Source organism: Luteimonas sp. RC10 (assembly GCF_014192745.1).
Classification (GTDB): Bacteria; Pseudomonadota; Gammaproteobacteria; order Xanthomonadales; family Xanthomonadaceae; genus Luteimonas.
Genome location: NZ_JACHYJ010000002.1, coordinates 565,880 through 623,550, shown reverse-complemented (window position 1 = coordinate 623,550; position 57,671 = coordinate 565,880). Strand labels below are relative to the sequence as shown.

At 69.5% G+C, this 57,671-nt stretch carries 45 protein-coding genes (2 of these 45 running past the window's edge); 25 read left to right on the top strand and 20 right to left on the bottom strand.

Annotated elements, in window-relative coordinates; translation table 11 throughout:
- Window positions 1–564: the 3' portion of a DUF1345 domain-containing protein gene (locus FHW73_RS06605; RefSeq protein WP_183425901.1), read on the top strand. 426 nt of this gene lie to the left of the window's left edge; 564 of the gene's 990 nt are visible here — the last part of the coding sequence; its start codon lies beyond the left edge, outside the window; its stop codon occupies window positions 562–564.
- Between the two features lie 102 nt (window positions 565–666).
- Here the strand turns inward: FHW73_RS06605 and FHW73_RS06600 are convergent, their stop codons facing one another.
- On the bottom strand, window positions 667–3,798 hold the full coding sequence (locus FHW73_RS06600) for a multidrug efflux RND transporter permease subunit (protein ID WP_183425900.1): 3,132 nt from the start codon (window positions 3,796–3,798) through the stop codon (window positions 667–669).
- A 10-nt stretch (window positions 3,799–3,808) separates the two neighbouring features.
- Window positions 3,809–4,957 carry an efflux RND transporter periplasmic adaptor subunit gene (locus FHW73_RS06595; protein WP_183425899.1) on the bottom strand — a complete coding sequence of 383 codons (1,149 nt, stop codon included), beginning with the start codon at window positions 4,955–4,957 and terminating at the stop codon, window positions 3,809–3,811.
- A gap of 144 nt (window positions 4,958–5,101) precedes the next feature.
- Here FHW73_RS06595 and FHW73_RS06590 point away from each other — a divergent pair, with 144 nt between their 5' ends.
- From FHW73_RS06590 to FHW73_RS06570, 5 genes are all read left to right on the top strand, one after another.
- Entirely contained in the window at window positions 5,102–5,824 is a 723-nt protein-coding gene (locus tag FHW73_RS06590; protein WP_221187439.1) for a response regulator, read from the top strand.
- A complete protein-coding gene (locus FHW73_RS06585) occupies window positions 5,821–6,945 on the top strand; it encodes an ATP-binding protein (protein WP_183425897.1) in 1,125 nt (374 codons plus the stop codon). Before FHW73_RS06590 ends, FHW73_RS06585 begins: the two co-directional genes overlap by 4 nt.
- Window positions 6,942–7,316 carry a fluoride efflux transporter CrcB gene (gene crcB, locus FHW73_RS06580; protein ID WP_221187438.1) on the top strand — a complete coding sequence of 125 codons (375 nt, stop codon included), beginning with the start codon at window positions 6,942–6,944 and terminating at the stop codon, window positions 7,314–7,316. Before FHW73_RS06585 ends, crcB begins: the two co-directional genes overlap by 4 nt.
- 66 nt (window positions 7,317–7,382) lie before the next feature.
- Entirely contained in the window at window positions 7,383–7,886 is a 504-nt protein-coding gene (locus tag FHW73_RS06575; protein ID WP_183425896.1) for a helix-turn-helix transcriptional regulator, read from the top strand.
- On the top strand, window positions 7,883–8,557 hold the full coding sequence (locus FHW73_RS06570; RefSeq protein ID WP_183425895.1) for a nucleotidyl transferase AbiEii/AbiGii toxin family protein: 675 nt from the start codon (window positions 7,883–7,885) through the stop codon (window positions 8,555–8,557). The genes FHW73_RS06575 and FHW73_RS06570 overlap by 4 nt, the downstream gene beginning before the upstream one ends.
- A gap of 33 nt (window positions 8,558–8,590) precedes the next feature.
- On the opposite strand, the gene FHW73_RS06565 is transcribed toward FHW73_RS06570, so the two are convergent.
- Window positions 8,591–9,940, bottom strand: a complete 1,350-nt coding sequence (locus FHW73_RS06565) for a serine hydrolase domain-containing protein (protein ID WP_255492731.1) — start codon at window positions 9,938–9,940, stop codon at window positions 8,591–8,593.
- A 168-nt stretch (window positions 9,941–10,108) separates the two neighbouring features.
- Window positions 10,109–10,879, bottom strand: a complete 771-nt coding sequence (locus FHW73_RS06560; protein WP_183425893.1) for a hypothetical protein — start codon at window positions 10,877–10,879, stop codon at window positions 10,109–10,111.
- A gap of 160 nt (window positions 10,880–11,039) precedes the next feature.
- Here FHW73_RS06560 and FHW73_RS06555 point away from each other — a divergent pair, with 160 nt between their 5' ends.
- A complete protein-coding gene (locus tag FHW73_RS06555; RefSeq protein WP_183425892.1) occupies window positions 11,040–11,828 on the top strand; it encodes a winged helix-turn-helix domain-containing protein in 789 nt (262 codons plus the stop codon).
- A gap of 151 nt (window positions 11,829–11,979) precedes the next feature.
- Here the strand turns inward: FHW73_RS06555 and FHW73_RS06550 are convergent, their stop codons facing one another.
- Entirely contained in the window at window positions 11,980–12,735 is a 756-nt protein-coding gene (locus tag FHW73_RS06550; protein WP_183425891.1) for an SDR family oxidoreductase, read from the bottom strand.
- Window positions 12,736–12,871: 136 nt separating this feature from the next.
- Here FHW73_RS06550 and FHW73_RS06545 point away from each other — a divergent pair, with 136 nt between their 5' ends.
- The gene (locus FHW73_RS06545) at window positions 12,872–13,759 is read left to right on the top strand and encodes an AraC family transcriptional regulator (RefSeq protein WP_183425890.1); all 888 of its coding nucleotides are present in this window, start codon (window positions 12,872–12,874) and stop codon (window positions 13,757–13,759) included.
- 14 nt (window positions 13,760–13,773) lie between these two features.
- Complete coding sequence (locus tag FHW73_RS06540) at window positions 13,774–14,412, top strand: NAD(P)H-binding protein (RefSeq protein WP_183425998.1); 639 nt, start codon at window positions 13,774–13,776, stop codon at window positions 14,410–14,412.
- 234 nt (window positions 14,413–14,646) lie between these two features.
- Here FHW73_RS06540 and FHW73_RS06535 read toward each other — a convergent pair whose 3' ends face one another.
- On the bottom strand, window positions 14,647–15,684 hold the full coding sequence (locus FHW73_RS06535) for an SMP-30/gluconolactonase/LRE family protein (RefSeq protein WP_183425889.1): 1,038 nt from the start codon (window positions 15,682–15,684) through the stop codon (window positions 14,647–14,649).
- 216 nt (window positions 15,685–15,900) lie between these two features.
- On the opposite strand from FHW73_RS06535, the gene FHW73_RS06530 reads away from it, so the two are divergent.
- Window positions 15,901–16,758 carry a PA4780 family RIO1-like protein kinase gene (locus tag FHW73_RS06530; RefSeq protein WP_183425888.1) on the top strand — a complete coding sequence of 286 codons (858 nt, stop codon included), beginning with the start codon at window positions 15,901–15,903 and terminating at the stop codon, window positions 16,756–16,758.
- Window positions 16,759–16,767: 9 nt separating this feature from the next.
- Here the strand turns inward: FHW73_RS06530 and FHW73_RS06525 are convergent, their stop codons facing one another.
- From FHW73_RS06525 to FHW73_RS06495, 7 genes are all read right to left on the bottom strand, one after another.
- Entirely contained in the window at window positions 16,768–17,505 is a 738-nt protein-coding gene (locus FHW73_RS06525; protein WP_183425887.1) for an rRNA pseudouridine synthase, read from the bottom strand.
- A gap of 141 nt (window positions 17,506–17,646) precedes the next feature.
- A complete protein-coding gene (locus tag FHW73_RS06520; RefSeq protein WP_183425886.1) occupies window positions 17,647–18,165 on the bottom strand; it encodes a YcxB family protein in 519 nt (172 codons plus the stop codon).
- 31 nt (window positions 18,166–18,196) lie between these two features.
- Window positions 18,197–19,399, bottom strand: a complete 1,203-nt coding sequence (locus FHW73_RS06515) for an endo-1,4-beta-xylanase (protein WP_183425885.1) — start codon at window positions 19,397–19,399, stop codon at window positions 18,197–18,199.
- Between the two features lie 38 nt (window positions 19,400–19,437).
- On the bottom strand, window positions 19,438–20,859 hold the full coding sequence (gene uxaC / locus FHW73_RS06510; protein ID WP_183425884.1) for a glucuronate isomerase: 1,422 nt from the start codon (window positions 20,857–20,859) through the stop codon (window positions 19,438–19,440).
- 91 nt (window positions 20,860–20,950) lie between these two features.
- Window positions 20,951–23,797, bottom strand: coding sequence for a glycosyl hydrolase 115 family protein (locus tag FHW73_RS06505; RefSeq protein ID WP_345776153.1), 2,847 nt, complete (start codon window positions 23,795–23,797; stop codon window positions 20,951–20,953).
- Window positions 23,798–23,847: 50 nt separating this feature from the next.
- Window positions 23,848–24,882 carry an endo-1,4-beta-xylanase gene (locus FHW73_RS06500; protein ID WP_183425882.1) on the bottom strand — a complete coding sequence of 345 codons (1,035 nt, stop codon included), beginning with the start codon at window positions 24,880–24,882 and terminating at the stop codon, window positions 23,848–23,850.
- Window positions 24,883–24,934: 52 nt separating this feature from the next.
- Window positions 24,935–26,233: an MFS transporter gene (locus FHW73_RS06495; RefSeq protein ID WP_183425881.1), complete on the bottom strand. Its 1,299-nt coding sequence runs from the start codon at window positions 26,231–26,233 to the stop codon at window positions 24,935–24,937.
- Between the two features lie 369 nt (window positions 26,234–26,602).
- On the opposite strand from FHW73_RS06495, the gene FHW73_RS06490 reads away from it, so the two are divergent.
- The 4 genes from FHW73_RS06490 to FHW73_RS06475 all read left to right on the top strand — a co-directional run bounded on the left by FHW73_RS06490 (window position 26,603) and on the right by FHW73_RS06475 (window position 33,002).
- The gene (locus FHW73_RS06490; RefSeq protein WP_183425880.1) at window positions 26,603–29,509 is read left to right on the top strand and encodes a TonB-dependent receptor; all 2,907 of its coding nucleotides are present in this window, start codon (window positions 26,603–26,605) and stop codon (window positions 29,507–29,509) included.
- 121 nt (window positions 29,510–29,630) lie between these two features.
- Window positions 29,631–31,118: an MFS transporter gene (locus FHW73_RS06485; protein WP_183425879.1), complete on the top strand. Its 1,488-nt coding sequence runs from the start codon at window positions 29,631–29,633 to the stop codon at window positions 31,116–31,118.
- A gap of 50 nt (window positions 31,119–31,168) precedes the next feature.
- On the top strand, window positions 31,169–32,173 hold the full coding sequence (locus tag FHW73_RS06480) for a glycoside hydrolase family 43 protein (protein WP_183425997.1): 1,005 nt from the start codon (window positions 31,169–31,171) through the stop codon (window positions 32,171–32,173).
- Window positions 32,163–33,002, top strand: coding sequence for an aldose epimerase (locus FHW73_RS06475; RefSeq protein ID WP_183425878.1), 840 nt, complete (start codon window positions 32,163–32,165; stop codon window positions 33,000–33,002). The genes FHW73_RS06480 and FHW73_RS06475 overlap by 11 nt, the downstream gene beginning before the upstream one ends.
- A gap of 126 nt (window positions 33,003–33,128) precedes the next feature.
- Here FHW73_RS06475 and FHW73_RS06470 read toward each other — a convergent pair whose 3' ends face one another.
- A complete protein-coding gene (locus FHW73_RS06470) occupies window positions 33,129–33,356 on the bottom strand; it encodes a hypothetical protein (RefSeq protein WP_183425877.1) in 228 nt (75 codons plus the stop codon).
- A 287-nt stretch (window positions 33,357–33,643) separates the two neighbouring features.
- Between FHW73_RS06470 and FHW73_RS17345 the strand changes: the two genes are divergently transcribed.
- Window positions 33,644–35,821, top strand: coding sequence for a hypothetical protein (locus tag FHW73_RS17345; protein ID WP_221187435.1), 2,178 nt, complete (start codon window positions 33,644–33,646; stop codon window positions 35,819–35,821).
- A gap of 241 nt (window positions 35,822–36,062) precedes the next feature.
- Here FHW73_RS17345 and FHW73_RS06460 read toward each other — a convergent pair whose 3' ends face one another.
- Genes FHW73_RS06460 through FHW73_RS06445 form a run of 4 tightly spaced genes read right to left on the bottom strand, consistent with a single transcriptional unit; the run spans window position 36,063 to window position 41,269 of the window.
- The gene (locus FHW73_RS06460) at window positions 36,063–36,320 is read right to left on the bottom strand and encodes a hypothetical protein (protein ID WP_183425876.1); all 258 of its coding nucleotides are present in this window, start codon (window positions 36,318–36,320) and stop codon (window positions 36,063–36,065) included.
- Window positions 36,310–38,664: an FdhF/YdeP family oxidoreductase gene (locus FHW73_RS06455; protein WP_183425875.1), complete on the bottom strand. Its 2,355-nt coding sequence runs from the start codon at window positions 38,662–38,664 to the stop codon at window positions 36,310–36,312. Before FHW73_RS06455 ends, FHW73_RS06460 begins: the two co-directional genes overlap by 11 nt.
- Window positions 38,661–39,542, bottom strand: coding sequence for a formate dehydrogenase accessory sulfurtransferase FdhD (gene fdhD, locus FHW73_RS06450; RefSeq protein ID WP_183425874.1), 882 nt, complete (start codon window positions 39,540–39,542; stop codon window positions 38,661–38,663). The genes FHW73_RS06455 and fdhD overlap by 4 nt, the downstream gene beginning before the upstream one ends.
- Before the next feature lie 44 nt (window positions 39,543–39,586).
- Window positions 39,587–41,269 carry an OFA family MFS transporter gene (locus FHW73_RS06445; protein WP_183425873.1) on the bottom strand — a complete coding sequence of 561 codons (1,683 nt, stop codon included), beginning with the start codon at window positions 41,267–41,269 and terminating at the stop codon, window positions 39,587–39,589.
- A gap of 179 nt (window positions 41,270–41,448) precedes the next feature.
- Between FHW73_RS06445 and FHW73_RS06440 the strand changes: the two genes are divergently transcribed.
- On the top strand, window positions 41,449–42,525 hold the full coding sequence (locus FHW73_RS06440) for a substrate-binding domain-containing protein (protein ID WP_183425872.1): 1,077 nt from the start codon (window positions 41,449–41,451) through the stop codon (window positions 42,523–42,525).
- A gap of 153 nt (window positions 42,526–42,678) precedes the next feature.
- On the opposite strand, the gene FHW73_RS06435 is transcribed toward FHW73_RS06440, so the two are convergent.
- A complete protein-coding gene (locus tag FHW73_RS06435) occupies window positions 42,679–44,490 on the bottom strand; it encodes a DUF885 domain-containing protein (RefSeq protein WP_183425871.1) in 1,812 nt (603 codons plus the stop codon).
- Window positions 44,491–44,739: 249 nt separating this feature from the next.
- On the opposite strand from FHW73_RS06435, the gene FHW73_RS06430 reads away from it, so the two are divergent.
- Window positions 44,740–46,371: a TldD/PmbA family protein gene (locus tag FHW73_RS06430; RefSeq protein ID WP_183425870.1), complete on the top strand. Its 1,632-nt coding sequence runs from the start codon at window positions 44,740–44,742 to the stop codon at window positions 46,369–46,371.
- 55 nt (window positions 46,372–46,426) lie between these two features.
- Here FHW73_RS06430 and FHW73_RS06425 read toward each other — a convergent pair whose 3' ends face one another.
- Complete coding sequence (locus FHW73_RS06425) at window positions 46,427–46,984, bottom strand: hypothetical protein (protein WP_183425869.1); 558 nt, start codon at window positions 46,982–46,984, stop codon at window positions 46,427–46,429.
- 280 nt (window positions 46,985–47,264) lie between these two features.
- Here FHW73_RS06425 and FHW73_RS06420 point away from each other — a divergent pair, with 280 nt between their 5' ends.
- From FHW73_RS06420 to FHW73_RS06385, 8 genes are all read left to right on the top strand, one after another.
- Window positions 47,265–48,899, top strand: coding sequence for a TldD/PmbA family protein (locus FHW73_RS06420; protein WP_183425868.1), 1,635 nt, complete (start codon window positions 47,265–47,267; stop codon window positions 48,897–48,899).
- Window positions 48,900–48,911: 12 nt separating this feature from the next.
- Complete coding sequence (locus FHW73_RS06415) at window positions 48,912–50,246, top strand: TldD/PmbA family protein (RefSeq protein ID WP_183425867.1); 1,335 nt, start codon at window positions 48,912–48,914, stop codon at window positions 50,244–50,246.
- 111 nt (window positions 50,247–50,357) lie between these two features.
- Entirely contained in the window at window positions 50,358–51,056 is a 699-nt protein-coding gene (locus tag FHW73_RS06410; protein WP_183425866.1) for a DUF4159 domain-containing protein, read from the top strand.
- Window positions 51,057–51,081: 25 nt separating this feature from the next.
- Window positions 51,082–52,083 (top strand): MoxR family ATPase, encoded by a 1,002-nt coding sequence (locus tag FHW73_RS06405; protein WP_183425865.1) that lies wholly within the window; start codon window positions 51,082–51,084, stop codon window positions 52,081–52,083.
- A gap of 34 nt (window positions 52,084–52,117) precedes the next feature.
- The gene (locus FHW73_RS06400) at window positions 52,118–53,020 is read left to right on the top strand and encodes a DUF58 domain-containing protein (protein ID WP_183425864.1); all 903 of its coding nucleotides are present in this window, start codon (window positions 52,118–52,120) and stop codon (window positions 53,018–53,020) included.
- A complete protein-coding gene (locus FHW73_RS06395) occupies window positions 53,017–54,144 on the top strand; it encodes a BatA domain-containing protein (protein ID WP_183425863.1) in 1,128 nt (375 codons plus the stop codon). The genes FHW73_RS06400 and FHW73_RS06395 overlap by 4 nt, the downstream gene beginning before the upstream one ends.
- A complete protein-coding gene (locus tag FHW73_RS06390) occupies window positions 54,141–56,336 on the top strand; it encodes a hypothetical protein (RefSeq protein WP_183425862.1) in 2,196 nt (731 codons plus the stop codon). The genes FHW73_RS06395 and FHW73_RS06390 overlap by 4 nt, the downstream gene beginning before the upstream one ends.
- Window positions 56,333–57,671: the 5' portion of a carboxypeptidase regulatory-like domain-containing protein gene (locus FHW73_RS06385; protein WP_183425861.1), read on the top strand. Its footprint extends 500 nt past the window's final position; 1,339 of the gene's 1,839 nt are visible here — the first part of the coding sequence; the start codon lies at window positions 56,333–56,335; the stop codon falls past the right edge of the window. Before FHW73_RS06390 ends, FHW73_RS06385 begins: the two co-directional genes overlap by 4 nt.

The following is a 57,671-nucleotide window of genomic DNA, read 5'->3' as shown; positions in this document are numbered from 1 at the left end:
GGCTGCCTACTGGCGGGGACGCGGTGGCCGGTCGCGCTGTTGCTGGGGTTCGACGTCGGCGCGTTGGTGTTCCTGGGGGCGGCATGGCGGCTGTTCGATACCGCCGGTCCCGAGCGCATGCGCGAGGTCGCCGTGCGTCAGGATGCGGGCCGCTGGGGCATTCTGTGGAGCGCGATCGCGCTGGTCGCGATCTTGATGGTGGCGCTGGGCACCGAACTGTCGGCGGGAAAATCCGGGGGGATCGCGTCGATCGGCATCGCGGGCAGCAGCATCGTGCTGTCCTGGTTGTTCATGAATGTCATGTTCGCGCTGCACTATGCGCATGGGTTCTACGGCGATTATGGCGACGACCATCGCGGCCTCGATTTCCCCGGCGACAAGGCACCCGACTACTGGGATTTCGCTTACTTCGCACTGGTGCTCGGCATGACCTTCCAGGTGTCCGATGTGCAGATCACCAGCCGCACGCTGCGGAGGATCGCGCTGTTGCACAGTGTGATCGCGTTCTTCTTCAACATGTTCGTCATTGCGGTCACCGTGAACATTCTGGGCGGGCAGGCCTGAGCCCGTCGCCGACGCGAGCGTCAGCGCGGCGGCGATGGGTCGCGGGCAGGGGGGATGCCGGTAGGGCAGGGGGCGGTCCGCTCCGCTGGCGCCCCAGATGCGTTAGACCGGCGGCACCGCAGGCGCGGCTCGGCGCGCGCGCCATGCGGCAATCCGCTCACGTGCGCCCAGCACCGCGACGAAGAAGGCCGGCACGAAGAACACCGCCAGGACCGTGCCGCTGACCATGCCGCCGAAGACGCCGGTGCCGATCGCGCGCTGGGTCTCCGCGCTCGCGCCCGAGGCCAGCATCAGTGGCACGACGCCGAGCGCGAATGCCAGCGAGGTCATCAGGATCGGCCGAAAGCGCAGCCGCGCCGCGGTGATCGCCGCGTCGGCCAGACTCCGGCCTTCGGCATGCAGCTGGCGGGCGAACTCGACGATCAGGATCGCGTTCTTGGCCGACAGGCCGATGATCGTGATCATGCCGACCTTGAAGAACACGTCGTTCGGCATGCCGCGCAGCATCACCGCCGCGACCGCGCCGAGCAGGCCCAGCGGCACCACCAGCATCACCGAAAGCGGAATCGTCCAGCTTTCGTAGAGCGCGGCCAGCACCAGGAACACCACGAGGGCCGACAGCAGCACCAGCAGCGGTGCCTGGGCCGCGGCCTGCCGCTCCTGCAGCGATTGCCCGCTCCAGGCCGCGGCGTAGCCCTGCGGCAGTTGCCCGACCAGGCGCTCCATCTCGGCCATTGCCGAGCCGCTCGACGCGCCCGAAGCGGGCCTGCCCGCGATGCGGACCGCCGGGAAGCCCTGGAATCGCATCATCTGCTGCGGCGCGGCCGTCCATTGTGCGGAGACCACTTCACGCAGCGGCACCATGCCGCCCGAGGCATTGCGCACGCGCAGGCCCAGCACATCTTCCAGGTGCAGGCGCGCGTTGGCGTCCGCCTGCAGGATCACCTGCTGCATCCTGCCGCGATTGGGGAAATCGTTGACGTAGAGCGAGCCCATGGCGGCGGACAGGGTGCTGCTGACGCTGTCGAACGACAGGCCCAGCGCCTCGGCCTTCGCACGGTCGATGTACAGCGCGATGCTGTCGCCGGGCGGTAGGCCGTCGGGGTAGACATCGGCGACCACCTGGCTGCCGGCGGCGAGCTTGAGCAGTTGGGCCTGTGCGTCGAGCAGCGCCGCCTGGCCGTGGCCGCCCCGATCCTGCAGCATCATCGTGAAGCCCGACGAGGTGCCGAGTTCCTCGATCGAGGGCGGCATCAGGCTCATCACCGTGCCCTCGCTCGTCGCGGCCATCGCGTCCTGTGCAAGCGCGGCCTCCCCGGCGGCGGTCGCATCGCCACGCGAGGTCCAATCGGCGAGCATGGTGAAGGCCATGGCGGCATTGGGGCCCGAGCCTGCGAAGCTGAACCCCTGGACGACCAGGTTGCTCTTGATCGCCGGACGCGAGGCGACATGCGCCTCGAAGGCTTTGACGACCTCTAGTGTCCGCGCCATCGTCGCGCCGGTGGGCAACTGGATCGAGGTCATGAAGTAGCCCTGGTCTTCTTCCGGCAGGAAGGAGGACGGCACATGACGCAAGCCGAGCACCAGGACGACACAGAGGGCCGCAAACACGAGCATGATGCGGCCGCTGCGCTTCACCAGCCCGGCCACCTTGCCTGCGTAGCCGGCCGATAGGCGCTCGAAGCCGCGATTGAAGGCGCCGAAAACCCCACGACGCGCGTGATGGCCCGCCGGGACCGGTCGCAACAGCGTGGCGCACAGCGCCGGCGTCAGCGTCAGCGCCAGGAACGCCGAGAATGCGATCGAGACCGCCATCGACAGCGTGAACTGTTTGTAGATCACCCCCACCGAGCCGGCGCCGAACGCCATCGGAATGAAGACGGCGATCAGCACCAACGTGATGCCCACCACGGCGCCGGTGATTTCCTTCATGGCCTTCGAGGTCGCGTCCCGCGGCGACAGGCCTTCGTTCGCCATCAGTCGCTCGACGTTCTCGACCACGACGATGGCATCGTCGACGATGATGCCGATCGCCAGCACCATGCCGAACATGGTGAGGGTGTTGATCGAAAAGCCGGCCAGCAGCATCACGGTGAAGGTGCCCAACAGCGCAATCGGCGCCACGATCGCCGGGATCAGCGTGTAGCGGACGTTCTGCAGGAACACGTACATCACCACGAACACCAGTGCCATCGCCTCGAGCAGCGTGTGCACGACCTTCTCGATGGAGATCCGAACAAAGGGGGCGGTGTCGAACGGAATGGAGTAGGCCATCCCGGCGGGCATGGCCGGCGCGAGTTCGGCCATGCGTGCGTGGATCGCCGACGCGGTGCGGACCGCGTTGGCACCCGGTGCAAGCTGGACGGCCGCGCTCGTCGCCGCCATTCCATTCTCGCGGTTGGCGAACGCGTAGGACTGCGCGCCCAGTTCGACCCGCGCCACATCCGCCAGGACGACCTTGGCGCCGTCGGCGCCTGCGCGCAGTACGATGGCCGCGAACGCCTCCGCGCTGGTCAACTGGCCTTGCACGGTCAGCGGCACGGTGAGCCGCTGGCTCGCAGGTGCGGGTTCGTCGCCGATCCGGCCCGGCGCGATCTGTGCGTTCTGTTGTTCGATCGCGCGCGCAAGATCGGCCATGGTCAGGCCGAACGCAGTGAGCTTTGCCGGGTCCACCCAGATGCGCATGGCCTGCTCGGCGCCGAACAACTGGACGCGGCCCACGCCGTCGATTCGACGCAACTCCTGCACGATGTTGCGTGCCAGATAGTCGTTCAGGGCGACCTCGTCAAAGCGGCCATCGGGCGAGGTCAGGCCGACGATCATCAGAAAGCCCGAGGCGGCCGATTCGACGTGCACGCCGGACTGGCGCACCGCCTGGGGCAGGCGGGGCTCCACCGACTTGAGCCGGTTCTGGACGTCGACCTGGGCCATCTCGGGATCGGTGCCCGGCTTGAAGGTCGCGGTGATCTGCGCGGTGCCGCTGGCGTCGACCGACGAGTCGAAGTAGAGCAGGTGCTTGACGCCCGACAGCTCGCGTTCGATCGGACCGACCACCGAGTCGTCGAGCGTCTGCGGGGTCGCCCCGGGATAGGTCGCATAGATGGTGACCGAGGGCGGCGCGACGGACGGGTAGCGTGCGATCGGCAGCTTCGGAATCGCCAGCAGGCCGCCCAGCACGATGAACAGCGCGATCACCCAGGCAAAAACCGGGCGGTGGATGAAGAATTGCGACATGCGAACGTCCTCAGTCGCGTCCGGGCGTGCCGGCCAGATCGGTGGCGTCGGTCGATTCGGTGCGGGCCTGCGCGATGCCGCCTTCTTGCAGACGCTCCATGCCCTTCACGACAAGGCGCTGTCCAGGCTGCAGCCCGTCGGCGATCCGGTAGCGGCCCTCGATGCGTTCGCCGAGGGTGACGGGCAGCAGGCGTGCATGATGCGAGGCATCGAGCACCCACACGCTGGCGCGTTCCCCGGCCCTGACGATGGCCTCTTCGGGAGCGGTCAGCGCCGTGGGGTACTGGGCATCGACCATCCGTGCCTGCACAAACATGCCGGGCAACAAGGTACGCGCCGGGTTCTCGACCTCGATGCGCAGCAGTACGTCGCCGGTGCCGGCATCCACGCGCGTGCCCGCGAACAGCAGCCGGCCATGCAGGCCGGTCGGCTGTCCGTCCACCAGGATCTCGACATCCGCGGTGTCGCGTGCATCCAGGCGCCGGCGGAGCGCCTCGCCATGGCCCGCCGGCTGGCGGACATCCACATACACCCGGTCGATCTGCTGGATTGTGGCCATCGGCGTGCTGTCGCCTGCGGTGACCAGCGCGCCTTCGGAGACCAGGGCCTGGTCGATGCGGCCGGGGATCGGGGCACTGACCCGTGAGAACCCCAGATCCACGAGCCGCCGCGCCAGGCTCGCTTCGGCCTGCGCGACATCGGCCTGGGCCTGGTCGCGCTGCGCGACCACGTCGTCGTACATCTGGCGGCTGACCACCTGGTCGCGTGCGAGGGTCGCCAGGCGTTCGCTGTGCACGCGCGTGCGCCTGGCTTCGGCCTGGGCACGGCGCAAGCTGGCGCGCGCGGTGTCGACATCCGCCCGGAGTGGGGCGGGGGCGATCTGGAACAGCGGCGTGCCGGCCTCGACTTCCGCACCCTGCTCGAACAGGCGCCGTTGCACGATGCCGCCCACCTGCGGCCTGATCTCGGCCGTCCGCAGCGCGGTCACCCGTCCCGGGAGGTCCACACGGACGACCACCGGGGTCGGGGCGAGGGTCTCGACGGTGACGCTGGGCGGTGGCGACGCGCCGTCGGCGTCGCGCTGCGCGCTGCACGCCACGAGCAACACGACCGACGCGGCCAACGGGAGGGTGCGTCGAAGGCAACGGAAGGGGGACATGGACCGCAACTCCTGCACGCGGGGGCCGATCCGGGACGGTCGGCCGCTCGAGGCTGCGCAGTCTGGTCGGCAGTCGTTGGGATTGAGTGCCGTCTGTATGGAGATAAGATGGACGCCGCGTCCCGTTCAGTCCCCGGAAACCCGATGCCCTCCCGCGGTCCCAGCGTCCCGGCCGAATCCCTCGTGCTGATCGCCGAGGACGAGCCGGACATCGGCGAGATCCTGGCGGCCTATCTGCGCCGAAGCGGCCTGCGCAGCGTGCGCGCTTTCGATGGTGCCGATGCGCTGGCCAAGCACCGGACCCACCGGCCCGATCTCGTGCTGCTCGATGTGCAGATGCCGGTGCTCGATGGCTGGCAGGTGCTCAGGGAGATCCGTCACCGCGGCAATACCCCGGTGATCATGCTCACCGCGATGGACCAGGATGTGGACAAGCTGACCGGGCTGCGGATCGGCGCGGACGACTACGTGGTCAAGCCGTTCAATCCGGCCGAGGTGGTCGCCCGCGTGGAGGCGGTGTTGCGGCGGACCCGGGTGTCGGTGGCCGATGCTGCACCGACCTTGCGGGCGGGACCGATCGAGATCGATGCCGACCGTCACGCGGTGACGCTGCATCTCGAGGACGGCCTGCACGCGATCGATCTGACCCTCACCGAGTTCAAGCTGCTCGCGCATCTGCTGCGCGCGCCCGAGCGGGTCTGCAGCCGCGCCGAACTGCTGGCAGCGTGCCTGCCGGAGGGCGACACGCTGGAGCGGACCGTGGACAGCCATGTCAGCAAGCTGCGGTGCAAGCTCGAGGCAGCCGGTCTGCAGGGCGTGCCGGAGAGCGTACGCGGCGTGGGCTATCGCGTCGGCCGGGCCGCATGACGCGCGCTTCGGGGTTGCGGTCCCAGATCGCGACATCGCTGGCGGTGATGTCGCTCGGGTTGATGGTGCTCTCCTTCGTCGGGTCCTATGCCTTCTACGCATGGGCGTCGGCCTACGCGCCGTCGATGCTCTCGCAGAGCTGGGTGCCATCGGGCGCCGAGTTGGCCTGGATCGTGATGACCGTGGTCGCGGCCGTGGTCATTTCGGTCTGGGTCGCGATCCGGCTGTCGCGGCGCATCCTCAACCCCTTGAATGCAGCGGCCCACGGCCTGCGCGACATCGCGCAAGGCAACCTGCACATCCGGGTCGCGCTCGATGCACGCGCCACCGGGGAGACGGCGCAACTGGCGCAGGACGTCAATGCACTGGCCGAGCGACTGCAGGACGCCATGCGGGAACAGACGTTCTGGAACGCCGCGGTCGCGCACGAATTGCGCACGCCGGTCACGATCCTGCGCGGGCGCCTGCAAGGCCTGGTCGACGGGGTGTTTGCGCCCGAGCCGGCGGTGTTCGCGGGCCTGCTCAAGCAGGCCGAGAGCCTGTCGCGGCTGGTCGAGGATCTGCGCGTGCTCAGTCTGCAGGACAGTGGACATTTCGAGATCGATTTGGTGGCGGTCGATCTCGCCCAGGAGCTGCAAGGGGTTGCCGAGTCGATCTCCGACCGCCTCGCCGCGGCCGGGTTCGACCTGCGCGTGGAGACCAGCGTGCCGCCGCGGGTGACGTGCGACCCGGCACGCATCCGGCAGGCGCTCACCGCGCTGCTGGACAACGCGCTCAAGCATGCGACGCCCGGCCCGCTGCTGCTGTATGCCCGCGTCGCCGACAATGAAGCCTGCGTTGGCGTCGTGGATAGCGGCCCCGGGGTGCCAGAGGCGCTGCGGCAGCACGTGTTCGACGCGTTCCGGCGTGGCGATCCGTCACGATCGCGCGCCGGTGGCGGGTCGGGACTCGGACTGGCGGTCGTGCGGACGATCGCGATCGCGCATGGCGGCCACGCAGGGTGCCGCTCAGCCCTGGGCTGCGGCAGCGATGTCTTTCTTGCATGGCCGGTGACCGATGCGCGGCAGACGCGTGTGGACGGCAGGCTGCCGCCGCCCGCCCTTGCCGGAGACGCGCAATGATCCAGCTCCTGCTGGTGTTCCTCGGCGGCGGCCTGGGCGCGGCGTTGCGTCACGGCGTCAACATGCTGGCGCTGCGTGCCGGCACGACGTTTCCCTACGGCACGCTGTGCATCAACGTCGTCGGCTCGCTGCTGATGGGCGTGGTCGTGGCCTGGTTCGCCGCGCGCAGTGGCCTGTCGCCATCGCTGCGGTTGTTCCTGATGACCGGCGTGTTGGGTGGCTTCACGACATTCTCGGCGTTCTCGCTGGAGGCGGCGCTGCTCTATGAGCGTGGGCAACCAGGCCTGGCGGCCATCTATGTGCTGGCGTCGGTCGTGCTGTCGATCGGCGGGCTGTTCGCGGGAATGGCGCTGGTGCGGGCGGCGCTTTAGGCCCCGTCAGCACAATGAGATGTCGCATATATTTGACATTCTGTAAGCCTGGCGTACGATCCCGGCATGGGCGCGATCCATGAACTCGGGCAGGCAATGCGGATGCGGCGGGCCGAAATGGGCCTGAGTCAGGCGCAGGTGGCCGCGCTGAGCGGGCTTTCCCGGCAGACGGTCAACCAATTGGAAACGGGCGCGGTGCCGGACCTCGGACTCAACAAGGCCGAACGGCTCGCCACGCTGCTTGGATTGGCGTTGCGGGTCGATGCCGGTCGTGCAAGGCCAGCCCGTCTCCAGAAGATGACGCCGTTGATGCGGGCAGCGGCCACGGCCAGTGTGAGCTACAAGGCGTCGCTCACTGCAGCCAAGCTCAAGCACATCCTGATGACGGGACGGGTTGCCGAGGACTACGCCCCGCATCTCCATGCGTTTCTCGACGAAGCGCCGGTGTCGTTGCTGGCGTCTGTCGCCGATCAACTGCATGAGCAGGTCGGCCTCGACCGCGGTGCTGTCTGGAAGACCTATCGACGCTTGGCGCACGACGTGAAGAGTCAGCGCGAGATCTGGGCGTGAGTGCGGTCGATCTGGAGCGCCCCGGCCTCTGGCACGATCTGTTCGTCCCTGCGCTCGAGTTGATGACGCACTTGGAGCAGCAGCTCCCAGGCGCGGTCTGGACGTTCGGTGGCGGTACCGTGTTGATGTTGCGTATTGCGCATCGGCAGAGCAAGGACATCGACCTCATCGTTCCCGATCCCCAGTACCTGGGGTACGTGAATCCGCGTCTGAGCGAGGTGGCCGAGAATGTCAGCGCCGATTACGAGGAAGCCGCCGAGTATCTGAAGCTGTTTCTGCCGGGCGGCGAAATCGATGTGGTCGTTGGCGCCTCATTGACGGCCGCGCCCTACGAGATGGTGTCGTATCGAGGCAGAGCGATCAGGGTCGAAACCTCGGCGGAGATCATCGCCAAGAAGATGTGGCATCGCGGCAACCGCGCAAAGGCGCGGGACCTGTTCGACCTGTGCGCAGTGGCCGAGGCGGAGCCAGATCAGATCGAATTGGCAGTGCCCTTCATGCGCAAGCATGGCGCGGCCTTCCTCCGAGGGCTCGGCGAGCGGCGGGATGCGATGCGACGCGAGTTCGCGCAGATCGACACCATCGGTCCTGAGCTGGATTTCGAGCATTGCGTGGCGCAAGCGGAGGCGATGATTCGCCCATTGCTCGCTGAAGATGTGAGACGTCGTTAAGGGCGTGGACGGGTCCATCGTATGTTCGACCGATCAGTCCTTTCTGCGCGTCGCGTCGCGCGCGAGCTTGCGTGCCTTCTCATACAGCGCGTGAGCTTGCGCGTCGTCGCCCTTGGCGGCGTACGCCTCGGCGAGGCTGTCCCAGGCGTTGGCCGACATCGGGAACAGCTCGGCGTTCAGTGCGAATACGCGCAGTGCGGGGTCGATGCCGAAGTTCTCGCGGACGGCATAGCCGGTGGCATTGACGGTGCGCTCGAACGCGCTGTCGTCGAGCGGGCTGGCTGCGCGGATCGTGCGCGCGCGTGCGTGCAGATCGTCATCTGCGGGCGCGTCGAGGGCGAGGCCGCGTAACGTCTCGGCCAGGGCTTCGGTCGGGAAGCGTTCGGGTGCCATCGCGGCCAGGACGCTGTCGACCAGCGTCCGCGACCAGACGTTGCGGGCGCTGCCGTTGGTCAGATAGACGACGGTGTCGACGCCGCCGTCCGGGGCGCCCTCGAACAGCACGCGCACGCGGACCCGGGTACCGCCGTCGTGGCCGACCTGGCGGTCGACGCCGTTGTCGCCGTACTCCCATCCGGCCGCGAACCAACCGCGCTGGCCGTCGGGCAGGATGCGTGGCTGCCACAGCGCCTGCAGGGTCTCCCGGCTAACGAGCTCGCCGCCGGTCATGGCCTGGAGGAAGCGGGCGAGATCGTCGAGCGTGGTGTAGAGCGCGGCATGACCGAGCGCATCGTCGGGCCAGGCGAGGTCGGGGTCGGGCACGAGCCGGCCATCCCGACCGGTGTAGGCGGTCGCGACGCCGTACTCGGGCAACGCGGCCGGCCCGAGCCAGGTATGGCGCAGTTGCAATGGGCGCAGAATGCGGTCTTCGACGAGTTGCGGGTGGGGCTTGCCGCCGTCTGCCGCGAGCAGTGCCGCCAGGACGAGGTAGTTGGTCTGCGTGTAGCGCGTGCGGGTGCCCGGCGCGAACTGGAGTGGGGTCTGCGCAAGGGCGGCGAAGACGGCGCGCGCATCCGCCAGAAGCGGCGCGGCCAGCGTGCCGTCCTGCGGGGCCTCGAAGTACTCGGGCAGACCGGAGGTGTGGTCGAGCAGGTCGCGCAGGCGGATGTCCTGCCAGTGTGCCGGCAGACCCGGTAGGGTCGCGCCGATCGGGCCGTCCAGAGTCAGCGCGCCCTGCTCGATGCGCTGCATCGCCAGCGTGCTGGCGAACAGCTTGGCCAGCGAGTAGACCGGGAATACGGTGGTCTCGGTGACCGGGGCGTGGGTGGCGATGTCGGCCTCGCCATCCGCGCTGCGGAACAGCACCTGGCCGTTGCGCGCGACCAGCACGGCCTGGCCGGCAATGCCGTAGCGCTGTCGGTTGGTCTCCAGTTGCTTGGCCATGGCATCGGCGCGCGTGTCATGGGCGGATGCGCTGCACGGGAGCAGCAGAACCAGGAGGAGCCAGGTGGGCAGGAGGTGTCTGGGGCGCATGGGGGTGGGCCTCTCGCGCTGGTGGATCGGCTCTGCCAAAACGTCGCTGGTCGGGGGCATTGGCGCAGGTCGTCAGGTTCAACGGACGAAGAAGGCGGTCCGTGCCACGCCGGCATTGTTGCTCGGTCCCATCCAGGCGCGGATCTCCAGTTCGTATAGACCGGTGGCCTGGGTCCGCAGTTCGCCGACGAACAGCCCCTGGGTCGGGTCGAAAGCGAGACGATGCCGAACCGGTGCCCCGCCGTCGATGCGCAGGTAGGCGTCCACTTCGGTGTCGCCCGCCCGCCAGGGGCCGTCCTCGGATATCGGGCAGCCGCACAGCAGGGTCACGCCTGCCCGCAGAGGAACGGTCTGGCCTACTTGCACCCACTGGTAGGCGAGTGGGCTGGCGAGGTCGACGATCAAGCCGGGCAGCTCCATCCGCCAGCCATCGCCCGCGGTGAGGTGATGTCCGGGCAGCAGCCACTGCGTGCTGGTCGCCGTGGTGGTGGCCTGGGGTTGGCTGAGCGGACCGGTCACGCTCAGGGTTACCTGGCGCGGGCGGTCGAGGTCGAGCGACGTGCGGAATGCGGCAGTCGCCTCGTTCGCCAGTGCGGCGCCGTGGACGTGGGCGGTACTCATGATCGTTCGGGTGTCGCCGGTGGTCCCCGAGGTCAGCCCGCGCGCGAGGACCTCGCCGGTCTCCGCATCGGTCAGGGTCACGCGGACCGGGGCACTGTAGCCGCCCATGAACTTGGCACCGCGTGCCATGACGCGGACCTCGACATCCGTTCTTTCGGCCAGGGCCTGGCTGAACGGAGTGACGAGGGCCGGCAGTCCACACAGGGCGGCGAGCAGGTAAAGGCGCATGGGCAGGGTCCTGAAGGCGAAGGGGAGAACGCGGCCGGGGCGGGCCCGTGGCATCGCTCGGGCAAGCCTAGGGCGTTCTGCCAAAATGCCCCAATGACATGTCGTAACATTCGCTGACAGGCCGATGACGCGGCGCGTCGACCGGGCCGGGAGAACCACGATGCTGCGCTTCGACGCCTTCGGGCTGGACCCTGCGACCCTCCAGATCTTCCGAGGCGAACAGCCGCTCGACACCCCACCCCAGGCCGTGGAGGTGCTGGCGTATCTGATCGAATGCCGGGACCGCGTGGTGCCCCGGCGAGAACTGCTCGACCGGTTCTGGCCGCGTGCGGGCACCGGCGGGGATGCCGCGCTCAATACCTGCATCCGGCGCATTCGCGCGTTGCTGGACGACGATGCGGACGCGCCGCGCTACATCCAGACACGCCCGCGCGCGGGCTATCGTTTCATCGGCACGCTGGCCGGCGATGCGCAGGGCGCGGTCGCCAGCCCGCCACCGCGTCGCCACCGGCAACTCGGGCTCGCGTCCGGCGTCCTCGCCGCCGTGATGCTCGCGGTCGGCGGTGCAAGCTGGGGATATCGAGCGCTGGCCCTGGCACCGCCACCGCACCGCATCGCCGTCGAGCCGGTGCAGGGGCTGTGTGAGTACGTGATGTTCCCCCAGTTCAATGCCGGACTGCGCGAAAGTCTGGTTGCACAGCTCAGCGGCAGCCTGCCGACCGGCTACTACATGGCCACCGAGGGGGCGCCCGCTGACCTGCATGCGCGCGTCAGCGTTCGACAGACGTCCCAGCAGACAGTGGCGGTCGTGACGCTGGTCGACGACGCCGGGGGGCATCTGGTGTGGTCTGGCGAGTTCGCGGCCGACACCGACACGGAGGATTACGTGCCGCTGCAGCGAGCACTGGCGGCGCAGATGGCGACGGGGTTGGTGCGAGCGCTCGAGTGAGCGATATGCGTGGAGTCAGGGCGTCCCGTCCCCCAGGGGCGCGCTTGCGTGGCTGTTGCGCAGTGGCTGAGGGCGAACGGACCGACGTCACCAGCGTCGGTCCGCGTCGGGTCGTGACTCGCCCCCGAAGCGGACCGTCCGATGCTCGCCGTCAGAGCGCCTGCCCGCCCGAGACCTCGATGCGCTGACCGGTGACCCAGCGGTTGGCGTCGCCGAGCAGGCTGGCGATCATCGGGCCGATGTCGTCGGGCACGCCAACGCGGCCGAGGGCGGTGATGCCGGCGAGGTGTTCGTTGACCTGCGGGTTGTCGCGCACGACGCCGCCGCCGAAATCGGTCTCGATGGCGCCGGGCGCCACGGTGTTGACGGCGATACCGCGTGGGCCCAGTTCCTTGGCCAGGTATCGGCTCAGCACTTCGACTGCACCCTTGGCTGCGGCGTAGGCGGCGTAGCCGGGGTAGGCGAAGCGGGTCAGGCCACTGGACAGATTGACGATCCGGCCGCCATCGGCGATCAGCGGCAGCAGCGTCTGGGTCAGGAAGAACGCGCCCTTGAAGTGCACGTCGACAAGGCGGTCGAACTGCGCCTGGGTGGTCTCGCCGAACGGTGCGGTGTCGCCGTGGCCGGCATTGTTGACCAGGTGGTCGACGGTCTCGCGCTGCCAGGTCTCGCGCAGCGCGGCGCGCAGGGTCTCGGCGAAGGTCGGGAAGCTGGCGGCGTCGCCGACGTCGAGTTGGAACGCGCGGGCTTTGCGGCCGAGCGCCTCGATCTCGGCGACGACGGCCTGGGCGTCGGCTTCGCCGCTGCGGTAGGTCAACACGACGTCGCCGCCGGCGCGCGCGACGGCGAGGGCGGTATTGCGGCCGAGGCCACGGCTGGCGCCGGTGATCAGGGTGATGCGGGTCATGGGGGATCCTGGGGTGCGTGGCGGGGGAGCCACTATCGCGCCGCGTCGGCCACCGCGGTTGCCGGAAGCTCGGCGATGCTTGCCTGATCCTCCAGCCGTCTGTCCGGCGTTGGTCCGGGAAGCGTAGGCTGGCGCCATGACCGCATTGCTCGATCTGGTCCGCCGCCATGCGGACGCCCACGCACCAGGCGGCGGCATCGCCGCGACCCCGATCCCCGGACTGTCAACGGTGCACGCGCTGGCACCGAGCGGGCTGGCCCACGACATCCAGCGTCCGCTGGCCTGCCTGGTGCTGCAGGGCGCCAAGGAGGTGACGATGGGGACGCGCACGTTCGCGTTCGCTGCCGGCGACACACTGGTGATCGCGGCCGATCTGCCGACCCAGAGCCGGATCGTGCAGGCCAGCGCCGCGGCGCCGTACTGCTCGCTGGTGATGGAGATCGATCCGGCGGTGGTGGCCGATCTGGTCGCCGACATGGATGCCGCGCCGGATCCTGGCGCAGCGCCGATCGGGGTGGAGCCGACCGATGCCGAGCTCGCCGAGGCGGCGCTGCAGTTGATGCGGCTGCTCGCCCGCCCGGCGGCGCTGCCGGTGCTGCAGGCCCAGCATGTGCGCGAGATGCATTACTGGCTGTTGGCCGGGCGGCATGGGGCGGCGATCCGGCGGCTGGCGTGGCCCAGCGGCAGCGCGCAGCGGGTGGCGCGTGCGGTGGCGGCGTTGCGCGCCGGCTACGACCGGCCGTTGCCGGTGGAGCGGCTGGCGGCGATGTCCGACATGAGCGTGTCGGCGTTCCATGCGCATTTCCGCGCGGCGACGTCGCTCACGCCGTTGCAGTTCCAGAAGCGGTTGCGGCTGATCGAAGCGCGTCGCCGCATGCTGGCCGAGGGCGTTCCTGCGGGCATCGCCGCGCATGGTGTGGGCTATGCGAGCGTGCCGCAGTTCACCCGCGAGTACGCGCGCATGTTCGGCCAGCCACCGGTGCGCGAGATCGACGCGGCGCGGCAACGGGCGCAACTGCGATGAGCACGGGCGCTGGCATGCGGGTGTTGCTGGTCGGTGCGACGGGCCTGGTCGGGCGCCACGTGCTGGCCCAGGCCTTGGCCGATCCGCGCGTGGCGGCGGTGATCGCGCCGGTACGCCGCCACCTGCCAGCGCACCCGAAACTGCAGTCGCCGCAGGTGGACTTCGACCGCCTGCCCGGCGATGCCCCATGGTGGCGAGTCGATGCGGTGATCTGCACGCTCGGCACGACGATCCGCAAGGCCGGCTCGCAGGCGGTCTTCTACCGCGTCGACCACGACTATCCGCTGGGGGTGGCGCGCCAGGCGCAGGCGCATGGTGCGCGGGCGTTTGCGCTGAATTCGGCGCTGGGCGCCGATCCGGCGTCGCGCGTGTTCTACAACCGGGTCAAGGGCGAACTGGAACGCGATCTGTCGGCGCTCGGCTTCGAGTCGCTGACCTTCGTGCGGCCTGGGCTCATCGGCGGGACGCGCGACGAGTTCCGGCTGGGCGAGCGGGTGGCCGGCGTCGTGCTCGGCGCACTCGGTCCGCTGCTGCCACCGCGCTGGCGCATCAACCCGGCACTGCGGATCGCGGCCGCGCTGCTGGACGCCGCGATCCATGCCCGACCCGGCGTGCACGTCGTGGGTTCGGAGCGGCTGGCTGAGGCTGTGTAGGCCGCACCAGGGCGTGCCCCCACCCCAGCCCTCCCCCGCAGGCGGGGGAGGGAGTCGAGCGGCGCGTCGGCGAGCGGCGTGCAGATCGGTGTCGGCCATGCAAGATGCTGCTTGCACGACGCGCTGAGCGCGAACAGCCGCGCGGCTGCAGATCGCATGGGAAAGCCCTCCCCCGCGCGCGGGGGAGGGTTGGGTGGGGGCTGCTTGTATGGTCCCGACCCCAGCATCGAATGCCTAGCGCGCGAACCCCGGCCCAATCGTTTGCACACGCAAGCGCGCGAGAATGTCGTCGGAGGTCATGTACAGCGTGCGGCCGTCGTCGCCGAAGGTGCAGTTGGAGATCGCGCCGCCGGTCTCGATGCGGCCCAGCCGCGTGCCGTCGGGCGCGAATACCAGCACGCCGCCCGGGCCGGTGGCGAACACCGTACCGTCGGCGGCGACGGTCATGCCGTCGGGCAGCCCGGGTGCGTTGTCGCTCATCAGGTCGCTGGCGTCGGCGAACACGCGGCGCCCGGACACCGTGCCGTCCGCGTCCAGCGCGTAGGCGTACCAGAGCGGGGCTTCGGGATCGGAGCTGGCGACATACAACGTGCGTTCGTCGGGCGACAGCGCGATGCCGTTGGGGAAGGGCACGGTGGCGTCGAGCAGATGCAGGCGGCCGTCGGGCGCGATGCGGTAGACGCCGTTGAAGTCGAGTTCTTTCGCCGGCGAGTCGTTCATGCCTTCCAGGCCGTACGGCGGGTCGGTGAAGAACACGCTGCCGTCGCTGCGCTGCGCGATGTCGTTCGGGCTGTTCAGGCGCTTGCCATCGAAGCGTTCGGCCAGCGGGGTCTTGCGCCGGGTCGCGAGGTCCAAGCGTGCGACCAGCCGGTTGCCCGAATCGGCGAGCAGCAGGCGGCCGCCCGGCTCGGCCAGTAGGCCATTGGCACCGGCCTCGCGCAGTTCACCGGTGTCGGGACCGTCGTAGCCGGACGGTTCGAGGAACACTGAGACGCCGTCGGCCTCGGACCAGCGGTGCATGCGGTTCTCGGGCACGTCGGTGAACAGCAGATAGCCGCCGTCGGCGATCCATGCCGGCCCCTCGGACCAGGTGAAGCCATCGGCGAGGCGCTCGATGCGCGCATCCGGCGCGACGACCGCATCGAAACCGGCGTGCCAGCGGGTCAGCCTGCCGAGTGTCGATGCGGTATCGGGGTCGGCATCGACGGGCGGCGTCGGCGCCGCGCAGGCGGCGAGCAGGGGTAGAGCGAACAGCAGCGCGGGCCATCGCATCGGTGTGTGGTCTCCGATTGGGGGCCGGACAGCATGCAACCTCCGACGCGCAGTGGCGAATCGCCGTGGCGCAGGCGGCTTTTCGAATGCCGGATGAAGCCAAGCCTGCCTGCACCTTGCTGCGCGCCGGTGGGCGATGGCGGCTCCGGAACGGACATGCGAAGCTTCCCCGCTCGTGGCCGGCCCCCGCCGTGCCGACCACCGCACAGGACCCGCGTGAAAACCCCCCAAGGCCTGCAGGCACTGATCGACGACGGCGTGATCGATGCTGTCGTGCGTCCGCTCAAGAGCGGCAAGGAAGCGGCGGTGTACGTCGTGCGCAGCGGCGACGAGGTGCGCTGCGCGAAGGTCTACAAGGACATGGCGCAGCGCAGTTTCCAGCAGCGCGTGCAGTACCAGGAAGGCCGCAAGGTGCGCGGCAGCCGCGAGGCGCGCGCGATCGGCAAGGCCAGCAAGTACGGGCGCAAGCAGCAGGAAACCGCCTGGAAGAACACCGAAGTCGACGCGCTGTACCAGCTGCGCGCCGCCGGTGTGCGCGTGCCCGAGCCCTTCGGCTACGTGCACGGCGTGCTGGTGATGGAACTGGTGACCGATGCCGATGGCTTCTCGGCGCCGCGCCTGGGCGAGGTCGCGCTCGACGCCGACCAGGCCCGCGACTATCACCGCGCGCTGGTTCGCGAAGTGGTGCGGATGCTGTGCTGCGGCCTGATCCATGGCGATCTGTCGCCCTACAACGTGCTGGTCGACGCGCAGGGGCCGGTAGTGATCGATTTCCCGCAGGTGGTCAGCGCGGCGGGCAACAACGCGGCACGCACGATGCTGCTGCGCGACGTCAACAACCTCACCGCCTATCTCGGACGCGCGGCGCCCGAACTGCTCGATACCTGGTACGGCGAGGAGATGTGGGCGCTGTTCGAGGCCGGGGCACTGGCCCCCGATACCGTGCTGACCGGGCGGTTCACCCCGGAAGCCGGTACGGTCGATGTCGACGGTGTGCGCGATGCGATCGAGGATGCCCGGCAGGAAGCGCTGATCCGCCAGCAGGGCCGCGAAGCCGCGGACGCGGACGACTAGGCCGCAGCCTCAGAACTTCTCGCCGACCGGCAGGTAGCGCCAGGCACCGGGCGGCATCGCTCCGGCCGGGCCCTTGCCGAGTGCGATGCGGCCGATGCGCAGGCGGCGGATCGACAGCACGTCCAGGCCGACCTGCGCACACATCGCGCGCAATTGGCCATTGCGTGCGCCCTTGATCGCGAAGCGCAGCCGGGTTTCGTTCTGCCAGCTCACCTTGCACGCCGGCAGTGTGCGACCGTCGATCTGGATGCCGTGCGCGAGCTGACCCAAGCCGTAGGGGCCGAGCGTGCCGGCGACTTCGACGATGTACTCGTGCTCGATCTGGTCGGCGTCCTCGGTCAGACGGCGCCAGACGCGGCCATCCTGGGTCAGCACCATCAGCCCGCTGGCCTCGGTGTCGAGGGGCACCAGCGGCGTCAGCCGATGGAAATGGCGCTGCAGCAGGCGCACGCCGCTCGGGTCGTCGGCCCAGCGTGTCTCGGGCGTCACCAGCGCAACGGCCGGATGCGCCCCGTCGATCGCGTCGATGCCGGCCGGCTTGTGCAGCAGCAACGTCGCCGGCTCCACCGCTTCGACGCGGGCCGCCGGGTCGAGCGCGACGTGCTCGACGGTGACGCGATGCTGCGGTGCTTCGACCACGACGCCATCCACCGACACCCAGCCGTTGCGGATGACCTGTTCGGCCTCGTTGCGGGACAGCGCGAACAGCTCGGCGACGCGTTGGGCGAGACGGACGGGATCGGACATGGCGGGCGTCGGGACGAGGGCCGGGCAGTGTAGCGGCCCGCGCGCTGCGGGCAGGTCCCGGCCGAGCCCGGCGCTGGCTGCCATTGGGCCAGAACGTCACCGCGTACGGCCGGCAGGCAGGCCCAATGGTGGTGCTGGTCGCTAGCGCGCCGCGAGCAGCGTCCGGAGATCGTCGATCTGCGCCGCGTCGAGCGCACGCTTGGGGATCAGCTGGAAGTTGTAATCGGAGAGGAACAGCACGAACAGATCCGGGCTTTCGTCCCAGGCCATATAGGTGCCCCACGCCACGCGGCTTTCAACACCGCCCTGGTGCGCCCGATAGGCGACCTCGTCCCAGTGTGCGACGACCGGCTCGCGCAGCAGCGCCTCGCGCCGGAAGCGTTGGCGTACGACCAGCGGGGCGAGCACCAAGGGCAGTCCGAACGCGAAGATCACGATCGTTGCCGCAGCGACGAGCGCGATCCGCGGCAGGTGGCCGACGAGCTCGGACCAGGGCACGCCGCCGATCAGCGCGAATCCGCTGACCAGGAGCGTGGCGACCAGCCACAGCAGCGCCAAGCGCAGGCGCGTGCGCCGGTCGCGCATCGCCCGCGCCAGATGGAGGCGCGCACCGCGCCGGTGGTCGCGCTGGTCGAGCATGAAGGTCGTCGTGCGATCCATGGCCTGCACAGCAAGGGCGTTGCGCCCGATGCTAGCGCGTTGTTTCACCCGGTACCGACAAGACCGCGCCCAGTGCGGGTCTGGGCTGGCGATCGCGGTCGAACAACAGCGGGTAATTGGTGCGGTTGGGCACGGGATAGTCGTTCTTCCACGACATGCCGTCGTGCACGCCCCAGACGGTGACGCGGTCGATGACGTCGCGCTTACGATGGAACAGTGCGAACAGCTCGGCGTAGCGTTGCGCGAGCTGGCGCTCGACCTCCAACGGCAGGCCGTCCGGGTAGGGGTCGAGGTAGCGCTCGAACTCCTCGAGCTGGAACTGCGGGTGCGCCAGCCCGGTGCCGATCACCTGGCCCTCGCGCGTGAGTGGCAGCACGTCGATGTCGAGTTCGGTGATCATGACCTTGACCCCAAGCGCGGCGTAGGCGTCGATCGAGGCCTCGATGTCCTCCAGCGACGGGTAGTGCAGGCCCCAGTGCGCCTGCATGCCGACACCGTCGATGCGGATGCCGGCGTCCTGCAGCATCTGCACCAGGCGCACGATGCCGGCGCGCTTGGACGGGCGCCAGGTGTTGAAGTCGTTGTAGTACAGCTCGGCGTCGGGGGCTGCGCGCGCGGCCGCGGCGAAGGCTTCACGCACGACGGTATCGCCATCACCGAGCGCGCGCGTCCACACGGTGTCGCGATACGCGCCGTCCTCGCCGACGATCTCGTTGACCACATCCCAGGCGTGCACGCGTCCTGCATAGCGGCCCGCGACCGTTCCGACGTAGTCGCGCAGGCGCGCGGTCATCGCGTCGGGCGCGAGCGGGGCGCCGGCGGCGTCCTGGAAGAACCAGTCGGGGGTCTGGTTGTGCCAGACCAGCGTGTGGCCGACGATGAACTGGCCGTGGCGCTGGCCGAAGTCGACGAAAGCGTCGGCTGCGGCGAAATCCCAGGTGTCCGGCGTGGGGTGCAGCACCTCGGCTTTCATGACGTTCTCGGCAGTGATCGCATCGAAGTGCAGCGGCACCAGCGCCTGCGCGCGCCGGTCACGGCCCGCGACGATGTCGTCGTTGACCGCGGTGCCGATCCGGAATGCACTGGCGTAGGCGCCCTTGAGCGTGCTTGGCGCCGGCGCCTGCAACGGTGCGGCGCTCGCGTCCGGGGCGGCGGGTGGCGGCAGGGCATGCGCGGCGACGGACCACGCGAGCAGCGCGCTCGCCAAGAGCAGACGAGGCGGGGTGACGGACATGCGATCTCCGGTAGCGAGTGGGAACATGGCGCGCCGCATCACAGCCGATACGCCTGTTTGGGCAGCCGGTAGGCGAGATCGACCGCGACCTCGGCCGCCGCGTCTTCGTCCAGACGGTGCTCGGCGACGAGCTTGGCCAGGAACGCACAGTCGACGCGCCGGGCGACATCGTGACGTGCCGGGATCGACAGGAAGGCGCGGGTGTCGTCGTTGAAACCGACGGTGTTGTAGAAGCCGGCGCTGCTGAGTGTCTGTTCTCGGAAGCGCCACATGCCTTCCGGGGCGTCGTGGAACCACCACGCCGGCCCCAGTGACAGGCACGGCCAATGCCCGGCCAGCGGTGCGAGCTCGCGCGCGTAGGTGCTCTCGTCGAGCGTGAACAGGATCAGGCGGAAGTCGGGCGCGTTACCGGCGACATCGAGCAGCGGCTTGAGCGCGTGCACGTACTCGGTGCGCACCGGGATGTCGGCACCCTTGTCGCGGCCGTAGCGGTCGAACAGGGCGCGGTTGTGGTTGCGGAAGCAGCCTGGGTGGATCTGCATGACCAGGCCGTCGTCCAGACTCATGCGCGCCATCTCGGTCAGCATCTGCGCGCGGAACAGTTCGGCCTGCGCCGGCGTGGCATGCCCGCGCACGACGGTTTCGAACAGCCGACGTGCCTCGCCGGGCGGCAGGTCCGCGGTCGCGCAGGTCGGGTGGCCGTGATCGGTCGAGGTCGCGCCCATATCGGCGAAGAACGCGCGGCGTGTGCGGTGTGCGCGCAGGTAACCGGCCCAATCGTGCACGTCCTCGCCGGTCAGCTCGCCGAAGCGCGCCAGTGCTTGGTGGAACTGTTCGTGCTCTGGGTCGATCACCGCATCCGGGCGATAGGCCGTGATGACCCGGCCGGTCCAGCCACTGGCACGGATCGCGGCATGGTGATCGAGCGGGTCGAGCGGCGACTCGGTGGTCGCGATGACTTCGATGCCGAAGCGTTCGAACAGTGCGCGCGGCCGGAACGCCGGCGTCGCCAGCGCGTCGGTGATGCTGTCGTAGTAGAGGTCGGCGGTCGCCTCGGATAGCCGCACGCGCAGGCCGAAGACCTCGAAGAACACATGATCGAGCCACAGCGCGGACGGCGTGCCGCGGAAGAGGTGGAAGCGCTCGGCAAGCAGGCGCCAGGCGGCGCGCGGGTCGACCGCCGCGCGCGAGCCGTCGGCGCGCGGGATGCCGAGCGCGTCGAGGTCCACGCCCTGGCTGTGGAGCATCCGGAACACGTAGTGATCCGGCACCAGCAGCAGCTCGGTCGCATTCTCGAATGGCGCATCGGTCGCAAACCACGCCGGGTCGGTATGGCCGTGCGGGCTGATGATCGGCAGCCCGGCGATCTGCGCGTACAGGCGGCGCGCGATCGCGCGCTGGGTCGGCTCCGGCGAGAACAGGCGATCGGGGTGCAGGGCGAGCGGGGCGTGGGTAGTCATGGGCGGTCTTGTTCGAAGCGGTGCAGACGTGGATAAGCGCGTGATCGGGCTGACCGATGCCAGCGTGTCGTGCATGCGCTGGTGGGGGCGCTCATCGCCTCGTGCTCGTCGGCGGTCCGAGCAGCGTCCTGGGCACGCCGTCGCGGACGATCTCGATGCGCTGGACAACCACGCCCGGATCGACGCGCCACAGCCGCAGCGCCCGCGCACCGGCCTCGACGTGATGGCGCGAGGTGGCCACGTGCACGCTGTCGGCGACCGCACGCTGCCACGCCGGGAAGTCCGGGTGACCGGGCGTCGGGTCCAGGCGCATGGTCAGCAACTGTGGCGCGGCGGCATCGAACGACACTGCGAGGCGTTGTCCGCCGCGGTCGGCGTAGTCGAGCGTCGGCGAGACCACGACGCGGACCTCGACTTCGCCGGCGGCCTGCAAGTGCACTGGATATTCGAGCCAGGCGCCACCGGCGCCGGGCGCGCCGGAGGCGGCGGTGACCGGCACCGTGGTCACGCCCGCACGGCTGCGGCCCAGATGCGGGATGGTCTCCCAGACCAGGCCGTCCGGCGCGACGGCACGCGTGTAGTCGCCAGCCTCGATCGCGACGACCCCACCGCTTTCGACGAAGCCTGTCATCGGCCCGGCCGGTGCCGGCCGGGTCACCGGCACCGCCACACGCACTTCGGTGCGGTCGCTGCCGAGCAGGTCGAGATAGGCGACCTGCGTCCCGGTGGGCACCGCCTGCCAGTCGACCTCGATGCGCAGCGGCTGGGCGTCCGTGACCTCGGCAGCGGCCGGCGTCACCCGCAGCCAGGTGACGGATGAGGTGGCGGTGTAGCGGAACGGCGCCGCGCCCCGGTTGAACACGACGATCTCCGGGGCTCGCGTGGCCTGGGGATCGAGCGCCGGAAGCTGCGCGATCTCGGCCGGCACCGGCCAGCCGCGTGGATCGCCCTCGACCGCAACGCCCATCGTGCCGCGCTCGCGCACGTCGATGCGGGCCAGCGCCGGCAGCACGTTGCGGTCGGGCATCTGCCAATGGGTGTAACCGATGCGCGGCTGCGACATCATGTGCACCCACTTGCCGTCGGCGATGTCCTGCTCGTAGATGCGCGCCAGCTCGGCATCGCGCGCGAACAGGCGCAACGCCTCGTCCGCCCAGGCATTCGTCGATGCCCGGCCCTGGTCGGCGTACAGCCGGTTGCGAGCCACTGCAATGTGGAAGCGATTGAGGTTGGCGCTCGCCAGCACCGGATAGGCGACCAGTTGGTACCAGGCGTCGCGCTGCGCGGCCGGCAGTGCAGCGCCCACGCGCTCGGTCTGCGCGACCAGCGCGTCCCATTCGGCCAGCACGCGCTCGGCCTCGCCGAAATGCAGCAGACTCCAGGTGTCGGCCGACACCAGCTCGGGCTTGCGGCGTGCGTTGTACTGCGTGTAGCGGGTCAGGATCTCGCCGATCTCGCTGGCGTGGGCAGCACCGAACTGCTGCGCGGCCCAGGCGGCAGGATAGGCCGCCAGCGCCTCGCGGGTCATCGCGTCGGGGTTCCAGGCCTGGTCGAGGAAGAAGCCGATCGGCAATTCCATCGGCTTGATGTCGCCGACATTGACCACCCACAGCCGGTCGACGCCGTGCGCATAGGCCAGGCGCATCTGCTCCCAGACGCGCTCAATCTGGGTCGTGTTGAGCCACTTGTAATTGCGCGGTCCGCCGACGTAGTCGAAGTGGTAGTAGACGCCGTAGCCACCGGCGCGGCGGTCGCCGGGCGGGGGCAATCGGCGCAGGTTGCCCCAGTTGTCGTCGGCGAACAGCAGCGTGACATCGTCGGGCACCCGCATGCCGGCATCGAAGTAGTCCTGCACCTCCTTGTACAGCGCCCAGACCTGTGGCATGTCCTGCGGCGGGCGGCCGGTGACCTCGGCGAGGATCCGCCGCTGATCGGCGACGATGCCTTCCAACAACGTGATCGCCGTGCTTTCGGCCATCGGCTCGTCGCCGTCGCCGCGCATGCCCAGGGTCACGACGCTCTCGTGGCGGCCCATGCGCGCGATCCCGGTGCGCCAGAAATCGCGCAGCCGCCCGGCGTTCTTGGCGTAGTCCCACGGGCCCGCGCCATGCCGCGACCACTCGACGTGCGCGCGCATCATCGGTTCGTGGTGGCTGGTGCCCACGACCACGCCCATCTCGTCGGCGAGCGCGGCGTTGCGCGGGTCGTCGTCGTAGAACGCACGGCCCCACATCGCCGGCCACAGGAAATTGCCCTTGTGACGCAGGATCAGCGTGAACACGCGCTCGTAGAAACGATGGTTCGGGCCGCCATAGGTCGCCTGCATCCAACCGCCGAGCGCGGGGTCCTCGTCGTTGATGAAGATGCCGCGGTAGCGCACCGCGGGCGCGTCGACGAAGCGGCCGGGGGCGATGTGCAGCGCGGCGCGCTGCGGCGCCGGCACGTCTGCCCACCAGGTCCACGGCGACACGCCGATGCGACGCGAAAGCTCATAGAGGCCGAAGATCGTGCCGCGCCTGTCCGCGCCCGCGATCACCAGCGCCCGGTCGATGCCCGGCTCCGGGGCGTCGACAACCTGCAGCAGGTGGCTTTCCCAGGTGCCGGCGACGCCGGAGACGTCGAGGCCGCGGTCGCGCACGAGGCGGTCGATGCGCGGGCTGTGGCCGAGCGTGCCGGCGATGATCGCCAGCGGCGTCGCGGCCTGGGGCGCATCCGCGCCGGCGACCGCGGCCAGGTCGGCGCGCAGGTCGCCGACGGCGCGCAGGACGCCCGGATCGTCGGCCGCATCGACCAGCACCGGCAGCGGCCGGCCGTCGACGATCAGTGGCAAGGCGCCAGGGACGGCCGTCTCGCAGACTGCGGCCGGCCGCGTGCAATCGTCGGCGGCTGGCGTCGGCACGGTGGCTAGCGCCGGGCAGGCCACGGCGATCAGCAGCACGACGGCTGCGGACAGCCGCCTTCTGCGCGCTGCGCACGCGAACGGCACCATCAGTTCGCCTCGCCGCGCAGGTAGCGGCGCAGCCAGGTCAGCGCCGGCCGCTCGCTGCCGTCCTCGCGGACCAGATAGGCGCCTTGCTCATCGCGCCACAGGCCGCGGCGGAAGCCCCACAGGGTGACGCCCTTGACCGCCGGGTGCTCCCAGAACATCGGGAAGATCCGCTGCATGTCGCGCAGTTGGGTCGCGTCGTCGGGTCCGTCGATGTCAAGCTCGGTCACATAGATCGGCAGCCCGGTCGCGCCGAGCGCATCGAGGTTGCGGCGGTGCACGTCGATCGCGGTGTCGGTCGTCGTCGAGAACGCATGGCCCTGCACGCCGATCGCATCGACCAGGCCCTCGGCCTGCAGCAGCCGCACGATCTCCAGATAGCGCCGCGTGGCCTCGGGATCGTTGGTCACGCTGTACTCGTTGATCATCAGCTTGGAATCGGGGAAGTGCCGGCGCGCGAGCCGGAATGATTCGAGGATCCAGTCCCAGCCGCTCTCGCCGTCGCCGCCCAGCGCCTGGATGTAGTGGCCGCCGCCCTCGTCGTCCTTGGACGGCGGGTCGTGCAGCGGCTCGTTCACGACCTCGACGAAATCGATACCCGGATAACGTGCCGCGACGGCGGCGAACCACTGCTCGATCTCGGCGCGCTGCTCGTCGGGCGGCAGGGTCTTGATCCACTCCGGCTGCTGGTTGCCCCACACCATCACATGCATCTGGAACGGCAGGCCGTGGTCCTGGGCGACCTGCCAGGCGGCATCGAGCTCGTCCCAGACCATCACGTCGCGCTCGGCCTCGACCTCGCCCCACTTGCCGCCGTTCTCCGGCGTGACCTTGTTCCAGTAATCGGTGAAGCCCGGCGCCTGTGGCGGGCTGTAGGCGCCGCCGAGAAACTTGTCGTGACCGTGGGCCAGCGCCGTGGACGCGTGGGCCGAGGCCGGATCGGCGGTGGCGGCGGCTGGCGCGGCGGTCGGGCGTTCGCCGCAGGCGGCGAGGGCAAGGACGAGCGCGCCGAGCAAGGGCAGGGAAGAGGTCTTCATCGTGTCAGGCTCCCGAAGTCGAACAGAACATCGCAGTGGCATCGGTGCAGGCTCATGCCGCGTCGTCGTCCAGCCGTGCCGGCGCCAGCTGCGGCGCAAGCAAGTGCACGATCAGCAGCGCCACCAGGTAGGCCGAGCCGGCCATCAGGAACACCGGCAGATAACTGCCGGTGGTCTGCAGCAACCAGCCGATGAACGTGGCGATCATCATGCCGCCGACCGCACCGGCGAAGCCGCCGATGCCCACGACCGAGGCCACCGCGTGGCGCGGGAACATGTCGGAGGTCAGCGTGAATACATTGGCCGACCAGCCCTGGTGACCTGCGGTCGCCAGTCCGATCAGCGCCACGGCCAGCCACAGATTGTCGGCCTGCGCGGCGAACACGATCGGCACCACGCACAGCGCGCAGACCAGCATCGCGCCCTTGCGTGCGCGATTGACGCTCCAGCCCAGGCGCAGGAAGCGTCCGGCCAGCCAGCCGCCGAGGATGCTGCCCACGTCGGCCAGCACGAAGATCGCCACCAGTGGCAGCCCGAGCGCGAGCAGGGTCAGGCCGTACTCGGCATTGAGGAATTTCGGCAGCCAGAACAGGAAGAACCACCAGATCGGGTCAGTGATGAACTTGGCGGCGACGAAGGCCCAGGCCTGGCGGTGGCGCAGGATGCGCCGCCACGGCACCTTGGCCGACGGTTCGGGCGGATCGCTGCGGATATGCGCCAGCTCGGCTGCCGACAGTGCGGGCTGCTGCTCGGGTGTGCGATAGGTCAGCAGCCATACCGCCAGCCAGGTCACGCTGAGCGCGCCGGTGAACAGGAATGCGGCCTGCCAGCCCCAGGTCACCGCGATCACCGGCACCAGCAGCGGGGCGACGATTGCGCCGATGTTGGAGCCGGAATTGAAGATGCCGGTCGCGAACGCACGCTCGCGCCTGGGGAACCACTCGGCCACGGTCTTGATCGCGGCCGGGAAATTGCCGGCTTCGCCCAGCCCCAGCAGGAAGCGCGCGAGCATGAAGCCGACGACGCTCGCCGCCAGCGAGTGGCTCATCGCCGCGATGCTCCACACGCAGATCGCGATCGCATAGCCGGCCTTGGTGCCGAGCCGGTCGATGATGGCGCCAGCGCACAGCAAACCGATCGCGTAGGCGGCCTGGAAGGCAGTGACGATGGCGCCGTACTGCATCTCGCTCCAGCCGATCTCGTCCTGCAGAAACGGCGCCAGCACGCCCAGCACCTGGCGATCGACGTAGTTGATGGTAGTGGCGGCCAGCAGCATGGCGCACACGCGCCAGCGGTACATGCCGACCTTGGCGGCCGGCGTGGCGAGGGTGGTCCGATCCCCGCCGCTCATCCGCATCGCTCCGCACGATCGCTGCCAGCGACCGCCAGTGGCCGCGCTTTTCCAGTCGCTGTCATCGCCTCCCTCCAGGCGTCATCCACGTCGCCAAGACGTGGTAGCGCTATCATTAACACAGCGGGTTTTTGAATGCGTTCTGCGCTGCACCAACCTGCAATAGGCCCGTCTGAGCATGCGCGATGCGTCGATTAGAGCGGGATTTTTGCGGTACTTCCGCTCTTTCCCATCCATGCTGCTACGCAGCGTGCGGTCTATTTTTGATAGCGCTACCATCATTTCGAGCGCGGCGCCGGAGCGGATGTCAGGCCGGGCAGGGGCGAAAAATCAACACCACACCATGGCACGGTCGACGCAAGGCGCGCCATGTGCGGTCACCAGAAACGGGAGGGGAGTACGGTGTACAAGCAAGTCTCGAAGAATGCGTTGTCGCATGCGCTGGGTCTGGCGCTGCTGGGGGTGGTGGGCACGCCGGCACTCGCGCAGGACACGGCACCGGCGAGAGCGTCGGCCACCGATCTCGATGCGGTCGTCGTCCGCGGCTACCGACAGAGTCTGCAGTTCGCGACCGAGGCCAAGCGCGACTCGACCGGCTTCACCGATTCGATCTTCGCCGAGGACATCGGCAAGTTCCCCGACACCAACATCGCCGAATCGTTGAGCCGCATCCCAGGCATCCAGCTCAACCGCGACGTCAACGGCGAGGGGTTGAACATCGCGATCCGCGGCCTGCCCAGCAGCTTCACCAAGACCACGATCAATGGCGCGTCGGTCGCGACCGCGTCGATCGGCCTGGATGCGACCAACCAGAACCGCGAAGTCGATCTCAACATCTTCCCGACCGAGTTCTTCAACCAGCTCACCGTGTACAAGTCGCCGACCGCGCGCCTGACCGAAGGCGGCGCCTCGGGCGTGGTCGACATGCGCAACATGCGTCCGTTCGACGTCAACGGCAGCCAGCTGACCTATTCGCTGCAGGCCGACTACAACGACATCAGCGAGAAGACCAGTCCGCGCGGTACCGTGATCGGCAGCTGGACCAACGAGGACGGGACCTTCGGCGTGCTCGCCGGCGTGACCTCGCAGCGCGGCAAGATCGGCGTCGAGGGCTACGAGACCATCGGCTGGACCAATCCCAACCTGACCAATGCGCAATGCGGCAACGGCGGCGCACCGGCCGGCTTCCCGTCGTTGGGCAGCCCCTGCAACGTGACCGGCGGCAACGGCTGGCGCATCCCCGATGTCGTGCCGGGCAACCGCTCCACGCTCGGTGCCGGGCTGGTGCCCGGCCAGGTGATCGATGCCGCCTGGCTGCAGGCCGCCAATCCCGGCCTGACCCCCGAGCAGATCGGCGAAGCGCTGATCCCGCGGCTGGGTCGGCCGGTGCACATGAGTGGCGACCGCGACCGCGATGCGTTCCTGGGCTCGATGCAGTGGCGCCCGAACGACCAAGTCGAGCTGTATCTGGATGTGCTCTACACCAAGGCCAAGCGGACCAACGACCGCATCGACATCAACCTGATCGGCCGCAACGGCAACATCATCCCGCTGGACATGCAGCTCGATGCCAACAATGTCGTCACCAGCGCCACGTTCGCCAATGCGCAGTTCTTCATGGAGGCGCGGCCCTATACCGAGGACGTGCAGTATTGGCATCTGACGCCCGGCGGCACGTTCTGGTTCGGCGAAGGCCAGGACATCAAGCTCGACGTGCAGGCCAACATGAGCCGCAGCTGGATGTTCCGCGACTCGCCGACGATCGGCTTCAACTCGCCGTTCACGACCTTGCAGTACCGCAACGACGGCAATGTGCCGACCTGGGACGGCGACCTGGACCTCAACGATCCGGATCTGGGCTGGACCTGGACCGGCGGCCGTGTCTGGGCGCAGAACGAGAAGCGGGTCACGCAGACTCGCGGCATCCGCGCCGACCTGCAGTTGGGCGAGGACCGCAACAACGTGAGCTTCGGCGTGTCCTGGGACAACAACCAGCGGCGCATCCAGGGCTTCGGCGACACCGGCACCGATTGGCAGCCCTATGCGCTGTCGCAGATCAGCGACGCGCAGTTGGCGAATTACATCCTGCCCGGACCGACTGGGTTCGTGACGGTGGATTTCGATCGCTTCATGCGCGACACCAATTACGCGCACTACCGTGACCGCGCGCCGGAAGCCGCCGGTCCCAACACCGGGGGCGCCACCGGTGGCTTCGACGAGACCACCAAGGCCGCCTATGTGATGGTCAACGGCGAGTCGGAGATCTGGAACCGCAACCTGCGCTACAACATGGGCGTGCGCTATGCGACCACCGACCAGGAGATCAGCGGACCGGTCACCATCGGCGGGGTGCGCCAGTGGCAGACGCTGACCGGCGACTACGCTGAGTGGCTGCCGTCGTTCAGCGCCGCCTGGGACGTTGCCCAGAACGTCGTGTTGCGCACCTCGGCCTCGCGCACGATGACCCGGCCCAATCCCAGTTCCATGCTGCCGGCGACCACCTTCACCGACATCTCGGCCCAGGTCGCCACCCAGGGCAATCCCAACCTCACGCCGTACACCTCGACCAACTTCGATATCGGCGGCGAGTGGTACACCGGCGGCGAGGGCTTCGTTGGCCTGACGCTGTTCAACAAGCGCATCGAGGGCTACACCTACCAGGGCGCGACCACCAAGCCGTTCCGCGAGTTGGGCATTCCGTTCGACACCCTGGTCGACGCGCAGCAGCAGGCGATCAACTCGCGCGGCGGCCCGGATGTGGCGATGGTCAACGTCAACCAGCAGGTCAACGCCGATGCCGAGCTCGAAGTCCGTGGCTGGGAGGCGATCTGGGTGCAGCCGCTGAGCGTGGTGCTCGAAGGCCTGGGCTTCATGGCCAACTACACCAAGCTCGACATCAAGGCGCTGGGCAACGATGCCAATGCGCTGGCAGGCAATGTCTACGGCGTGGCGCCATCGATGTGGAACGCGACCGCTTACTGGGAGAACGCGGTCGCCTCGGTGCGCCTGTCCTACACCTGGTCGGAGGGCGCGGTGGGCTCGGGGCCGAACCAGCAGGGCATCCCGTTCGCGCAGATCTACGGCGAGGATCGCGGCCAGCTCGACCTGTCGGCCAGCTACACGCTCAAGGGCGTGCGTTCGGAGCCCCAGCTGACCTTCAACGTGCTCAACATCACTGGCGAGGAGCGCCGGTCGTACTTCGCCTATCCCAATGCGGTCAACGACTTCTACGACCCGGGCACCACGTTCACGGTCGGTCTCCGCGGTACGTTCTAAGGGCAGGGTGGGCCCTGCGCGCCGGCGTCATCCTCCCTGACGTCGGTGCGCAGGTGCCTTGGCGACGACGATGCGGGCACCGCGCCGGTGCCGTCAGGGAGCAGTGGGGAACATCGACACAATGAGCAACGCATCGCAGGTCCTCTCGGTCAGGGAGAAGATCGGCTACAGCCTCGGCGATCTGGCCGCGAACCTGATCTTCCAGACGCTGATCACGTACCTCGCATTCTTCTACACCGACGTCTATGCGCTGCCGGCGGCCACGGCGGCGACGATCATCTTCGTCGTCGGCCTGCTGGGCGCGTTCGTGTTCACGCCGATGATCGGCCTGCTGGCCGACCGCACGCGCACGCGCTGGGGCAAGTTCCGGCCGTGGATCCTGTGGACGGCGGTGCCGTTCGGGGCGCTGGCGTTGCTGGCCTTCAGCACGCCGGAACTGGGCGAGCGCGGCAAGGTGGTCTATGCGCTGGTGACCTACACGCTGCTGGTGCTGGTCTATGGCGCCAACAATCTGCCCTATGCCGCGCTCAGCGGCGTGCTGACCGGCAACATGGCCCAGCGCAACAGCCTGTCGGCGTATCGCTTCGTCGCGGTGATGATCGCGCAGTTCGTGATCCAGGTGCTGCTGCTGCCGCTGGTGCTGATTCTGGGCGACGGCGACCGGGTGCGCGGCTTCGAGAGCGTGATGACGCTGTTTGCGATCGTCGGCACGGTGTTCTTCCTGATCACGTTCGCGACCACGCGCGAGCGCATCGTGCCGACACCGGCGCAGTCGTCAGGCGTGCGCCAGGACCTGGTCGACTTGGCCCGCAACCGCCCTTGGCAGGTGATGCTGCTGCTGACGATCCTGGTGTTCGTCGCGCTCGCCCTCAAGGGCGGCATGACCATCTACTACTTCCAGTACTACCTCGACCCCACCGCACTGGCCGGGTTCCTCGAGCGCACGGGCTTCGAGCGCGCGATCGACGGGCTCAACGCGCTGCTGACCGGCGCCGGCATGGCGGGCTTTCTGTGGCCGGAGGACGCGCCGACCTCGGCCTTCAGCCTGTTCAACGCCGGCGGCATCATTTGCATGATCCTGGGCATCGGGCTATCGCGGCCGCTGGCCAATCGCTTCGGCAAGCGCAACGTGTTCGGCGGCGCGCTGACGGTATCGACGCTGTTCCTGCTGGCGTTCTATCTCTATCCGCCCGATGCGATCGGTCTGGTGTTCGGCTCGCAGATCCTGCACGGCTTCTTCTACGGAATCACGATCCCGCTGCTGTGGGCGATGATCGCCGATGTCGCCGACTGGTCGGAGTGGAAGAACGACCGCCGAGCGACCGCGATCATCTTCTCGGCGATGTTGTGCGGCCTGAAGGTCGGCCTGAGCATCGGCGGCGCGCTGGTCGCCGCGGTCCTGGCGCGTTACGGCTATGAGGCCGGCGCAAGTGTTCAACCGGCGGCCGCGATCGACGGCATCCGGCTGGCGGTGAGCGTGTACTGCTCGCTGCCCTTCCTGGCCGGTGTGGCCTTGCTGTTCTTCTACGAGATCGACAAACCGATGGAAACCCGGATCGAACACGAGCTCGGTACGCGTCGTGCGCGTGCTGCTGGAGCTGCGGCATGACCGCGCCCGCCGAGGACGCATCGCCGGCCGGCGCGCTCGCAGCCGATGCAATGCCCGCGCCGGACCTGCAGGCGCTCGCCGAGCGGGCGATCTCGACGCCGCTGGTGACCCACATCCACACCGCCGATCCATCGGCGCACGTGTTCGAGGGCAAGCTCTATATCTATCCCTCGCACGACATCGATGCCGGTGCGCCGTTCGACGATGAGGGCGGGCATTTCGGCATGGAGGACTACCACGTGCTGCGCCAGGACCACCCCGGCGGCGAGGCCGTGGACTGCGGCCGCGCATTGCATGTGCGCGACGTGCCGTGGGCCGCGCGACAGATGTGGGCACCCGACGCGGCCTGCCGAGATGGCCGCTATTACTTCTACTTCCCGGCCAAGCGCGATGACGGCCTGTTCCGCATCGGCGTGGCGGTCGGTGACCGGCCGGAAGGCCCGTTCGTGCCCGATCCCGAACCGATCCCCGGCACGTACTCGATCGATCCGGCGGTGTTCGCCGACGACGACGGCGAGCAGTACCTGTACTTCGGCGGAATCTGGGGCGGGCAACTGCAGAAGTACCGCGACGACGTGTTCGATGCGGGCCACGAGGAACCGAACGGCGCGGCGCCCGCATTGGGCCCGCGCGTGGCGCGGCTGCGCGCCGACATGCGCGGGCTCGCCGAGCCCACGCGCGAGGTGGCGATCCTTGATGCGGACGGCCGGCCGCTGCGCGCCGACGACCATGCGCGCCGCTTCTTCGAAGGCCCGTGGCTGCATCGCCACGGCGGCCACTACTACCTGTCGTACTCGACCGGCAACACACACCTGCTGTGCTACGCGATCGGCGACAGTCCGTACGGGCCCTTCGTTCATCAGGGCGTGCTGCTCGAGCCGGTCGTGGGCTGGACGACGCAACACTCGATCGTCGAGTTCGAAGGACGCTGGTGGCTGTACTACCACGACGCCTTGCGCTCGGGCGGCGTGACCCACCTGCGCGACGTCAAGGTCACCGAATTGCACCACGACGCCCAGGGCCGCATCCGCACGATCGCGCCCTATGGCGGCTGAGATCGACCGGACGCGCGCCCGGAATGATGCGACCGCGCCGCTGCCGCCGGGGCCGGTGCTGCGCATTGGCAAAGGCACGACCGAGGTCGTCGTCGCGCCCGAGGCGGGCGGGCGCATCGCGCAGATCGTGCACGCCGGTGTCGCGCAACTGATCGGCCCCGAGGATGGCTGGCCGGCGACGATCGGCTGGGGCTGCTATCCGATGCTGCCGTGGGTGGGGCGGATTCGCCGCGGCAGGTTCCGCTTCGATGGCCGGGCGTACGCGCTGCCGACGAACTTCGGCGGGCACGCGATTCATGGCGTGGGCTTCGCGTTGCCATGGCGGGTCGAGGTGCAGACGCACGATTCGATGGCATTGTCGCTGGCGCTGCCGGCCGATGCGGAGTGGCCATTCGGCGGGACTGCGGCGCAGCGGATCGAGGTCGTGCCGGGGCGGGTGAGGCTGACGCTGTCGCTCACGGCCGGCGCGCACGCCATGCCGGCCGAGATCGGTTGGCACCCTTGGTTTCGCAAACCCGAACGCGTGGACTTCGCGCCGACGCACGTCTATCCACGCGACGACGACGGCATCGCGACCCGGCCGCTCGCACCTGCATTGCCTGGGCCTTGGGACGACTGTTTTCCGGGTGGCGACGACATCGTGCTGTATCGCGGCGAGCAACGCCTGCGGTTGCGCTCGGACTGCGACCATCGGGTCGTGTACGACGCCGCCCCGCATGCGACCTGTGTAGAACCGCAAAGCGGTCCGCCAGATGCGTTCAATCTCGCACCACGCCGACTGGCGCCCGGCGAACGACTGACGCGGTGGTTCGAGCTGGTGTGGGCGTGATCGTGCGGACTTGCGCCGCCTGTCCGCGTGATCGGATGCATGCGATCGCGGACGCGAGGTCGCGGATACGACGGGCCGCCGCGTCGCGCTGGCCATGCGGCGGCGCGACGCGGCGGCTGCTTCGACTCAGTCCTCGTCGCCGAAACTGCGGCTCGAATGCGCCGGCCGCGTCGTCGGCGCATCGGGCACTTCGCGATCGGGCCCGCCGACCGTGATCGCATCGCCGTGCGGCGGCGTGCTCCGGCCATCGTCGAGCGTGCCCGATGCCGTCCCGGCGGCGGCCTGGCGCTTCTGCCAGGCGTTGTAAGCGAAAGCCCCTGCGGCGCCAAGCGCCAACCATCTCAGCATTCCCATCGTGATCTCCGTGGTGGATTGCGAACGCTGCAAGCGTCGCGGCTGGGCCGTGAGCCGGCCGTGACCTGCGGCCGCACTGTCTGCGGCTGGATCGCAAGCGCTACACTGCATGCCGGCGCCGGCCACAGTCCCGATGCAATGTCCGCAAGACATTGATTCGCTTGATTGTCCCCCGGTGGTCATTGTTCGTCGGGGTGTGCATACTCCAGGTCCCCCCCCCATCCGTCGGCATCCGGTTTCGTGGATCGAATTCCGGGGCTAGCCCCCCTTCGCAGGAGGTGACGGAGATGAAAGCGACAAGGCAGTGGCTGTTGGCGGCGGCATTGGGCGTCTGCGCCGTGGGCAGCGTGCAGGCGCAGACAGGACCCAACCTGAGCCTGGGCGCGAGCGCCGACGGCTCGAGCAAGGGCAGCGGAACGAGCTACGGCAACGCCATCGACGGCGATGCCGGCACGTGGTGGTCGCCCAGCGGCACGACCGGGCGGATCTCGGTCAAGTGGAGTGCCGCGCGGACGGTGGGCGCGGCGGTGATCCGAGAGCCGAGCGGCCAGCAGGGCCGCATCGGCAACTGGCGGCTGGTGAACAACGGCAACGGCCAGGTGCTGGCGACCGGCAGTGGCGCGGGCACGATCGCATTCGCGCCGGTCTCGCTGAGCAAGCTCAACTTCGAGATCCTCAGCGCGAACGGCACGCCCGCCGTCGCGGAGTTCGAGACCTATGCCGACGGCGGCGCCGCCAATCCGCCCGGCACGCCCTGGACGGTGAACCTGTCGGCCAGCGCATCGGGCGCGACCGCGCAACTGACATGGTCGGTCGGTGGCGGGACGCCGACGCGCCAGCAGGTCTATCGCGACGGCGATGCCAATCCCGCAGGGCGCACGCTCGTGGCCGACCACGTGGTCGGCGGCAGCTACGCCGATGCGGGCCTGGCTGCGGGCACGTACTTCTACTGGGTCCGTGTGCTCGACGGCAGCGGCACCGCCTACGAGTCGGCGCCGGTCGCAGTGACCGTCGCGTCGGGTGGCGGCGACGGCGGAGGCGGCGGGCCGGGCAGTGGAATTGCCGCAGCCTGCCGGCAACTGCTGGAGACCCCGTCGATGAACTGGCGGCAGTCGCCGGTGCTGACCACGGACCAGGCGATCGTCCAATGCCTGTCCGAGTCGCTGGGCAAGCCGGTCGGCTTCGGGCATCGCACCACGGGCGGCTATGCGCCGGCCGGCGGCAGCACCTTGGTCGTGGTGACCAAGAGTGGGGCGGTCCCGCCCGAGCAGCAGATCCTCGATGCGATCGGGACCGACACGCCGGCCTGGATCGTCTTCGACAAGGTCGATTTCGCCACGCCGACCGAGATCGGCATGTACCGCAACGGCTGCGAGGACCCGAAGGTGCGCACCGCACTGGGCAATGCCAGCGTCGCCGAGTGTCGCGATCACCGGCTGTGGTGCAGCAATCGGGGCGTGTCGACGGCCGCGTGCGAGGACACCTTCTTCAATGCGCGGCTCAACGATGCCAGCCTCGATGCGCTGAAGCTGCCGATGGTGCGCTCCAACACCACGATCGACGGCCGCGGCGCGAACGCGCGCTTCATCTTCAGCGGCTTCAAGATCGGCGCCGACAGCAGTGGCAGTCCGACCCACAGCACGCGCAACGTGATCGTCACCAACAACCGCTTCGTTGGCGTTGGCCATACCGAGGACCATAATCTCGACCCGGACATGGTGCGCTCGACCGGCGCCTCGCACGACATCTGGATCCACCAGAACACCTTCGAGAACACCGGCGACTCGGCCTACGACGTCAAGGTCGGCGCGTACGACATCACCGTGTCGTTCAACCGGCTGCACAACGTCAAGCGCGCCGCGCTGCACGGCTCGAGCGACAGTCACACGATCGACGCGCAGATCACCAGCACCGTGCACAACAATCTGTACGTGACCACAGACGACGTGTTCGGCGACAGCGCCTACAACGGCCTGCGCCGCGTGCCGCTGTTGCGGCGCGGGCAATCGCACATGTTCAACAACGTCTTCTACGGCTACCGCAAGGACGTGCTGAGTGTGCGCGTGGGCGGACGCCTGGCGTTCGAGGACAACCTGCTGCTCAACAACGGCGTCAACAGCAAGGGCGACGACCTCGACGACTGGATCGCCGTGCTGCTGCGCGACGTCCGCGATACGTCGGGATTGCGCGTGGCGGGCAGCGTGGTCCGCTACTCGGATGCCAATTGCCAGGCGCACGGGGTGCCCGGGGACCTGACGCGTTCGGTCGGTTCGGTGCCGGACATGCTGGCGCTCTACGACGCGCGCTCGCTCGAGTTGTTCGAGGACAACTGGCTGCCGGCCGACATGGATCTGGCGCGCTATGTGTTCGCGACCGCGGGCAAGGGCGGGCTGACGCCGTACGTGTCGCCTGCGACGCCGGGGTTCGCCGCGATCGTCGCCGCAGCGCCGGCTGGGTGCCAGTAGGCGTGCGCTTGAAAGGCCGGCCCGCGTGACCCGATCGCGGGCAGACGGTAGCCGAGGGATTGAGGGGCTGCCCGGGCGCGGGTGTCCCGGGCAGGCCCGTGCCCCCACCCGGCCCGCGGGTGCGAGCCGACCTCCCCCGCGGGGCGGGGGAGGTGGTGCATCGCCCGCGCAGGGCGGGGAGCATCGACCGCTGGGCGGGGAGGCGCCGCGTGGCGGGCTTTGCTCGCGACGCGGTGCGGTTTCAGTCGTCGCCCTGATTCAGCGCCTGGTGGCCCGTGTCGGTCAGCATCGCCAGGGTCCGCGCGCCGTCGTCGACGGTGCGGACCCAGCCCAGGCCTTGTGTGCCGCCGATCGTGTCCTCGCCCAGGTAGGCGAGCATGCGCAGCAGCACACTCATGCGCAGGCCCAGGCGCTTGCACAGCCGCGGCAGCGAGACCCCATCTGGGGCGTCGGCAAGCGCGTGCAGCAGCGCTTCGAGCAGGGCGGTGTCAGCGGACAACGGCGGCGGGGATGTCGCGCTGACGTGGGGCCGCGGCCTCGGTGTCGGGCACGTGCGGCGTCACGATCACCGGCACCGACTTCGACGTCGGCGTCCGCGATTCGTCGGCATAGCTCGACAACGGCACCAGCGGGTTGGTCTCGGGATAGTAGGCGGCCAGGCACCCACGCGGGATGGCGTACTCGACCAGCAGGAAGCGCTTGGCCTGCCGGCGCACGCCGTCCTCGCTCAGGCTTTCCAGATCCACCCAGTCGCCGGCGCGCATGCCGAGCGCGGCGATGTCCTCGGCCGCGATGAACAGCACGCGGCGCTCGCCGAACACGCCGCGGTAGCGGTCGTCCAGCCCGTAGACGGTGGTGTTGTACTGGTCGTGCGAGCGCGTGGTCGCCAGCGTGAACACCGGCCGGTCGCCGTGCATGCGGCGTGCGCGGTGAATCGGATTGTCGGTCGGCACCCGGGCCGGCACGAAATTGGCCTTGCCGGTCTCGGTGAGCCAGCGGCGGTCGCGCGCGGTGTTCGACAACCGGAAGCCGCCGGGCACGCGGACCCGGGTATTGAAATCGTGGAAATCGTTGAAGGTGCGGGCGATCAGGTCGCGGATGCGGTCGTAGTCCTCGATCAGCGCGAGCCACGGCACCCGGCTGCGCTCACCGAGCGTGGCATGGGCCAGATGAGCGACGATCGCCGGTTCCGACAGCAGGGTGTCGGAGGCCGGCGGATTGATGCCCGACGACAGGTGCACCATGCTCATCGAGTCCTCGACGGTCACGCCCTGGGCGCCGCGGGCCTGGATGTCGATCTCGGTCCGGCCCAGACACGGCAGGATCAGCGCCTCGCGGCCGTGGGTGAGGTGGGTGCGGTTGAGCTTGGTGGTGACGTTGACGGTGAGCGCGCAGTTGCGCAGGCCACGGGCGGTGGCTTCGGTGTCGGGGGTCGCGATCGCGAAATTTCCGCCCATGCCGAAGAACACCTTCGCGCGGCCGTCGATCATCGCCTCGATCGCGCCGACGGTGTCGTAGCCGTCCTCGCGCGGCGGCTCGAAGCCGAACACGTCGCGCAGCCGGTCCAGGAAGGCGGCCGGCGGCTTTTCGTAGATCATCATCGTGCGGTCGCCCTGCACGTTGCTGTGGCCGCGCACCGGGCAGGCGCCGGCTCCGGGGCGGCCGAGGTTGCCGCGCAGCAACAGCAGGTTGGTCAGCATGTTGATCGTCGCCACCGAATGCTTGTGCTGGGTGATGCCCATGCCCCAGCACGCGATGACCCGTTCGGACTTCAGGTAGAGCTCGCCGGCGCGGCGGATCTGCGCCTCGTCGAGGCCCGATTCCTCGACGATGATCTCCCAGGGTTCGGCCAGCACGTCGGCGGCGAACGCGTCGAAGCCGGACGTGTGTTCGGCGATGAAGGCCTGGTCGAGCAACGAGTCGCCGCCCTGGCCGGTGACTTCGACGTCGCGCTCGAGCACGTGCTTGATCATGCCCTTGATCGCTGCCAGATCGCCGCCGATCTTGAGCTGGAAGTAGTCCGACGAGATCTGCGTCGAGCCATTGGTCAGCATCGCGACCTTGTCCTGCGGGTCGGCGAAGCGTTCCAGGCCGCGCTCGCGCAGCGGGTTGAAGGAGGCGATCGCGCAGCCGCGACGTGCCGCTTCGCGCAGTTCGCCGAGCATGCGCGGATGGTTGGTGCCGGGGTTCTGGCCGAAGATGAAGATCGCATCGGCGAGCTCGAAGTCGTGCAGCGACACCGTGCCCTTGCCCACGCCGATCTGCTTCTTGAGCGCAGTGCCCGACGATTCATGGCACATGTTCGAGCAGTCGGGGAAGTTGTTGGTGCCGTACTCGCGCACGAACAGCTGATAGAGGAACGCCGCCTCGTTGGAGGTGCGCCCGGAGGTGTAGAAGATCGCCTCATCGGGCGAGGGCAGGGCGTTGAGGTGGCGGGCGATCAGCGCGAAGGCCTCGTCCCAGCGCACTGGCACGTAATGGTCGCAGGCCGCGTCGTAGCGCATCGGCGTGGTCAGCCGGCCCTGGCCCTCGAGCCAGTGATCGCTGTAGCCGCGCAGTTCGGCGACGCTGTAGCGTGCGAACAGTTCGGGCCCGGCGCGGAACTTGGTGGCCTCGGCGGCGACGGCCTTGGCGCCGTTCTCGCAGAATTCGAATGTCGAGGTGTGGTCGCGATCGGGCCAGGCACAGCCGGGGCAGTCGAAGCCGTCGGGCTGGTTGGCGCGCAGCAGCGTCTTGGCGCCGTCGACCGCGATGTTCTGGTCCATCAGCGTCTTGGCGACGCTCTTGAGCGCGCCCCAGCCGCCAGCGGGGGCGTCGTACTTGCGGATCGGATGCTTGCTCATGGCGTGGAACTCCTGCCGGGGCGCGGGGCTGCGGGCGGCGACGGGGCCGATTCGGGCAGCAGCCGCTGCGCGTGGGTGTACACAGCGTGCCCGTCGTCGCGGGCGAAGCCGATCAAGGTGAGGTGGGCGCGCTGGGCGAGCGAGATCGCCAGCGCGGTGGGGGCGGAGATCGCGGCCATCAGGGCGATGCCTGCGCTGGCGGCCTTCATCGCCATTTCGTAGCTGGCCCGGCTGGTGACGATCAGAAAGCCCGCGTCCAGCGCGTGCCCGGTGTCGGACAGCGCGCCAATCAGCTTGTCGAGTGCGTTGTGCCGGCCGATGTCTTCGCGCACCAGCAGCAGACTGCCGTCGGTCGCGGCCCAACCGGCGGCATGGGTGGCGCCGGTCAGTGCGTTGATCGACTGGCTGCCGCGCAACTGCTGCAGTGCGCGTTGCAGGGCGGGCACCTCGATACGGACATCGGCCGCGACCGGCGGGGGCACGCGCAGCGCGGCTTCCAGCAGTTCGCTGCCGCACACGCCGCAGCCGCTGCGCCCGCTCATGCTACGCCGGCGTGCGGCCAGCGCCTCGGCACGCGCGTCGGGAATGCGCAGGCGGATCTCGATGCCTTCGAGCAGGTGCTCGATGCGTTCGATCGCGACATCGCCCGGATGCTCGACGATGCCCTCGCTCAGCGCGAAGCCGCGTGCGAAATCCTCGAGGTCGGCCGGCGTAGCCATCATCACCGCGAAGGGCGCGTCGTTATAGACGAACGCCACCGGCACTTCCTCGGCGATGGCGTCGTCGAGCCGGTGGCCCGCACCGCCGCGCCAGCGTTCGACCGAACGCAGCACGGCGCCTTGGGGCAGATCGGGATCGGGGGTGGGAGCCTGGGTCATGGCGATGACGATAGCGGCGGGCCCGTGAGCGCCCGCCCGCGAGGTCAGGAGAACAGCACCAACGCCTTCTCCAGCGTCTTCCAGATGCCGAAGGCGAGCGGGATGCCGACGGCCGCCCAGCAGAACGCCACCAGCAGCGGGTTGCCGCCCGAGCCGATGCGGTCCATGTCGTCCTGGGAGAGCAGCGACTTGCCGCTGGCGTCGACCTTCTCGTGCGCCAGTTGCTTTTCGTGCGCGAGTTCCTCGGGCGTCATGAAGTACTTCGCGTTCACCGGGCGCACCAGCAGGTTGCACACCAGGCCCAGCGCCAGCATGCCGGCCAGGATGTACATCGTGGTGTTGTAGACCTGCGAGGGCGGCATGCCCAGGCCCAGCTGGTACTCGCGCATGTAGCCGATGACCAGCGGGCCGAGGATGCCGGCCGCCGCCCACGCGGTGAGCAGGCGGCCGTGGATCGCGCCCACGTGCTGGGTCCCGAACAGATCGGCCAGATATGCTGGCACGGTGGCGAAACCGCCGCCGTACATCGACAGGATCACGCAGAACGCGATGACGAACAGCGCGATCGAACCCGCATTGCCGAGCGTGGGCGCGGCGGCGTACAGCGCGATGCCGAGCACGAAGAAAATCGAGTAGGTGAGCTTGCGGCCGAACTTGTCGGACATCGACGCCCAGAAGAACCGGCCGACGATGTTGGCCAGGCTCAGCATGCCGACGAAGCCGGCGGCGATCGCGGCGATCGCCGAGAGCTGCTCGGCGCTGAGGTCGCCAAAGCCCGCATCGACCCCGATCAGGCGACCGCCAAACATCTCCTGCAGCATCGGCGAGGCCAGGCCCAGCACGCCGATACCGGCCGAGACGTTGAGGCACAGCACCGCCCACACCAGCCAGAACTGCGGAATGCCCCAGACCTTTTTCACGTGCACATGGCCCTGGGTGATCATCGCGTTGTTGGACGCCGGCGGCGGGGTCCAGCCCTTGGGCTTCCAGCCGGTCGGCGGCACGCGGTAACCGAAGGCGCCGGCCATCATGAAGGCGAAGTAGACCACCGCCATGACCAGGAAGGTCTCCTTGACGCCGACCGAGGTCGGGGTCGAGAAGTGGCGCATCAGCATGTCGGCCAGCGGGCTGCCGATCAGCGCGCCGCCACCGAAGCCCATGATCGCCATGCCGGTCGCCATGCCGCGGCGATCGGGGAACCACTTGATCAGCGTCGACACCGGCGAGATGTAGCCCAGCCCCAGGCCGATGCCGCCGATCACGCCCGAGCCCAACCACAGCATCCAGATCTGATGCAGATGGACGCCCAGCGCGGAGATCAGCAGGCCGCCGCACCAGCACAGCGCGGCCACGAAGCCGGCCTTGCGCGGGCCGACGCGTTCGAGCCAGCCGCCCCAGATCGCGGCCGAGCAGCCCAGCAGCACGAAGAACAGCGTGTACATCCACTGCAGCTCGCTGATCTGCCAGTCACAGCTGGCAGAGGTGATGCGCGCGAAGAAGCCCATCTCCGGCCCGCACGCGACCGGTGCAGTGATACCGACGGCCATCGACAGCGGCAGCCAGAACACGCTGAAGCCGTAGGCCATGCCGATGCACAGGTGGATCGCCAGCGCAGCCGGCGGGACCAGCCAACGGTTGAAGCCGGCCTTGGCGATGATGCGCTCCTTCGACAGCAGGCCGCCCGAAGGGGCGGCGGCAGGAAGCGGAACTGCGGTGCTGTTGGCCATGGATCCTCCCGAATCGATCAGCCGGATGCGGCGCTGCAGCCAAATATGCTGTTCAATGCATATTGGCTGCGACAAAGTGTCGCAACGGTATCCGCATCTGGACTATCGGAAAAGCGCCATTGGTCTAATAATCGGCTTTCAAGAGCCTATTTGAGCTGCCACGCAGGAGAGGCGTCGCGATGTACAAGGTGCGTATCCAACCGCAGTGGACCCTCGAGAACAGCGATGGCGTGGGCCTGTCCTCGCAGTTGGTCGACCTGTTGTTGGCCGTGCGAGCGACCGGCTCGCTCGCCGCGGCGGCGCGTCAGACCGGGGTGTCCTACCGGTACGCCTGGGGGCGGTTGCAGGATGCGCAGGCGGTGTTCGGGCAGCCGCTGCTGCGCATGAGCCGGGGCCGGGGGGCCTCGCTGACGGCGATCGGCGAGCGCCTGGTCTGGGCCGACAGCCGGATCGCCGCGCGCCTGTCGCCATTGCTCGACAGTCTGGCGACGGAACTGGAGGCCGAGCTCGAGCGCACGGTAGGCGCGCATGCGCGACCGCTGCGCGTGCACGCCTCCCATGGCTTTGGCGTGGAGACGCTGCGCCGCGCGATGGCGGCATCGGACGTGGCGCTGGACCTCAAGTACCGCAGCCCCGACGACGCGCTGACCGCACTACGCACTGGCGCCTGCGACATCGCCGGCCTGCACTTGCCGATCGGCACGCTCGAAGCGCCCTTGTTCGCGCACTACCGCCCGCGCCTCGACCTCGATGCCGATCGCGTGATCCACCTGGCCGTGCGCCGGCAGGGACTGGTGCTGGCGGCCGGCAACCCGCTGGGCGTGGGCACGCTGCAGGACCTGGAGCGGCCCGACATCCGCGTGATCCACCGCCAGCCCGGCTCCGGCACGAGGCTGCTGTTCGAGACGATGCTGGCCGACCACGGCATCGCCTTCGACCGCATCCGGGCCTGCGACGTCGAGGAACTGACCCATGCCGCCGTCGCCGCATACGTTGCCAGTGGCCTGGCCGATGTCGGTTTCGCGCTCGAGCCACCGGCGCGGCGCTACGGACTCGACTTCCACCCGCTGGTCACCGAGCACTACTTCTTCCTGTGCCACAACGACGTGCTCGAGTCCGGCCGCCTGCGCGGACTGCTGGCCCTGCTGCGCAGCGACGGCTTCCGCCACGAACTCGGCCTGCTGCCTGGCTACGACCCCAGCCGCTGCGGCCAGGTGCAGACCCTGCCCGAGGCCTTCGCCGCCGCCCGCCCCTGAACACCGGGGTCAGAGTCCATTTTCGAAGGATCGAGCAGCACGTCGATCCTGCCTTTGGCGGGTCTAGAAACAAGGTCAGCGTGCAGTTCTGCGTGGGTGACTGGGCGTCGACCCATGCCCTGGGAATTGCACGCTGACCCCGGTTTTTTGCGGTTACTGGATGTCTTCGTTGAGCATCAGCTGGCGCGCGAAGCGGACCGGCGGTGCACCCTGGGCGAGCATGTCGTCGTGGTACTGCTTGAGGTTGAACGCCTCGCCACGCGCGGCCTCGGCGGCCTTGCGGGCGTCGAAGTGCTCCTGCGCGCCGACGAAGTAGGTCGCCAGCTGGGTCGACGACAGCTGCGCGCGCGTCCACTTGCCCTCGGCCTCGCTCTGCTGCTGGAACGTCTGGCGCACCATCAGATCCAGCGCCTGCTCCTTGGTCCAGTTGTCGACATGGATGCCCTGGTCGAGGATCGCATTGGCGACTGCGCGCGCATAGAACTTGAGCTGCATCAGCCGGAACAGCGGATCGCCGTCGGCGTAGCCGGCATCGGCCATCATCCGCTCGGTGTATACCGCCCAGCCTTCGGCGAACGGACCGGAGCGGAACACCGCGCGCAGCGTGGAGGGGTGATTCACCGAATGCGCGCCTTCCAGGTAATGGCCTGGCATCGCTTCGTGGATTGTCAGCACATGCAGCATGTGCTTGTTGTACTCGCGCAGGAACGAGTCGACCTGGGCGTCGGTCCAGTCGTCGGGAATCGGCGAGATCGCGTAGTAGGTGTCCAGCCCCTTGTCGAGCGGGCCGGGCGAATCGCAGTACGCCGCCGCGACGCCGCGCTGGAACTCCGGCATCAGGATGATCTTGACCGGATCGTTGGGTACGGTGACCAGGTCGTGCTTGCGGACGAAATCGGTGGCCACGTCCAGCGTGTGACGGGCGTACTCGACCACCTCATCGCGGCCGGGGCGATCGGCATAGGCGACTTCCATCGCCGCTTCGATCGCCGCCTGGCGCTGGTCCTCGGTCGGCTGGGCCGGCGTCTCGGGCGCACCGTCGCGGCCTTCGAGCACCGTCTGCGCGACGGTGTACATCTCGTCGCGGATGCGGGTCAGCTCGGCCTCGGCACGCTGGCGGATGTCCTGACGCGAGAGCGAGGAATTGAGCGCGAACTTGAGCTTCTGGTCGTACTTCTCCGCGCCGATGCGGAACTCGCCCTTGGCATTGGGCACCAGCGTGCCGTCGAGCCAGGCCTGGTGTTCCTCGACCGCGGCGCGCAGCGTTTCGACCGCCGCGTCCAGACGCGCGCGGTCCTGCCCCTGCAACTGGTCGGCGTTGGGCGTGATGAACGTTTCGATCAGCGCCAGAACGCCCTTGTTCTGCGCCGCGACCGTGCGTGCGTGGGTCGGCGGCACGCGCGCCGGATCCAGGTTCTCGCGCGCCTGCGCGAGGATCGTCGGGATCTTCTCCATGCGCTGCGTCGCCGACTTCAGGCGCTCGGGCATCGGCGCGAACTCGCGTGCCATCAATCCGTAGATCGCACCGCCGGCCAGCCCGCTGTAGGTCTGCGGATCCCAGGCCCAGCTCTGCATGACCTCGGTATCCCAGATGCCGTACTCGAGCTGGTTGCGCAGGATCAGCGCGTCGACGCGGTTCTCGCGCGAGAGCTTGTCGAAGTCGATCGCGCCAAGCTCAGCCAGGTAGCGGCGGTTGAAGTCCAGGCCCGCCTGCCGGCCGGCTGCCGACAGGTCGTCGACCTCGGCATCGAAGCGGTGGTCGCCGATCTGCGTGGCCGACACCGGCGACAGCGCCATCACCTCGTCGAGGTAGCGCTTCGACAGTTCGGCAAATGCCGCGTCGGCGGGCGAGGGTGCCGTGGCAGCTGCGCCGTCCTGCGCGTTGGCGGGGGCGCTCGGCGCCTCCCGGTTGCAGCCGGCAAGGGCGGCGGTGAGCACAGCAACGGCGAGCAGAGAACGACGCATGCGACAACTTCCAGGCGTGGGGACAGCCCGCAAGCATAGAGGCGCCGCCGCCACGCTGCATGTGCCGATCGTGTCGGCTCGACCCACCACCCCAAAACCGGGGTCAGAGTGCATTTTGCTGCGGTATTCACAGTGGCCGCGCAGTTGCAAAAAAAGCACTCTGACCCCGGTTTTGGTTTGGATTTGACGCGTTGGTGCAGGGCGCAGAAGAATCGAGGGCTGTGCGGCCATCGCCGCGGGGAGAGTGGAATGCGGCGTCGCGACTTCATGGCCCTGGGTGGGATCGGGCTGGGTAGCCTGCTGTTGCCAGGCGGGATCGGCCGGGCGATCGCGGCCGAGGAATTGGTCAGCACGCTCGACCCTGCCGTCAAAAAGCGGCTCGCCGACGTCGGCCTGCAGGCCGCGCGCGATGGCGGCGCCGGCTACTGCGATGTGCGCATCGGCCGGTATCTGCGCCAGTACGTGATGACCCGCGAGACGCAGGTGGAGAACGTCGTCAACGAGGAATCCACCGGCGTGGGCATCCGTGTGCTCGCCGATGGTGCCTGGGGCTTCGCGGCGACCAATGCCCTCGATCCCGACAGCGTCGCTGCGGCCGCGCGTCAGGCGGTGGGAATCGCGAAGGCCAACGCGCGCATCCAGGCGACGCCCGTGCAACTGGCACCGGTCGCGGGCGTGGGCGAGGTCGCCTGGCGCACGCCGATCGCCCGCAACGGCATGGCCGTTCCGGTCGAGGACAAGGTCGCGCTACTGCTCGACGTCAATGCCGCCGCGATCGCCGCCGGTGCCGATTTCGTCGGCTCGCGGCTGTTCCTGGTCAACGAACAGAAGTACTTCGCCAGCACCGACGGCTCCTACATCGACCAGGACGTGCACCGGATCTGGGCGCCATTCACGGTGACCGCGATCGACAAGGTCAGCGGCAAGTTCCGCACGCGCGACGGTCTGTCGGCGCCGATGGGGCTGGGCTACGAGTACCTCACGCCGGACCCCGCGCAGCGTTTCGATCTGCCTGGTGGCGTGGTCGCCTATGGCCGCGCCTACGACATGCGCGAGGACGCGGTGGCCGCTGCCCGGCAGGCCCGCGAGAAGCTGCGCGCGCCCTCGGTCCAACCCGGTCGTTACGACCTCGTGCTCGATCCGTCGAACCTGTTTCTGACCATCCACGAGAACGTCGGCCACCCGCTCGAGCTCGACCGCGTGCTCGGCTATGAGGCCAACTATGCCGGCACCAGCTTCGCCACCCTCGACAAACGCGACGCCGGCTACCGCTGGGGCAGCGAGATCGTGAACTTCGTCGCCGACAAGACCCAGCCCGGCAGCCTGGGCGCGGTCGGCTACGACGACGAAGGCGTGCGCTGCAAGCAATGGGACCTGGTCAAGGACGGCATCCTGGTCGACTACCAGGCCACGCGCGACCAGGCGCATCTGCTGGGCAAGGCCGAATCCGATGGCTGCAGCTATGCCGACGCCTGGTCCAGCGTGCAGTTCCAGCGCATGCCCAACGTCTCGCTGTCGCCGGGCCGGTCGCCGCTGACGGTGCGCGAGATGATCGCCGGCGTCGAGCGTGGCCTCTACATCCATGGCCGCGGCTCGTATTCGATCGACCAGCAACGCTACAACGCCCAGTTCGGCGGCCAGCTGTACTACGAGATCCGCGATGGCGAGATCGCCGGCATGGTCGAGGACGCCGCCTATCAGATCCGCACGCCGGAGTTCTGGAACGCCTGCAGCGCGATCTGCGATGCGCGCGACTATCGCCTGGGCGGTTCGTTCTTCGACGGCAAGGGCCAGCCCGGCCAGGCCTCGGCGGTGTCGCACGGCGCGGCGACCGCCCGCTTCGACGGCATCAATGTGATCAACACCGCGCGCTCGCTGTAGCGGCGAGCGCGCGCGTGGGGGCGAAGCGCGGTGGCCTCGCCCCGACGCCGGGCCGCTACAGCGACTGGCAGATCGCCAGCGCGGTCTCGCCGAACGACGGCGGTGGCTGCTGCGCCATCGCGTGCGCGAGCGTCTCGACATGGCGGACGCGGTCGGCACCGGCCGGGTGATCGCCACTGGCGTGTTCGTCGAAGATGCCGGTCTGCCGCCAGGCTCGCACGCTGGTCAGGACCTCCGGCCAACTGTGCCCGACCCGGGTCAGCAGGTAGGCGGAGGCGAGATCGGCGATGACTTCGGTGGCCGGTCCGCTGATGCCGTGCAGGCCGATGTCGGCGAGGATGCGTTCGCTCATGCCGTGCCCGGCCTCGTGGGCGAGTGCGAACTTGATCGCGACCTCGTCGTCCAGGCCGAGCAGGCCCTGGCTGGCCTCGATGCCGTAGCCGCCGGTCGCCGGCGCCAGGTTGCCATTGGGCTGGGCGCCCGGCACTTCGATCACGATCGGCACCATCGCCTCGCCGAATACCGTCGGCCTCTCGCCGTCGTAGAACAGCTCGGCACTCGCGTCGAGCAGGGCGGCGACGGCCGCGCTCGCCTGGGTCGGGGTCAGTGGCATTGCAGTCTCTCCTGGGGCGGATGCATCCGGTTGCGGATGCGGGACGCGCAGGGTCGCCGCGGCCGCGCGTCAGCGGCATCGGTCATGTGCCGGGTTCGGCCGGCACGATCGCCGAGTCGGCGATGCACCCAATCCGACTCCAATGGCGGGCCTGTGCCATTCGTCACTGGACGGGGCGGGGCGCGGCATGTCATCAATCCGGACGGCGCGTAGGGGACGCGTCGCCATTCATCGCCACGTCCGCGCGCGCCGCGGACCTTCGCTTTTCGGGAGAGCTGCTGTGCATAGACGCGATTTCCTCGCCCTCGCTGGTGTCGGCGCGGGCGGCCTGTTGCTGCCCGCCGTCTTCGGCAAGGTGATTGCCGCCGAGCAACTGCTGTCCGCGCTCGATGTCGGCTTCAAGAAGCGGTTGGCCGATGCCGGCCTGAATGCGGCGACCGCCGCAGGCGCGAGCTATTGCGACGTGCGCGTGGGCCGGTATCTGCGCCAGTTCGTGATGACCCGCGAGGACAAGGTCCAGAACGTGGTCAGCACCGAATCGACCGGTGTCGGCGTGCGTGTCGTCGCCGGCGGGGCCTGGGGCTTTGCGGCGACCAACACGCTGACCGAGCAGGGCGTGGCCGAGGCCGCGCGCCAGGCGGTCGCGATCGCGCAGGCCAACGCCAAGGTGCAGACTGCGCCAGTGCAGCTGGCGCCGGTCAAGGGCGTGGGCGAGGTCGCCTGGCGCACGCCGATCGCGCGCAACGGCATGGAGGTGCCGGTCAAGGACAAGGTGGACCTGCTGCTGGGCGTCAACGCCGCGGCGCTGTCGGCCGGCGCCAGCTTCGTGAACTCCACGCTGTTCCTGGTCAACGAGCAGAAGTATTTCGCCAGCACTGACGGGTCCTACATCGACCAGGACGTGCACCGGATCTGGGCGCCGATGACGGTGACCGCGATCGACAAGGCCAGCGGCAAGTTCCGCACACGCGAGGGCCTGTCGGCGCCGATGGGCATGGGCTTTGAGTACCTCGACGGCGCAGCCGCGGGCAAGGTCGTCTCGCCCAACGGCGTGGTCAACTACAGCACCTCTTACGACATGCGCGAGGACGCGATCGCCGCGGCCCGTCAGGCGCAGGAGAAGCTGCGCGCGCCGTCGGTCAAGCCGGGTCGTTACGACCTCGTGCTCGATCCTTCGCACACCTGGTTGACCATCCACGAGTCGATCGGCCACCCGCTCGAACTCGACCGCGTGCTCGGCTACGAGGCCAACTATGCCGGCACCAGCTTCGCCACGCTCGACAAGCGCGAACAGCGTTTCCAGTACGGCAGCGACCAGGTGACCGTGTTCGCCGACAAGACCCAGCCCGGCAGCCTGGGGGCAGTGGCCTTCGACGATGAAGGCGTGGCGACCAAGCGCTGGAACCTGATCGACGCCGGCAAGCTGGTCGACTACCAGGCCACGCGCGACCAGGCGCACATCCTGGGCAAGACCGAGTCCGACGGCTGCAGCTACGCCGACGCCTGGTCGAGCGTGCAGTTCCAGCGCATGCCCAACGTCTCGTTGGCCGCCGGCCGCACGCCGCTGAGCGTGGAGCAGATGATCGGCGATGTGGAGAACGGCATCTATATCGTCGGCGACGGCTCGTTCTCGATCGACCAGCAGCGCTACAACGCCCAGTTCGGCGGCCAGCTGTTCTACGAGATCCGCAACGGCAAGATCGCCGGCATGATCGAGGACGTCGCCTATCAGATCCGCACGCCGGAGTTCTGGAACGCCTGCGTCGCGGTCTGCGACGAGCGCGATTACCGCCTCGGCGGTTCGTTCTTCGACGGCAAGGGCCAGCCCAGCCAGGTCTCGGCGGTCTCGCACGGCTCGGCCACCGCCCGCTTCAACGGCATCAACGTCATCAACACCGCGCGTTCGCTCGGCTAAGGAGTCCCGACCATGACCATCTTCACCGAAGCCCAGGCCCGCGAACTGCTCGAGAAGACCGTCGCGCTGTCGACCGCGGACGAGTGCACCGCCACGCTGTCGGGCTCGATCGACGGCAACATCCGCTTCGCGCTCAACAACGTGTCCACCAGCGGCCTCGTCAGCAATGCCGAACTCAGCGTGCAGGTCGCGTTCGGCAAGCGCGTGGGCACGGCCAGCATCAATGCCTTCGACGATGCCTCGCTGCGCAACGTGGTCAAGCGCGCCGAAGACCTCGCCCGATTGGCGCCCGAGAACCCCGAATTCCTGCCGGCGATCGGCAAGCAGGACTACCGCGCCAGCCCGACATTCAGCGAGTCGACCGCGGCGATCACCCCCGAGTTCCGCGCCCAGGTCGCGGCCGATTCGATCGCCCCGTGCCGGGCCGAGCAACTGGTGGCCGCCGGCTTCCTCGACGATGGCCGCAGCTTCGTCGCCTTCGCCAACAGCAACGGCAACTTCGGCTACCAGCAGGCGACCAACTTCAATTACACCTGCACCGTGCGCACCGAGGACGGCCGCGGCTCGGGCTGGGTCGGACGCAACCTCAAGGACGCCAGCGCGTTCGACGCTGGTCGCGATGTGCGCGTGGCGATGCGCAAGGCCAGCGAGTCGGCGCAGGCCCAGGCGCTGGAGCCAGGCAAGTACACCGTGATCCTGGAGCCGGCCGCGGCCGCCGGGCTGATCTCGTTCATGATGCGCTACTTCGATGCGCGCACCGCCGACGAGGGGCGCAGCTTCCTGTCCAAGCGCGGCGGCGGCAACAAGCTCGGCGAACAGGTCTACGACCCGCGCGTCAACATCATCGCCGACCCCTGGCACCCGGAGGCGCCGGTGCTGCCGTGGGACAACGACGGTCTGCCGCGCGAGAAGATGGCGATCATCGAGAACGGCAAGGTCGCCAACCTCGACTACTCGCGCTTCTGGGCGCAGCAGCAGGGCAAGCGCGCGGTCGGCCGGCCGGGCAACCTGCTGATGTCGGGCGGCGACAAGTCGACCGCCGACCTGATCGCCGGCACCGACCGCGGCATCCTGGTCACCCGCACCTGGTACATCCGCATGGTCGATCCGCAGACCGTGCTGCTGACCGGGTTGACCCGCGACGGCACGTTCTACATCGAGAACGGCGAGATCAAGTACCCGCTGAAGAACTTCCGCTTCAACGAGTCGCCGGTGATCATGCTCAACAACATCGACGAGCTCGGCCGGCCGGTGCGTGTGGGCGGCGACGAATCGTCGATGGTGATGATGCTGCCGCCGATGCGCTTGCGCGATTTCACCTTCACCTCGCTGTCGGATGCGGTCTGAGGCGTTCGCATCGCGGGTGATGACGATGTCCGGGCGGCGCTCGTCGCCCGGGCAGGGCAGGTCACAGGCCTCGTCCTTGGCCGCCCGGGTCGGGACACGCGGGTCGGTGCGATGAACCGACGCCACGCACTGCGGTGGCTGCTGGGTGCGGCGGCCGGGCTGGCCTTGCCACCGGTGCTGGCGCAATCGGCGCGTTACGATTTCTGGTTCACCCGGCTGCGCTACGAGTCGGGCGACTGGGATGTCGATGCGCGGATGCCGTCCAATGTGATCACCTCGCTGATCGACTACACCGATCTGCGCGTCGATCCGACCGAGCATGTGGTCGCGCTGTCGGACCCGAAGATGCTCGCCGCGCCGTTCTGCTATCTCGCCGGGCATCGCCTGGTCGAGTTCAGTCCGGCCGAGCGGCGCAACTTCGAGCGCTATGTGCGCGGCGGCGGCTTCGTGTTCGTCGACGACTGCAACCACGACATCGACGGCCTGTTCGCCAAGTCGTTCGAGGCGCAGATGGCCGCGATCTTCGGCGGATCGGCGATGCGCAAACTGCCGAACTCGCATGCGCTGTATCACAGCTTCTTCCGCTTCCCCGATGGTCCGCCGGCGACCGGCTTCGAGCTCAACGGCTGGGGCGATGATCTGGTGCACGATTACCTCAAGGGCATCGAGATCGACGGCCGGCTGGCGGTGCTCTACAGCAACAAGGACTACGGCTGCGAATGGGACTACGACTGGCGCAACAAGCGCTTCCTGGCGCAGGACAACACCAAGTTCGCGGTCAACATCGTGATGTACGCACTGACCGCATGACCCCCGCTTTTGCAGGATCCGTCGCATGACCGCCATCGTCCCCACCGAGTCCGATCTGCAGGCGCGTCTGGCGCAGCTCGATGCATTGCGCGCTGCGATCGCGCGCGCCGTCGTCGGCCAGGCCGAAGTCGTCGAGCAGTTGCTGGTCGCGCTGCTTGCCGGCGGGCACGTGCTGCTCGAAGGGGTGCCGGGGCTGGGCAAGACGCTGCTGGTGCGCACGCTCGGCCAGGCGCTCGACCTCGACTTCCGCCGCGTGCAGTTCACGCCCGACCTGATGCCCAGCGACCTGCTGGGCACCGAACTGCTCGAAGAAGACCACGGCACCGGGCGACGGCACTTCCGCTTCCAGGAGGGGCCGGTGTTCACTCAGTTGCTGCTGGCCGACGAGCTCAACCGCACGCCGCCCAAGACCCAGGCCGCGCTGCTCGAAGCGATGGCTGAGCGCACCGTCAGCCATGCCGGCGTGACCCGCGCGCTGCCGCAGCCGTTCTTCGTGCTGGCCACGCAGAATCCGATCGAGCAGGCCGGCACCTATCCGCTGCCCGAGGCGCAACTCGATCGCTTCCTGCTGCATGTCGCGCTCGGCTATCCGGATGCCGACGAGGAGCAGGCGATCCTCGCGCGCACGACCGGGGCGGCCGAGGCCGAGGTGCCGCGGGTCATGGACGCCGCTGCGGTGCTGGCGCTGCAGGCATTGGTGCGCCAGGTGCATCTGGGCGACGACCTGCTGGCCTGGATCGCCGCGCTGGTGCGCGCGACCCGGCCGGGCGAGGGCGTCCCCGAGATCGTGCGCGAGTACGTGCGCTGGGGCGCCGGGCCGCGCGCCGGACAGTCGCTGGTGCTCGCGGCCAAGGCGCGCGCGTTGCTGCACGGCCGGCTCGCGGCGACGCGTGAGGATGTCGTCGCGCTGATTGCGCCGGTGCTGCGCCACCGGCTGGTGCTGTCGTTCGCGGCGGAGGCCGCGCAGATCGACGCCGATGCGGTGGTCGCCGGCCTGCTGCGCGCGCTGCCGGCACCGGACCGCTGAGCGCAGCGTGGTGGCCGCGAGCCCGGCAACGCCGATGTCGCCGGACGGCCCGCCGCCCGGCGACGGGCTGACGCCCGCGTTGCGGGCCTGTCTGGCGACATTGCGGCTGCGCCCGCGCCAGGCACGGGGGCGTGACGGCCTGGGCCAGCACGCCAGCCGCAATCGCGGCGCGGGCCTGGAGTTCGCGCAGTACCGCGCCTACGAGCCGGGTGACGAGCCGCGGCAGATCGATTGGAAGCTCTACGCACGCAGCGATCGCTTCTTCGTGCGCGAGGCCGAGCGCGAGAGCCCGGTCCGGGCCTGGGTGCTGCTCGACACCACCGCGTCGATGGCCCAGGCCGACGAGGCTACGCCGCAGCGCACGCGCCTGGAGGTCGCGCGGTTGCTGGCGACCTGCGTGGCGGAGATTGCACAGCGCCAGGGCGATGCCTGCGGGCTGGCGACCTGTGGCGGTGCCGGCATCGCGCTGGTCGCGCCCGGCATCGGGCCGCGGCAACGCGACCGTTTGCGTCACGCGCTGGCGCATGCCGCGCCTGCCGGTGGCTGGCCCGATCCGGCGACGCTGGCACCCGCTTGGGGCCGCATCGCGCGCGGCGACCTGGTCGTCGCGATCGGCGACTGGTTCGATGCGAGCGCGGTCGACGCACTGCTGCAGTTGGCGCGGGCCGGGCGCGAGGTGGTCGCGCTGCAGGTGCTGACCGGCGAGGAACGCGATTTCCCGTTCCGCGATGGGCGCCGCTTCGTCGATCCGGAGACCGGCGAGGCACTGCTGGGCGACGGGCCGGCGCTGCGCGCCGACTACCTCGCACGCTTCGGCGCGGCGCAACGCGCGCTGGCGGCTCGACTGGCAGGCGCGGGCATCGCGTTCGCGACGCACGTCGCCGATGCGCCGCCCGAGGGCGTACTGCGCGCGTTGTTCGGCGAGCGCGCACGATGAGCTTCGGCCTGCTCGCACCGGCTGCGCTCGCGGCGCTGGCGGCGCTGTTGCTGCCGCTGCTGTTGCACCTGGCACGCCGAGATGCCACGCGGCCCACGCCGTTCGCGGCATTGCGCTGGCTGCGCGAGCGGCCGAAGCCGCGCCGACGGCTGCGCTTCGACGACTGGCCGCTGCTGCTGGCCCGCCTGCTGCTGCTTGTATTGCTCGCCCTGTGGCTGGCGTGGCCGGTGCTGCATGGCGGCGCGGCCCCGGCGCGCTGGACGGTGGTCGTGCCGGGCGTGGCGGCCGACGCGATGCCGCCAACCAATCCCGACACGCCGGTACGCTGGCTGGCACCGGGCTTTCCGAAAGCGAGCGGCACGGCACCGGCAGGTCCGGTGCCGGTCGCCAGCCTGTTGCGCGAACTGGACGCGACGCTGCCTGCCGACACCGCGCTGACCGTCGTCGTGCCCGAGACCGTCGACGGGGCCGATGGCGGGCGCGTGGTCTTGTCGCGCGCGGTGGATTGGCAGGTCGTGCCTGCCGCCCCTGCGGCCGCGGAGGAGACCGTCGCGCCGCCGCGGCTCGACGTGTTCGGCATCGGCGACGACGATCCCGCACGGCGCGTGCTGGCGGCGATCGCCCACGCCTGGCGTCCCGACGATGACGATGCGCTGCGACGCGCGACCGCCGATGCGACGCCGCGCGCGGAGGTCGCGCTCGCATGGTGGAGCGCCAGCGCACCGCCGCCCGCATTGCTCGAGGCTGCGGCGGGCCGCGCGCTGTTGCTGGGCCCGGCAGCGTTGCTGCCCGAGGGCACGGACTGGCACGCCAGTGTCGATGACGCGGGTTTCGAGCGTGCGGCCTGCGGCGCGGCGACCTGCGTGCGCTGGCGCGGCAGGTTCGACCCGGCGCACGACCCGGAACTGCTCGATCCCGGCTTCCCCGCACGGTTGCGCGATCGTCTGCAGCCGGTGCCGGCGCCGGCGCGTATCGCCGCGGTGGAGCTGGCTCCCGGTCGGGGGCTGGCGGCCTATCCGCCGGAGCCGCGCGACCTGCGGCCATGGTGGTCGCTGCTGGTCGTGCTGGCATTCGCACTCGAGCGCTGGCTGGCCGCCGCTGCACGTCGGAACACCGCCGCATGAGCGTCGTGTCCGCGCTGTTGCGCGTGCGCGCCGCGACGCGTCGGCGCACGGCTGTCGGCATCGCGCTGGTGGCCACGCCGCTGGCGATCGGCTTGGCCACGCTCGCCGGGCGGATGGCCGGCGGACCGGCGGCGGGCGTCGCGGCATTGCTGGTCGTCGTGCTCGCCGCGATCCTCATCACGCGCCGGATCGGCCGTACCGACCTGCGTTGGCTCTTGCGCCGGCTCGATGCCGACCGCCGCGACATGGAGGACAGCGCCGCATTGCTGTTCGCCGAGCCCGCGGCGATCCTGCCGCTGGCGCAACTGCAACGCGCGCGGCTCGAGGCCCGCCTCACCGCGCGGCCGTGGACGCCGGTGCCCGAGCCCTGGCCGTGGCGTGCGCTGCTGCTGGCATGGTCGGCGGGCGCATTGCTGACGGTGGCCGCCCTGGCGTGGCCGACGACCGCGCCGTCCGGCGCGATCGACCGCGTGCCCACATGGGGCGGGGCACCGGGCGCGCCGGTGCTGCGCGCGCAGACGCTGCGGATCGAGTCGCCGGCCTACACCGGTCTGACACCGCGCACGCAGGCCGAACTGGACGCGCAGGCGACGATGGGGGCGACGTTGCGCTGGACGCTGCGCTTCGCGCCGCAGCCGCAACACGTGGCCTTGCAGCTGCACGATGGCCGTGCGATCGCGTTCGTACGACAGGGCGAGGACTGGACGGCGACGCTGCGGCTCGACCAGTCGTGGCTGTACCGCATCGCGGTCGATGGCGACACCGACCGTGTCATCGCGCGTGCGCAGCCGTGGCGGCTCGAGGCACTGCCCGACCGCCCGCCCGAGGTGCGCGTGCGGGCGCCCGAGGCCACGTTGTCGACCTACACCCGCGGCCAACGCGCCTGGGCGCTGGCGTTCGAGGCGACCGACGACTTCGGCGTCGCAGCGGACGCGCGCCTGCGCATCACCGTCACCCGCGGCAGCGGTGAGGCGGTGACGTTCGAGGACCACACCCGCACCCTGCGGGGTACCGGCGACGCGCGGGCGCGCAGATTCGCGGCGACGCTCGACCCCATCGCGTTGGGCCTGGAGGAGGGCGGCGACCTGGTGGCCCAGCTCGAGGTCCGCGACAACCGCGTGCCCGCACCGCAGCAGGCCCGCAGTGCCAGCCTGATCCTGCGCTGGCCGCCGCCGACGCCACCCGATGCCGATGGGCTTGAAGGCCTGGCGCGCGATGTGCTGCCGGCGTACTTCCGCAGCCAGCGCCAGATCATTCTCGATGCCGAAGCCTTGATCGCCGAGCAACCGCGGCTGACGCGCGAGACGTTCGAGACGCGTTCGGACACGCTCGGTGTCGATCAGCGCTTGCTGCGGCTGCGCTATGGGCAGTTCCTGGGCGAGGAATCGGAAGGCCATGCGCGGCCGCCACCGACTGCCGATGCCGACGACACGCCGCCCACGCCGCCGCGCAAGCCATTGCCGATCGACGATTTCGGTCAGGACGATCCGGCGACGCACGACGCGCCAGCGCAGACGCACGACGACCATGACCACGATCACGATCACACACCCGCCGAGGTCACGACGTTCGGCCGTGCCGACGACGTGCTCGCCACCTTCGGCCACACCCACGACCTGCCGGAGGCGGCGACGCTGCTCGATCCGAAGACGCGCGAACTGCTGCGCAGTGCGCTGCGCGAGATGTGGCAGTCCGAGCTGCACCTGCGCCAGGCCGCGCCACGCGAGGCGCTGGCGCCGGCGAACCGCGCGCTGGTGCTGATCAAGGAGGTCCAGCAGGCCGATCGCATCTATCTGGCGCGTGTGGGCACGGCGCTGCCACCGGTCGATTTCGCCCGGCGCCTCGGCGGCGACCGCGACGGCATCGCGCCGCGTGCGGTGCCCGGCCCGGCGGCAGTCGAGCTCGATGCCCCGATGGTGGCCTGGCAGGCGCTGGCCTGGGATGAGACCTTCGACCCGGCCGCGCTCGTCGCCTGGGCACAGACGCAGCCGCGCGCGCTCGACGATCCGCTCGCGTTGTTGGCCGCGATCGATGCGCTGCAGCGCGATCCTGCCTGCACCGCATGCCGGCAGGCCCTGCGCGCGCAGTTGTGGTACGTGCTGCGACGTCCGCTGCCGACGCCGCTGCGTCGCGCCGCGATCGACGCGATGGGCGCGCGCTATCTCGACGCGCTGCAGGAGGGTGCGCGATGACCCCCGAGCGCTGGTTGCTCCCACTGTTGTCTGCCGCTGCCGCACTGTCGATCCTGCGGCTGGCGATCGCGCATCTGCGCGCGCCACCCGAGGCCCGGCCCGCGGCATGGCGCACGTGCGCGCTCGCGGTGTTGACCGTGGTCTCCGCAGGTCTGCTGGCGCGCACCTTGCAGCCGCCGCCGGTGCCGGTCGCAGGCGACACGCTGGTCGTGCTGACCGCCGGATGGCAGGGACTGCCAATGCCGGCGTCTCAGCGCGTGGTCGCATTGCCCGAGGCCGGCGACGGACCACCCGGGGCGCTGCGGACGCCCGATCTGGCAACCGCACTGCGGCGCCACGATGCGCAGGCGCTGACGATCGTCGGCGCCGGTCTGACGGCGCGCGACCGCGATGCGATCGGCGATCGCGCTTTGGCGTTCGTGCCTGCACCGCTGCCGGCCGGCATCGTCGCGCTCGAGGCGCCACGCGACGTCGCGCCGGGCGCGCGCTTCGAGGTACGTGGCGGTGTCGCCGGTCACGAAGGCGCGCAGGTCGTGTTGGTCGATCCGGCGGGCCGCATCGTCGATACGGCAGCGCCGGACGAGGCGGGCGGTTTCCGCCTGGCCGGCACTGCACGCGGCACCGGCCAGGCGCTGTTCGGCGTGGGCGTGCGCGATGCCGAGGGCGCCGAGCTGTCCCGGGTCGAGGTGTCGGTGGTCGTCGAAGCGGCGGCCCCGGTGCGCGTGCTGCTGCTCGCCGGTGCGCCGAACCCGGACCTGCGCGCACTGCGACGCTGGGCCGAGGACACGGGCCTGCGCCTGCACTGGCGAACTGCCCTGGGCGGCGGTACCGGCGTCGGCGATGCGCCGACACCCGATGCGGCCGGCCTGGCCGAGCAGGATCTGGTGCTGCTCGAGGCGCGCGCATTCGACGGCTTGAGCGCAGGCACGCGGGCCGCGCTGCGCAGCGCGGTGGCGAATGGTCTCGGCGTGCTGGTGCACGCACCGCAGCCACCGTCGAGGGCGTTGCGCGACTGGCTGCGTGGCACCGGCCTGGCGATCGAAGCAGGGTCGGTACGCACGTGGCGCCCCGATCCCGGTCCGGCGGATGTGGCGCGGTTGCGCGCGTGGGCCGGGCCCGGCAGCGCCGATGCGCCGTTCGATCCGTTGCTGGCCGGCGAGGCGCCGCCGGCGCTGGCCTATCGCCCGCTGTCCGGAGGACTGCCGGGAATCGCGGGCAACCCGCCGGACATGATGCGCTGGCAAGCCTGGGGCCGCGGCCGCATCGGCCTGGTCACGCTGGCCGACAGTTGGCGCCTGCCGCTGGCCGGCCGCGCCGATCTGCACGCGGCACTGT

Excerpts from the sequence above, each read along its gene's own strand:
- FHW73_RS06600 (WP_183425900.1), bottom strand. The coding sequence starts at position 3,798 with ATGTCGCAATTCTTCATCCACCGCCCGGTTTTTGCCTGGGTGATCGCG.
- FHW73_RS06425 (WP_183425869.1), bottom strand. The coding sequence starts at position 46,984 with ATGCCACTGACCCCGACCCAGGCGAGCGCGGCCGTCGCCGCCCTGCTC.
- fdhD (WP_183425874.1), bottom strand. The coding sequence starts at position 39,542 with ATGACCCAGGCTCCCACCCCCGATCCCGATCTGCCCCAAGGCGCCGTG.
- FHW73_RS06400 (WP_183425864.1), top strand. The coding sequence starts at position 52,118 with ATGTCGCCGGACGGCCCGCCGCCCGGCGACGGGCTGACGCCCGCGTTG.
- FHW73_RS17345 (WP_221187435.1), top strand. The coding sequence starts at position 33,644 with ATGAAAGCGACAAGGCAGTGGCTGTTGGCGGCGGCATTGGGCGTCTGC.
- FHW73_RS06415 (WP_183425867.1), top strand. The coding sequence starts at position 48,912 with ATGACCATCTTCACCGAAGCCCAGGCCCGCGAACTGCTCGAGAAGACC.
- FHW73_RS06475 (WP_183425878.1), top strand. The coding sequence starts at position 32,163 with ATGGCGGCTGAGATCGACCGGACGCGCGCCCGGAATGATGCGACCGCG.
- FHW73_RS06395 (WP_183425863.1), top strand. The coding sequence starts at position 53,017 with ATGAGCTTCGGCCTGCTCGCACCGGCTGCGCTCGCGGCGCTGGCGGCG.
- FHW73_RS06545 (WP_183425890.1), top strand. The coding sequence starts at position 12,872 with ATGACCGCATTGCTCGATCTGGTCCGCCGCCATGCGGACGCCCACGCA.
- FHW73_RS06575 (WP_183425896.1), top strand. The coding sequence starts at position 7,383 with ATGGGCGCGATCCATGAACTCGGGCAGGCAATGCGGATGCGGCGGGCC.
- FHW73_RS06455 (WP_183425875.1), bottom strand. The coding sequence starts at position 38,664 with ATGAGCAAGCATCCGATCCGCAAGTACGACGCCCCCGCTGGCGGCTGG.
- FHW73_RS06535 (WP_183425889.1), bottom strand. The coding sequence starts at position 15,684 with ATGCGATGGCCCGCGCTGCTGTTCGCTCTACCCCTGCTCGCCGCCTGC.
- FHW73_RS06500 (WP_183425882.1), bottom strand. The coding sequence starts at position 24,882 with ATGAAGACCTCTTCCCTGCCCTTGCTCGGCGCGCTCGTCCTTGCCCTC.
- FHW73_RS06590 (WP_221187439.1), top strand. The coding sequence starts at position 5,102 with ATGCCCTCCCGCGGTCCCAGCGTCCCGGCCGAATCCCTCGTGCTGATC.
- FHW73_RS06435 (WP_183425871.1), bottom strand. The coding sequence starts at position 44,490 with ATGCGTCGTTCTCTGCTCGCCGTTGCTGTGCTCACCGCCGCCCTTGCC.
- FHW73_RS06515 (WP_183425885.1), bottom strand. The coding sequence starts at position 19,399 with ATGTCCGTCACCCCGCCTCGTCTGCTCTTGGCGAGCGCGCTGCTCGCG.
- FHW73_RS06565 (WP_255492731.1), bottom strand. The coding sequence starts at position 9,940 with ATGGCCAAGCAACTGGAGACCAACCGACAGCGCTACGGCATTGCCGGC.
- FHW73_RS06440 (WP_183425872.1), top strand. The coding sequence starts at position 41,449 with ATGTACAAGGTGCGTATCCAACCGCAGTGGACCCTCGAGAACAGCGAT.
- FHW73_RS06405 (WP_183425865.1), top strand. The coding sequence starts at position 51,082 with ATGACCGCCATCGTCCCCACCGAGTCCGATCTGCAGGCGCGTCTGGCG.
- FHW73_RS06555 (WP_183425892.1), top strand. The coding sequence starts at position 11,040 with ATGCTGCGCTTCGACGCCTTCGGGCTGGACCCTGCGACCCTCCAGATC.
- FHW73_RS06595 (WP_183425899.1), bottom strand. The coding sequence starts at position 4,957 with ATGTCCCCCTTCCGTTGCCTTCGACGCACCCTCCCGTTGGCCGCGTCG.
- FHW73_RS06390 (WP_183425862.1), top strand. The coding sequence starts at position 54,141 with ATGAGCGTCGTGTCCGCGCTGTTGCGCGTGCGCGCCGCGACGCGTCGG.
- FHW73_RS06490 (WP_183425880.1), top strand. The coding sequence starts at position 26,603 with ATGTGCGGTCACCAGAAACGGGAGGGGAGTACGGTGTACAAGCAAGTC.
- FHW73_RS06445 (WP_183425873.1), bottom strand. The coding sequence starts at position 41,269 with ATGGCCAACAGCACCGCAGTTCCGCTTCCTGCCGCCGCCCCTTCGGGC.
- FHW73_RS06520 (WP_183425886.1), bottom strand. The coding sequence starts at position 18,165 with ATGGATCGCACGACGACCTTCATGCTCGACCAGCGCGACCACCGGCGC.
- FHW73_RS06525 (WP_183425887.1), bottom strand. The coding sequence starts at position 17,505 with ATGTCCGATCCCGTCCGTCTCGCCCAACGCGTCGCCGAGCTGTTCGCG.
- FHW73_RS06540 (WP_183425998.1), top strand. The coding sequence starts at position 13,774 with ATGCGGGTGTTGCTGGTCGGTGCGACGGGCCTGGTCGGGCGCCACGTG.
- uxaC (WP_183425884.1), bottom strand. The coding sequence starts at position 20,859 with ATGACTACCCACGCCCCGCTCGCCCTGCACCCCGATCGCCTGTTCTCG.
- FHW73_RS06550 (WP_183425891.1), bottom strand. The coding sequence starts at position 12,735 with ATGACCCGCATCACCCTGATCACCGGCGCCAGCCGTGGCCTCGGCCGC.
- FHW73_RS06480 (WP_183425997.1), top strand. The coding sequence starts at position 31,169 with ATGCCCGCGCCGGACCTGCAGGCGCTCGCCGAGCGGGCGATCTCGACG.
- FHW73_RS06430 (WP_183425870.1), top strand. The coding sequence starts at position 44,740 with ATGCGGCGTCGCGACTTCATGGCCCTGGGTGGGATCGGGCTGGGTAGC.
- FHW73_RS06585 (WP_183425897.1), top strand. The coding sequence starts at position 5,821 with ATGACGCGCGCTTCGGGGTTGCGGTCCCAGATCGCGACATCGCTGGCG.
- crcB (WP_221187438.1), top strand. The coding sequence starts at position 6,942 with ATGATCCAGCTCCTGCTGGTGTTCCTCGGCGGCGGCCTGGGCGCGGCG.
- FHW73_RS06560 (WP_183425893.1), bottom strand. The coding sequence starts at position 10,879 with ATGCGCCTTTACCTGCTCGCCGCCCTGTGTGGACTGCCGGCCCTCGTC.
- FHW73_RS06470 (WP_183425877.1), bottom strand. The coding sequence starts at position 33,356 with ATGGGAATGCTGAGATGGTTGGCGCTTGGCGCCGCAGGGGCTTTCGCT.
- FHW73_RS06495 (WP_183425881.1), bottom strand. The coding sequence starts at position 26,233 with ATGAGCGGCGGGGATCGGACCACCCTCGCCACGCCGGCCGCCAAGGTC.
- FHW73_RS06485 (WP_183425879.1), top strand. The coding sequence starts at position 29,631 with ATGAGCAACGCATCGCAGGTCCTCTCGGTCAGGGAGAAGATCGGCTAC.
- FHW73_RS06410 (WP_183425866.1), top strand. The coding sequence starts at position 50,358 with ATGAACCGACGCCACGCACTGCGGTGGCTGCTGGGTGCGGCGGCCGGG.